Annotated in this window: 53 protein-coding genes (2 of these 53 running past the window's edge); 38 read left to right on the top strand and 15 right to left on the bottom strand. The window is 63.6% G+C overall.

Annotated elements, in window-relative coordinates:
* From guaB to tadA, 4 genes are all read left to right on the top strand, one after another.
* A protein-coding gene (gene guaB, locus JET17_RS21330) for an IMP dehydrogenase (protein WP_008094438.1) crosses the window boundary here: on the top strand, positions 1-592 show its final stretch. It extends 878 nt beyond the left edge of the window; the window shows 592 of its 1,470 coding nt (coding positions 879-1,470); the start codon falls outside the window, past its left edge; the stop codon is at positions 590-592.
* Between the two features lie 126 nt (positions 593-718).
* A complete protein-coding gene (gene guaA, locus JET17_RS21325; protein ID WP_012316007.1) occupies positions 719-2,296 on the top strand; it encodes a glutamine-hydrolyzing GMP synthase in 1,578 nt (525 codons plus the stop codon).
* A 169-nt stretch (positions 2,297-2,465) separates the two neighbouring features.
* Positions 2,466-3,851 carry a multicopper oxidase family protein gene (locus JET17_RS21320; RefSeq protein ID WP_012316006.1) on the top strand — a complete coding sequence of 462 codons (1,386 nt, stop codon included), beginning with the start codon at positions 2,466-2,468 and terminating at the stop codon, positions 3,849-3,851.
* Positions 3,851-4,330 (top strand): tRNA adenosine(34) deaminase TadA, encoded by a 480-nt coding sequence (tadA, locus tag JET17_RS21315; protein WP_012316005.1) that lies wholly within the window; start codon positions 3,851-3,853, stop codon positions 4,328-4,330. The genes JET17_RS21320 and tadA overlap by 1 nt, the downstream gene beginning before the upstream one ends.
* A gap of 104 nt (positions 4,331-4,434) precedes the next feature.
* Here the strand turns inward: tadA and mltF are convergent, their stop codons facing one another.
* Positions 4,435-5,892 carry a membrane-bound lytic murein transglycosylase MltF gene (mltF, locus tag JET17_RS21310; protein ID WP_012316004.1) on the bottom strand — a complete coding sequence of 486 codons (1,458 nt, stop codon included), beginning with the start codon at positions 5,890-5,892 and terminating at the stop codon, positions 4,435-4,437.
* A gap of 223 nt (positions 5,893-6,115) precedes the next feature.
* Between mltF and purL the strand changes: the two genes are divergently transcribed.
* Positions 6,116-10,015 (top strand): phosphoribosylformylglycinamidine synthase, encoded by a 3,900-nt coding sequence (gene purL / locus JET17_RS21305; RefSeq protein WP_012316003.1) that lies wholly within the window; start codon positions 6,116-6,118, stop codon positions 10,013-10,015.
* A gap of 3 nt (positions 10,016-10,018) precedes the next feature.
* Complete coding sequence (locus JET17_RS21300) at positions 10,019-10,330, top strand: NIF3 1 (protein ID WP_012316002.1); 312 nt, start codon at positions 10,019-10,021, stop codon at positions 10,328-10,330.
* A 43-nt stretch (positions 10,331-10,373) separates the two neighbouring features.
* Here JET17_RS21300 and tatC read toward each other — a convergent pair whose 3' ends face one another.
* Genes tatC through tatA form a run of 3 tightly spaced genes read right to left on the bottom strand, consistent with a single transcriptional unit; the run spans position 10,374 to position 11,652 of the window.
* Positions 10,374-11,132, bottom strand: a complete 759-nt coding sequence (gene tatC / locus JET17_RS21295) for a twin-arginine translocase subunit TatC (protein WP_012316001.1) — start codon at positions 11,130-11,132, stop codon at positions 10,374-10,376.
* A complete protein-coding gene (gene tatB / locus JET17_RS21290; protein WP_012316000.1) occupies positions 11,129-11,419 on the bottom strand; it encodes a Sec-independent protein translocase protein TatB in 291 nt (96 codons plus the stop codon). Before tatB ends, tatC begins: the two co-directional genes overlap by 4 nt.
* Positions 11,419-11,652, bottom strand: coding sequence for a twin-arginine translocase TatA/TatE family subunit (gene tatA, locus JET17_RS27880; RefSeq protein ID WP_012315999.1), 234 nt, complete (start codon positions 11,650-11,652; stop codon positions 11,419-11,421). Before tatA ends, tatB begins: the two co-directional genes overlap by 1 nt.
* Positions 11,653-11,797: 145 nt before the next feature.
* Here tatA and gspK point away from each other — a divergent pair, with 145 nt between their 5' ends.
* A complete protein-coding gene (gspK, locus tag JET17_RS21280) occupies positions 11,798-12,763 on the top strand; it encodes a type II secretion system minor pseudopilin GspK (RefSeq protein WP_012315998.1) in 966 nt (321 codons plus the stop codon).
* 110 nt (positions 12,764-12,873) lie between these two features.
* On the opposite strand, the gene JET17_RS21275 is transcribed toward gspK, so the two are convergent.
* Complete coding sequence (locus JET17_RS21275; protein WP_012315997.1) at positions 12,874-14,937, bottom strand: PhoX family protein; 2,064 nt, start codon at positions 14,935-14,937, stop codon at positions 12,874-12,876.
* A 224-nt stretch (positions 14,938-15,161) separates the two neighbouring features.
* Between JET17_RS21275 and JET17_RS21270 the strand changes: the two genes are divergently transcribed.
* From JET17_RS21270 to JET17_RS21215, 12 genes are read left to right on the top strand one after another with little or no spacing between them, the layout of a single operon-like run.
* Positions 15,162-16,802, top strand: a complete 1,641-nt coding sequence (locus tag JET17_RS21270) for a hypothetical protein (protein ID WP_012315996.1) — start codon at positions 15,162-15,164, stop codon at positions 16,800-16,802.
* Complete coding sequence (locus tag JET17_RS21265) at positions 16,799-17,224, top strand: pilus assembly protein PilZ (RefSeq protein WP_012315995.1); 426 nt, start codon at positions 16,799-16,801, stop codon at positions 17,222-17,224. The genes JET17_RS21270 and JET17_RS21265 overlap by 4 nt, the downstream gene beginning before the upstream one ends.
* A 21-nt stretch (positions 17,225-17,245) precedes the next feature.
* Positions 17,246-19,180, top strand: a complete 1,935-nt coding sequence (gene gspD / locus JET17_RS21260) for a type II secretion system secretin GspD (RefSeq protein ID WP_039601474.1) — start codon at positions 17,246-17,248, stop codon at positions 19,178-19,180.
* Positions 19,180-20,628: a GspE/PulE family protein gene (locus JET17_RS21255; RefSeq protein WP_012315993.1), complete on the top strand. Its 1,449-nt coding sequence runs from the start codon at positions 19,180-19,182 to the stop codon at positions 20,626-20,628. The genes gspD and JET17_RS21255 overlap by 1 nt, the downstream gene beginning before the upstream one ends.
* A 3-nt stretch (positions 20,629-20,631) precedes the next feature.
* Complete coding sequence (gene gspF, locus JET17_RS21250) at positions 20,632-21,834, top strand: type II secretion system inner membrane protein GspF (RefSeq protein WP_012315992.1); 1,203 nt, start codon at positions 20,632-20,634, stop codon at positions 21,832-21,834.
* An 18-nt stretch (positions 21,835-21,852) separates the two neighbouring features.
* The gene (gspG, locus tag JET17_RS21245) at positions 21,853-22,287 is read left to right on the top strand and encodes a type II secretion system major pseudopilin GspG (RefSeq protein ID WP_012315991.1); all 435 of its coding nucleotides are present in this window, start codon (positions 21,853-21,855) and stop codon (positions 22,285-22,287) included.
* Between the two features lie 3 nt (positions 22,288-22,290).
* A complete protein-coding gene (gspH, locus tag JET17_RS21240; RefSeq protein ID WP_012315990.1) occupies positions 22,291-22,728 on the top strand; it encodes a type II secretion system minor pseudopilin GspH in 438 nt (145 codons plus the stop codon).
* Positions 22,725-23,093, top strand: coding sequence for a type II secretion system protein GspI (locus JET17_RS21235; RefSeq protein ID WP_012315989.1), 369 nt, complete (start codon positions 22,725-22,727; stop codon positions 23,091-23,093). Before gspH ends, JET17_RS21235 begins: the two co-directional genes overlap by 4 nt.
* On the top strand, positions 23,090-23,680 hold the full coding sequence (locus JET17_RS21230; RefSeq protein ID WP_012315988.1) for a type II secretion system protein: 591 nt from the start codon (positions 23,090-23,092) through the stop codon (positions 23,678-23,680). The genes JET17_RS21235 and JET17_RS21230 overlap by 4 nt, the downstream gene beginning before the upstream one ends.
* The gene (locus JET17_RS21225; RefSeq protein ID WP_012315987.1) at positions 23,677-24,765 is read left to right on the top strand and encodes a GspL/Epsl periplasmic domain-containing protein; all 1,089 of its coding nucleotides are present in this window, start codon (positions 23,677-23,679) and stop codon (positions 24,763-24,765) included. The genes JET17_RS21230 and JET17_RS21225 overlap by 4 nt, the downstream gene beginning before the upstream one ends.
* A complete protein-coding gene (gspM, locus tag JET17_RS21220; protein WP_012315986.1) occupies positions 24,762-25,148 on the top strand; it encodes a type II secretion system protein GspM in 387 nt (128 codons plus the stop codon). The genes JET17_RS21225 and gspM overlap by 4 nt, the downstream gene beginning before the upstream one ends.
* Complete coding sequence (locus tag JET17_RS21215) at positions 25,145-25,804, top strand: type II secretion system protein N (protein WP_012315985.1); 660 nt, start codon at positions 25,145-25,147, stop codon at positions 25,802-25,804. Before gspM ends, JET17_RS21215 begins: the two co-directional genes overlap by 4 nt.
* 61 nt (positions 25,805-25,865) lie before the next feature.
* Here the strand turns inward: JET17_RS21215 and JET17_RS21210 are convergent, their stop codons facing one another.
* The 4 genes from JET17_RS21210 to JET17_RS21195 all read right to left on the bottom strand — a co-directional run bounded on the left by JET17_RS21210 (position 25,866) and on the right by JET17_RS21195 (position 33,384).
* Positions 25,866-30,392, bottom strand: coding sequence for a hemagglutinin repeat-containing protein (locus JET17_RS21210; RefSeq protein WP_012315984.1), 4,527 nt, complete (start codon positions 30,390-30,392; stop codon positions 25,866-25,868).
* A 27-nt stretch (positions 30,393-30,419) separates the two neighbouring features.
* Positions 30,420-32,099, bottom strand: coding sequence for a ShlB/FhaC/HecB family hemolysin secretion/activation protein (locus tag JET17_RS21205; protein ID WP_012315983.1), 1,680 nt, complete (start codon positions 32,097-32,099; stop codon positions 30,420-30,422).
* Between the two features lie 160 nt (positions 32,100-32,259).
* Positions 32,260-32,814, bottom strand: a complete 555-nt coding sequence (locus JET17_RS21200; RefSeq protein WP_012315982.1) for a L,D-transpeptidase family protein — start codon at positions 32,812-32,814, stop codon at positions 32,260-32,262.
* Positions 32,815-32,832: 18 nt separating this feature from the next.
* On the bottom strand, positions 32,833-33,384 hold the full coding sequence (locus tag JET17_RS21195; protein WP_012315981.1) for an NUDIX hydrolase: 552 nt from the start codon (positions 33,382-33,384) through the stop codon (positions 32,833-32,835).
* A 126-nt stretch (positions 33,385-33,510) separates the two neighbouring features.
* Between JET17_RS21195 and JET17_RS21190 the strand changes: the two genes are divergently transcribed.
* From JET17_RS21190 to purT, 5 genes are all read left to right on the top strand, one after another.
* Entirely contained in the window at positions 33,511-34,110 is a 600-nt protein-coding gene (locus tag JET17_RS21190) for a CoA pyrophosphatase (protein WP_012315980.1), read from the top strand.
* 41 nt (positions 34,111-34,151) lie between these two features.
* Positions 34,152-34,676, top strand: coding sequence for a gamma carbonic anhydrase family protein (locus JET17_RS21185; RefSeq protein ID WP_012315979.1), 525 nt, complete (start codon positions 34,152-34,154; stop codon positions 34,674-34,676).
* Positions 34,669-34,869 carry a DUF1289 domain-containing protein gene (locus tag JET17_RS21180; RefSeq protein WP_012315978.1) on the top strand — a complete coding sequence of 67 codons (201 nt, stop codon included), beginning with the start codon at positions 34,669-34,671 and terminating at the stop codon, positions 34,867-34,869. The genes JET17_RS21185 and JET17_RS21180 overlap by 8 nt, the downstream gene beginning before the upstream one ends.
* A gap of 59 nt (positions 34,870-34,928) precedes the next feature.
* On the top strand, positions 34,929-35,396 hold the full coding sequence (locus JET17_RS21175) for a VUT family protein (protein WP_012315977.1): 468 nt from the start codon (positions 34,929-34,931) through the stop codon (positions 35,394-35,396).
* Between the two features lie 76 nt (positions 35,397-35,472).
* Positions 35,473-36,654 carry a formate-dependent phosphoribosylglycinamide formyltransferase gene (gene purT / locus JET17_RS21170; protein WP_012315976.1) on the top strand — a complete coding sequence of 394 codons (1,182 nt, stop codon included), beginning with the start codon at positions 35,473-35,475 and terminating at the stop codon, positions 36,652-36,654.
* A 77-nt stretch (positions 36,655-36,731) separates the two neighbouring features.
* On the opposite strand, the gene JET17_RS21165 is transcribed toward purT, so the two are convergent.
* The 3 genes from JET17_RS21165 to JET17_RS21155 form a co-directional block, all read right to left on the bottom strand.
* Positions 36,732-38,033 carry an MFS transporter gene (locus tag JET17_RS21165; RefSeq protein ID WP_012315975.1) on the bottom strand — a complete coding sequence of 434 codons (1,302 nt, stop codon included), beginning with the start codon at positions 38,031-38,033 and terminating at the stop codon, positions 36,732-36,734.
* Between the two features lie 279 nt (positions 38,034-38,312).
* Positions 38,313-39,518 (bottom strand): transporter associated domain-containing protein, encoded by a 1,206-nt coding sequence (locus tag JET17_RS21160; protein WP_012315974.1) that lies wholly within the window; start codon positions 39,516-39,518, stop codon positions 38,313-38,315.
* A gap of 9 nt (positions 39,519-39,527) precedes the next feature.
* Positions 39,528-40,337, bottom strand: coding sequence for a cytochrome C assembly family protein (locus JET17_RS21155; protein ID WP_012315973.1), 810 nt, complete (start codon positions 40,335-40,337; stop codon positions 39,528-39,530).
* 295 nt (positions 40,338-40,632) lie between these two features.
* On the opposite strand from JET17_RS21155, the gene ffh reads away from it, so the two are divergent.
* From ffh to JET17_RS21125, 6 genes are all read left to right on the top strand, one after another.
* Entirely contained in the window at positions 40,633-42,009 is a 1,377-nt protein-coding gene (ffh, locus tag JET17_RS21150) for a signal recognition particle protein (RefSeq protein WP_012315972.1), read from the top strand.
* Positions 42,010-42,244: 235 nt separating this feature from the next.
* Positions 42,245-42,496 carry a 30S ribosomal protein S16 gene (gene rpsP / locus JET17_RS21145; RefSeq protein ID WP_012315971.1) on the top strand — a complete coding sequence of 84 codons (252 nt, stop codon included), beginning with the start codon at positions 42,245-42,247 and terminating at the stop codon, positions 42,494-42,496.
* A 5-nt stretch (positions 42,497-42,501) separates the two neighbouring features.
* Positions 42,502-43,038 (top strand): ribosome maturation factor RimM, encoded by a 537-nt coding sequence (rimM, locus tag JET17_RS21140; protein WP_012315970.1) that lies wholly within the window; start codon positions 42,502-42,504, stop codon positions 43,036-43,038.
* Positions 43,039-43,041: 3 nt separating this feature from the next.
* Positions 43,042-43,794: a tRNA (guanosine(37)-N1)-methyltransferase TrmD gene (gene trmD / locus JET17_RS21135; RefSeq protein ID WP_008094486.1), complete on the top strand. Its 753-nt coding sequence runs from the start codon at positions 43,042-43,044 to the stop codon at positions 43,792-43,794.
* A 42-nt stretch (positions 43,795-43,836) separates the two neighbouring features.
* Positions 43,837-44,187, top strand: coding sequence for a 50S ribosomal protein L19 (rplS, locus tag JET17_RS21130; RefSeq protein WP_008094487.1), 351 nt, complete (start codon positions 43,837-43,839; stop codon positions 44,185-44,187).
* A 94-nt stretch (positions 44,188-44,281) separates the two neighbouring features.
* Positions 44,282-44,689: an acyl-CoA thioesterase gene (locus tag JET17_RS21125; RefSeq protein WP_012315969.1), complete on the top strand. Its 408-nt coding sequence runs from the start codon at positions 44,282-44,284 to the stop codon at positions 44,687-44,689.
* 4 nt (positions 44,690-44,693) lie between these two features.
* Here the strand turns inward: JET17_RS21125 and JET17_RS21120 are convergent, their stop codons facing one another.
* Positions 44,694-46,520, bottom strand: coding sequence for a cation:proton antiporter (locus tag JET17_RS21120; protein ID WP_012315968.1), 1,827 nt, complete (start codon positions 46,518-46,520; stop codon positions 44,694-44,696).
* Between the two features lie 68 nt (positions 46,521-46,588).
* Between JET17_RS21120 and xerD the strand changes: the two genes are divergently transcribed.
* The 6 genes from xerD (at position 46,589) to JET17_RS21090 (ending at position 52,247) form a co-directional block, all read left to right on the top strand.
* A complete protein-coding gene (xerD, locus tag JET17_RS21115; protein WP_012315967.1) occupies positions 46,589-47,485 on the top strand; it encodes a site-specific tyrosine recombinase XerD in 897 nt (298 codons plus the stop codon).
* Positions 47,486-47,637: 152 nt separating this feature from the next.
* Positions 47,638-48,399, top strand: a complete 762-nt coding sequence (dsbC, locus tag JET17_RS21110; RefSeq protein WP_012315966.1) for a bifunctional protein-disulfide isomerase/oxidoreductase DsbC — start codon at positions 47,638-47,640, stop codon at positions 48,397-48,399.
* A gap of 82 nt (positions 48,400-48,481) precedes the next feature.
* Positions 48,482-49,786 (top strand): homoserine dehydrogenase, encoded by a 1,305-nt coding sequence (locus JET17_RS21105; RefSeq protein ID WP_012315965.1) that lies wholly within the window; start codon positions 48,482-48,484, stop codon positions 49,784-49,786.
* A 165-nt stretch (positions 49,787-49,951) separates the two neighbouring features.
* Entirely contained in the window at positions 49,952-51,361 is a 1,410-nt protein-coding gene (gene thrC, locus JET17_RS21100; RefSeq protein WP_012315964.1) for a threonine synthase, read from the top strand.
* 126 nt (positions 51,362-51,487) lie between these two features.
* Positions 51,488-51,886 (top strand): histidine kinase, encoded by a 399-nt coding sequence (locus JET17_RS21095; RefSeq protein WP_012315963.1) that lies wholly within the window; start codon positions 51,488-51,490, stop codon positions 51,884-51,886.
* A gap of 79 nt (positions 51,887-51,965) precedes the next feature.
* The gene (locus JET17_RS21090; protein WP_012315962.1) at positions 51,966-52,247 is read left to right on the top strand and encodes a DUF3509 domain-containing protein; all 282 of its coding nucleotides are present in this window, start codon (positions 51,966-51,968) and stop codon (positions 52,245-52,247) included.
* A gap of 128 nt (positions 52,248-52,375) precedes the next feature.
* Here JET17_RS21090 and JET17_RS21085 read toward each other — a convergent pair whose 3' ends face one another.
* Together JET17_RS21085 and JET17_RS21080 are read right to left on the bottom strand one after the other, a co-directional pair.
* Entirely contained in the window at positions 52,376-53,236 is an 861-nt protein-coding gene (locus JET17_RS21085) for a TIGR02285 family protein (RefSeq protein WP_012315961.1), read from the bottom strand.
* 14 nt (positions 53,237-53,250) lie between these two features.
* Positions 53,251-54,450 carry a CaiB/BaiF CoA transferase family protein gene (locus JET17_RS21080; protein ID WP_012315960.1) on the bottom strand — a complete coding sequence of 400 codons (1,200 nt, stop codon included), beginning with the start codon at positions 54,448-54,450 and terminating at the stop codon, positions 53,251-53,253.
* 132 nt (positions 54,451-54,582) lie between these two features.
* Between JET17_RS21080 and JET17_RS21075 the strand changes: the two genes are divergently transcribed.
* Positions 54,583-55,125, top strand: coding sequence for a YaeQ family protein (locus JET17_RS21075; protein WP_012315959.1), 543 nt, complete (start codon positions 54,583-54,585; stop codon positions 55,123-55,125).
* 12 nt (positions 55,126-55,137) lie between these two features.
* Positions 55,138-56,025 carry the 5' portion of a single-stranded-DNA-specific exonuclease RecJ gene (gene recJ, locus JET17_RS21070; RefSeq protein WP_012315958.1) on the top strand. The gene runs 822 nt beyond the window's last position, so the window shows 888 of its 1,710 coding nt (coding positions 1-888); its start codon is at positions 55,138-55,140; its stop codon lies off the right edge, out of view.

The following is a 56,025-nucleotide window of genomic DNA, read 5'->3' as shown; positions in this document are numbered from 1 at the left end:
CGTGAAGGTCGGTATCGGCCCAGGTTCGATCTGCACCACCCGTATCGTCGCCGGTGTCGGCGTACCGCAAATCAGTGCGATCGCCAACGTTGCCGCCGCACTGGAAGGCACTGGCGTGCCACTGATCGCCGACGGCGGCATCCGTTTCTCGGGTGACCTGTCCAAGGCCATCGTCGCCGGTGCTTCCTGCGTGATGATGGGTTCGATGTTCGCCGGTACCGAAGAAGCCCCGGGTGAAGTCGAGCTGTTCCAGGGCCGTTCCTACAAGGCCTACCGCGGCATGGGCTCGCTGGGTGCCATGGCACAGGCGCAAGGCTCCTCCGACCGTTATTTCCAGGACTCCTCGGCCGGCGCCGAGAAGCTGGTACCGGAAGGTATCGAAGGCCGCGTACCGTACAAGGGCGCCCTGGCCGCGATCATCCACCAGCTGATGGGCGGCCTGCGTTCGTCCATGGGTTACACCGGCAGCGCAACCATCGAAGAGATGCGCACCAAGCCGGAATTCGTGCGCATCACCGGTGCCGGCATGGCCGAGTCCCACGTGCATGACGTGCAGATCACCAAAGAAGCTCCCAACTACCGGGTCGGCTGAAGCCTCCAGCGGTAAGTAGCAAGCTTCAAGCTCCAAGCGGTAGTTGCGTTGCAGCAGCTACCGCGTTTTCCCCGATCAACTTGCAGCTCGCAGCTAGACGCTTGCAGCTGCACCAGAGATTGAGTCATGGCCCTCGACATTCACGCTCACCGCATCCTGATCCTCGATTTCGGTTCCCAGTACACCCAACTGATCGCCCGCCGCGTGCGTGAGATCGGTGTCTACTGCGAACTGCACCCGTTCGACATGGACGATGAAGCGATCCGCGAATTCAACCCGCGCGGCATCATCCTCGCCGGCGGCCCCGAGTCGGTCCACGAAGCCAACAGCCCGCGTGCACCGCAGGCCGTGTTCGACCTGAATGTACCTTTGCTGGGCATCTGCTACGGCATGCAGACCATGGCCGAGCAGTTGGGTGGCAAGGTCGAAGGTTCGGACCTGCGCGAGTTCGGTTATGCCCGCGTTGACGTGGTCGGCAAGAGCCGCCTGCTCGACGGCATCGAAGACCACGTTGATGGCGACGGCGTACTGGGCCTGGACGTGTGGATGAGCCACGGCGACAAGGTCACCCAGATGCCGGGCAACTTCAACATCCTGGCCAGCACCCCGAGCTGCCCGATCGCCGGCATGTTCGACGACGCGCGCGGCTACTACGGCGTGCAGTTCCACCCGGAAGTGACCCACACCAAGCAAGGCGGTCGCATCCTGTCCCGCTTCGTGCAGGATATCTGTGGCTGTGAAGCCCTGTGGACGCCTTCGAACATCGTCGAAGACGCCATCGCCCAGGTGCGTCAGCAAGTCGGCTCGGCCAACGTCCTGCTGGGCCTGTCTGGCGGTGTCGACTCCTCCGTGGTAGCCGCGCTGCTGCACCGCGCCATCGGCGACCAGCTGACTTGCGTCTTTGTCGACAACGGCCTGCTGCGCCTGCACGAAGGCGACCAGGTGATGGCCATGTTCAAGGAGAACATGGGCGTCAAAGTGATCCGCGCCGATGCCGAGAAGCAGTTCCTCGACAACCTGGAAGGCGAAGCCGACCCGGAGAAGAAGCGCAAGATCATCGGCCGTACCTTCATCGACGTGTTCGATGCCGAAGCCAGCAAACTGGACAACATCCAGTTCCTCGCCCAGGGCACCATCTACCCGGACGTGATCGAGTCGGCCGGCGCCAAGAGCGGCAAGGCCCACGTGATCAAGTCGCACCACAACGTGGGTGGTCTGCCGGAGGAAATGAACCTCAAGCTGGTCGAACCGCTGCGTGAGCTGTTCAAGGACGAAGTGCGCAAGATCGGCCTGGAACTCGGCCTGCCGTACGACATGGTCTACCGCCACCCGTTCCCGGGCCCGGGCCTGGGTGTGCGTATCCTCGGTGAAGTGAAGAAGGAGTACGCCGACATCCTGCGTCGCGCCGACCACATCTTCATCGAAGAGCTGCGCAAGGCCGACTGGTACCACAAGACCAGCCAGGCGTTCGTGGTGTTCCAGCCGGTGAAATCGGTTGGCGTCGTGGGCGACGGCCGTCGCTACGCCTGGGTCGTGGCCCTGCGTGCTGTCGAGACCGTGGACTTCATGACCGCGCGCTGGGCGCACCTGCCTTACGACCTGCTGGAAACCGTCAGCGGCCGTATCATCAACGAAATCGACGGTATCTCGCGCGTGACTTACGACGTGTCGAGCAAGCCGCCGGCCACTATCGAGTGGGAGTGAGTTGAGCCACGAGGGCGCCGCAAGGCGCCCTTGTTGTATCTGGGGATGGCGATGAGCTTCCTGCGACAAGACTTCACTTAATCTTTCGCATTTGCAGGTGTATCGTATTCGCCCTTCATCGCCAGCCGTGCTGGCAGCTTGATTGCGCTTAAACGAGGTACCCGCACCGATGTCCTTCACCCGTCGACAAATGCTCAAGGGCCTCACCGGCCTGGTTGTAGTAGGCCTGGGCGCCGGAGGCGCAGCGCGGTACTGGCTGGGCAAGGTAGAGGACGAGAATGCCGGGCACGACTACGAGCTGATCGCGGCGCCACTGGAGGTCGAGCTTGTGCCCGGCTTCAAGACCGAGGCCTGGGCGTTCGGCCCGTCTGCGCCAGGCACCGAGTTGCGGGTTCGCCAAGGCACCTGGTTGCGGGTACGCTTCATCAACCACCTGCCGGTGGAAACCACCATTCACTGGCATGGCATCCGTCTGCCGCTGGAAATGGACGGTGTGCCGTATGTGTCGCAGTTGCCGGTCAAGCCGGGCGAGTATTTCGACTACAAGTTCCGCGTGCCTGACGCCGGTAGCTACTGGTACCACCCGCACGTCAGCAGCTCTGAAGAACTCGGCCGCGGCCTGGTCGGCCCGCTGATCGTCGAGGAGCGTGAGCCCACCGGTTTTTTGCATGAGCGCACGCTGAGCCTGAAGAACTGGCACGTGGACGAGCAGGGTGCCTGGCTGCCGTTCAGCATCCCCCGCGAAGCGGCGCGCAATGGTACCGCCGGCCGGCTGATCACCATAAATGGCCAGGCTGACTCGGTAACCGAATTACCGGCCGGGCAGGTGGTGCGCCTGCGTCTGCTCAACCTGGACAACACCTGGACCTACCGCCTGAACCTCAAGGGCGGCAATCACGAGGCCAGAATCTACGCCCTCGATGGTAACCCGGTCACCCCGCGTGTGCTCGATGACGAGTACTGGCTGGGGCCAGGCATGCGTATCTGCCTGGCGATCCGCATCCCCGAGGCAGGTGAAGAGATTTCCCTGCGCGACGGCTTCGTGCGCTTGGGCACTTTGCGCTCGGTACCCAGCAACGATGCGCCCGGCGACTGGCCGCCTGCCTTGCCGCCAAACCCGGTGGCCGAGCCGGACCTGGAGAATGCCGAGAAGCTGAACTTCAATTTCGAATGGGTGGGCAAGGTTTCGGTCAACACCGAAAATGGCAGGCCGCCGAGCCTTTGGCAGATCAATGGTCAAGCCTGGGACATCACCGACAAGACCTGCGCCGACCGGCCGATCGCCACGCTGCAACAAGGCAAGAGCTACATCTTCGAGTTGAAGAACATGACCCAGTACCAGCACCCGATCCACCTGCATGGCATGAGCTTCAAGGTCATTGCCTCCAACAGGCACAAGATCGTCGAGCCGTGGTTCACCGATACCTACCTGCTGGGCAAGAACGAGCGGGCCCAGGTGGCGCTGGTGGCCGATAATCCAGGCACCTGGATGTTCCACTGCCATGTCATCGACCACATGGAAACCGGCCTGATGGCCGCGATTGCGGTGGTCTGATGCGCCCACAGATCATCGATCGCAGCCGTGATCAGGAATTCATGCGCATGGCCCTGGACCTGGCGGCACAAGGTGCCGCGCTGGGCGAGGTGCCGGTGGGTGCGGTGCTGGTGCAGCACGGCCAGGTGATCGGGCAGGGCTTCAACCGGCCGATCATCGACAGCGACCCCAGTGCCCATGCCGAGATGGTCGCCATCCGCGCGGCGGCAAAGTCTGCGAGCAATTACCGTCTACCGGGCAGCACCCTTTATGTGACCCTGGAGCCTTGCAGCATGTGTGCAGGGCTGATCGTGCATTCGCGGGTGGCCCGGGTGGTGTATGGCGCGCTGGAGCCCAAGGCCGGCATCGTGCAGAGCCAGGGGCAATTTTTCAGCCAGGGCTTCCTGAACCATCGGGTAATGTTCGAAGGAGGGGTGCTGGCCGAGGAATGTGGCGCAATATTGAGCGAATTCTTCAAGGCGCGGCGCGCCAAGTCGTAGGAGCGGCCTTGTGTCGCGAAAGGGCTGCAAGGCAGCCCCGCCTTTCATGCCTCAATATTGAACCCGGGACAGCTGTGCGCCCCTTTCGCAACACAAGGCAGCGCCTACATCGGCGGTGACTGTTCCGCCGGTTTGTCCTTGTTGACCCCCGGCACGTGCAGGTTGCCCTCGGCCACCTGGCCCTCGAGCTGCGGCTGGGTCACCCAGGTGAGGATGTCGTAGTAGCGACGGATGTTCGCCACGAAATGCACCGGCTCGCCACCACGGGCGTAACCGTACTTGGTCTGGCGGTACCACTGTTTCTGCGACAGGCGCGGTAGCATCTTCTTCACGTCCAGCCACTTGTTCGGGTTGAGCTTTTCTCGTTTGGCCAGCGTGCGCGCGTCTTCAAGGTGGCCGCTGCCGACGTTGTAGGCCGCCAGGGCGAACCAGGTACGGTCTGGCTCCTTGATGCTGTCGTCAAGCTGCTGCTTGACCAGCATGAAGTATTTGGCACCACCTTTGATGCTCTGTCTCGGGTCCAGGCGATTGGACACGCCCATTGCCTGGGCGGTGCGCTGGGTCAGCATCATCAGGCCGCGTACGCCGGTCTTGGAAGTGACTTCCGGTTGCCACAAGGATTCCTGATAACCGATCGCGGCCAACAGGCGCCAGTCCACCTGCTCGACCTTGGCGTAGCTCTTGAAGTATTTTTCGTATTTGGGCAGGCGCTGCTGCAAATGCTGCGCAAATGTGTAGGCGCCCACGTAACCGAGCACGTCGACGTGGCCGTAATAGCGGTCTTTCAAACGCTGGAGCGTGCCGTTTTTCTGCGATTTGTCGAGGAATTCGTTGACTTCGTTCAGCAGGCTGTTGTCTTCGCCCGGGGCGACCGCCCAGCGTTGGTTACGGGTTTCGCCAAGGTCGAAAGCCACCCGCACGTTGGGGAAGTACACCTGGTTCATCGCCAGTTCGTTGGAGTCGACCAGCGTCAGGTCGATCTGCCCTTCATCGACCATGCGCAACAGGTCGACCACCTCGACCGCGTCGGACTCTTCGTATTCCAGGCCCGGATACCGCCTTTTCAGTTCGGCCAGCTGGTCGGCGTGGCTGCTGCCTTTGAGCACCATGATTTTCTTGCCGACCAGGCCCTTGGGGTCTGTTGGGCGCGAGCGGCCGTTGCGATAAATGACCTGAGGGGTCACTTCCAGGTAAGGATGGGAGAACCTGGCCTGGGTCTTGCGCCGCTCGCTGTTGACCAGGCCGGCTGCTGCCAGCACCGGACCGGAGGGTTTACCCAGGTCGTCGAACAGTTCGTCGAGGTTGTCGGCGGTCTCGATCTCCAGCTTGACGCCAAGATCGTCGGCGAAACGCTTGACCAGCTCGTACTCGAAGCCGGTTTCACCATTGCGGTCCTGGAAATAGGTGGCCGGGCTGTTGCGGGTGATCACGCGCAGCACGCCGTCCTCCTTCACGCGCTCGAGGGTGCTGGGTTTTTCAACGCAGGCACCGAGCAACAGAAAGAGACCGGTTGCGAAAAGCCATTTGGCGCAACGCTGGCGCAAAGCAGTATGGGCGAACATAGCTTGCAGTATACGCAAAGGACGGGGGGCGCCATATCTCGACAACTGCCAGGTTGTCTGGTAGCGCGTTCTGTGATGCAGCTTGCGGCTTGTCGTTTTTTTTTGACCCCGAAGTCCGGTTCCGCCGCCCGGCAGCATTGCCCTCTGGCGGGTGCCGCAAGCCGCGGAATTAGGCTAGAATGCACGGCCTCTAAGCACACCCCTTCCTGAGGCTGTCCCGACGATGTTGATCCTGCGCGGCGCTCCTGCCCTTTCTGCCTTTCGCCACGGTAAATTACTCGAGCAACTGAGCCAGAAAGTCCCCGCTGTTACTGGTTTGTATGCCGAATTTGCCCACTTCGCCGATGTCGACGGCGAGCTGACCGCCGACCAGCAGCAGGTGCTGGGCCGTCTGCTCAAGTACGGCCCGAGCGTGCCGGTGCAGGAGCCGACTGGCCGCCTGTTCCTGGTCGTGCCGCGCCTGGGCACCATCTCGCCTTGGGCCAGCAAGGCCAGCGACATCGCCCACAACTGCGGCCTGCAGTCGATCCAGCGCCTGGAGCGCGGCATCGCCTACTACGTTGCCGGTGACCTGAGCGACGCCGACGCCGCCGTTGTCGCCGCCGAACTGCACGACCGCATGACCCAGCGTGTGCTCGCACAGCTGGAGCAGGCGAGCGACCTGTTCAGCCACGCCCAGCCCAAGCCGATGACGTCGGTCGATATCCTGGCCGGTGGCCGCGACGCGCTGGCCAAGGCCAACATCGAGCTGGGCCTGGCCCTGGCCGAAGACGAGATCGACTACCTGGTCAACGCCTTCCAGGGCCTCAAACGCAACCCGAACGACATCGAACTGATGATGTTCGCCCAGGCCAACTCCGAACACTGCCGCCACAAGATCTTCAACGCCAGTTGGGACATCGACGGCCAGGCTCAGGAAAAGAGCCTGTTCGGCATGATCAAGAACACCTACCAGATGCACAGCGAAGGCGTGCTGTCTGCGTACAAGGACAACGCCTCGGTGATCGTCGGCAACGTTGCCGGTCGTTTCTTCCCGAACCCTGAGACCCGCCAGTACGGCGCGGTGCAGGAGCCGGTGCACATCCTGATGAAGGTCGAGACGCACAACCACCCGACCGCCATCGCTCCGTTCTCCGGCGCCTCCACCGGCTCTGGTGGCGAAATCCGTGACGAAGGTGCAACCGGCCGTGGCGCCAAGCCAAAAGCCGGCCTGACCGGCTTCACCGTGTCCAACCTGCGCATCCCGGGCTTCGAACAGCCATGGGAGCAGGCGTACGGTAAACCTGAGCGTATCGTTGACGCCCTCGACATCATGATCGAAGGCCCGCTGGGTGGCGCAGCGTTCAACAACGAATTCGGTCGCCCGGCTCTGACCGGCTACTTCCGTACCTTCGAGCAGGCCATCAACACCCCGCACGGTGAAGAAGTGCGCGGCTACCACAAGCCGATCATGCTGGCCGGCGGTATGGGCAACATCCGTGAAGACCACGTACAGAAGGCCGAAATCACCGTCGGCGCCAAGCTGATCGTGCTCGGTGGCCCGGCCATGCTGATCGGCCTGGGCGGCGGCGCCGCTTCGTCGGTCGCCACCGGTGCCAGCTCGGCGGACCTGGACTTCGCCTCGGTGCAGCGCGAAAACCCGGAAATGGAGCGCCGTTGCCAGGAGGTCATCGACCGTTGCTGGCAGCTGGGCGACAAGAACCCGATCGCCTTCATCCATGACGTCGGCGCCGGCGGTATTTCCAACGCCTTCCCTGAACTGGTGAACGACGGTGGCCGCGGTGGCCGCTTCGAACTGCGCAACGTGCCCAATGACGAGCCGGGCATGGCCCCGCACGAAATCTGGAGCAACGAATCGCAGGAGCGTTATGTGCTGGCCGTCAGCGCTGTTGACTTCGAGCGCTTCCAGGCTATCTGTGAGCGCGAGCGCTGCCCGTTCGCCGTCGTTGGCGAGGCGACCGAAGAGCCGCACCTGACCGTGACCGACAGCCACTTCGGCAATACGCCGGTGGACATGCCGCTTGACGTGCTGCTGGGCAAGCCGCCGCGCATGCACCGTTCGGTGACCCGCGAAGCTGAACTGGGCGATGATTTCGACCCGAGCAAGGTAGACCTGGACAGCGCCGTGCAGCGTGTCCTGAACCACCCGGCGGTTGCGAGCAAAAGCTTCCTGATCACCATCGGCGACCGCACCATCACCGGCCTGGTGGCCCGCGACCAGATGGTCGGCCCGTGGCAGGTACCGGTGGCCGACTGCGCCGTCACGGCCACCAGCTTCGACGTGTACACCGGTGAAGCCATGGCCATGGGTGAGCGCACGCCGCTGGCAGTGCTCGACGCGCCAGCGTCCGGCCGTATGGCGATCGGTGAAACCCTGACCAACCTGGCTGCAGCGCAGATTGAAAAGCTGTCCGACATCAAACTGTCGGCCAACTGGATGTCCGCTGCCGGCCACCCAGGTGAAGACGCCCGTCTGTACGACACCGTCAAGGCTGTCGGTATGGAGTTGTGCCCGGAGCTGGGCCTGACCATTCCGGTAGGCAAGGACTCCATGTCGATGAAGACCAAGTGGAGTGAAGACGGCGTCGAGAAGAGCGTCACTTCGCCAATGTCGCTGATCATCACCGGCTTCGCCCCGGTCACCGACATCCGCAAGACCCTGACCCCGCAACTGCGCATGGACAAGGGTGAGACTGACCTGATCCTGATCGACCTGGGCCGCGGCAAGAACCGCATGGGCGCTTCGATCCTGGCCCAGACCTTTGGCAAGATCGCCGCCCAGGCTCCGGACGTCGACGACGCCGAAGACCTCAAGGCGTTCTTCGCCGTGATCCAGGGCCTGAACGCCGACGGCCACCTGCTGGCCTACCACGACCGTTCCGACGGCGGTCTGCTGACTACCGTGCTGGAAATGGCCTTCGCCGGCCACTGCGGTCTCGATCTGCAACTGGACCCGCTGACCGACAACAGCAATGACGTGCCGGCCATCCTCTTCAACGAAGAGCTGGGCGCAGTCATCCAGGTTCGCCAGGATGCAACCCCGGACGTGCTGGCGCAGTTCAGCGCCGCAGGCCTGGGTGAAGGTTGCGTGGCGGTGATTGGCAAACCGGTCAACAACGCCGAGGTGTCCATCAGCCTGAACGGCCAAGTGCTGTTCGACGACGACCGTCGCATGCTGCAGCGCCAGTGGGCTGAGACCAGCTACCAGGTCCAGCGCCTGCGTGACAACGCCGACTGCGCCGACCAGGAGTTCGACGCGCTTCTCGAAGAAGACAACCCTGGCCTGTCGGTCAAGGTTGGTTACGACGTCAACGAGGACATCGCTGCGCCGTACATCAAGAAGGGTGTGCGCCCGCAAGTGGCGATCCTGCGTGAGCAGGGCGTCAACGGCCAGGTCGAGATGGCTGCCGCCTTCGACCGCGCCGGCTTCGCCGCCATCGATGTGCACATGAGCGACATCCTCGCTGGCCGCGTCGACTTCGAAGCCTTCAAGGGCCTGGTTGCCTGCGGTGGCTTCTCCTACGGTGACGTGCTGGGTGCCGGTGAAGGCTGGGCCAAGTCGGCCTTGTTCAACGCCCGTGCCCGTGATGCATTCCAGGCCTTCTTCGAGCGTACCGACAGCTTCGCCCTTGGCGTGTGCAATGGTTGCCAGATGATGTCCAACCTTCACGAGCTGATTCCGGGCACCGAGTACTGGCCGCACTTCGTGCGCAACCGTTCGGAGCAGTTCGAAGCCCGTGTGGCCATGGTCGAGGTGCAGAAGTCCAACTCGATCTTCCTGCAGGGCATGGCCGGTTCGCGCATGCCGATCGCCATTGCTCACGGCGAAGGCCATGCCGAATTCGCCAGCGAAGAGGCACTGCTGGAAGCCGACCTGTCCGGTTGCGTGGCGCTGCGCTATGTCGACAACCACGGCAAGGTCACCGAAGCCTACCCGGCTAACCCGAACGGCTCGCCGCGTGGTATCACCGGCCTGACCAGCCGCGACGGCCGCGTGACCATCATGATGCCGCACCCGGAGCGCGTGTTCCGCGCCGTGCAGAACTCCTGGCGCCCGGATGAGTGGCAGGAAGACGCCGCTCTGATGCGTATGTTCCGCAACGCGCGCGTCTGGGTGAACTAAGGCGTGTACAAGCTCGCCTTCTTCGTCCCGGCCAGCCACGTCGACGTGGTCAAGGCCGCCGTGTTCGCCGCCGGTGGCGGCCGTATCGGCGGCTACGACCACTGCGCCTGGCAAACCCTGGGCCACGGCCAGTTTCGCCCATTGGACGGCAGCCAGCCGTTCCTTGGGCAAACCGGCCAGGTCGAGGTGGTGGAGGAATGGAAAGTGGAGCTGGTAGTGGCCGACGACCTGATTGCACAGGTCGTCGCTGCGCTCAGGCAGAGCCATCCTTACGAAACACCGGCCTACGAAGTCTGGCGCCTCGCCGACTTCTAGACCGAGCTGAGCTCATCGCCGGCTTGCCGGCGATGAACCCGCTTCATTCAGCGACGCTCTGCGGCGCTTGCCCCTCCCGCCGCAACCCCGCACACGCCAGCAACCCCACCTCGAACAGCACCCACATCGGCACCGCCAGCATGGTCTGTGAAAACACATCCGGCGGCGTCAGGATCATCCCCACCACAAAGCAGCCGACGATCACGTAGGGCCTGCTGCGCCGCAACGTGACCACATCGGCCAGCCCCACCCACACCACGATGAACGTTGCTACCGGGATCTCGAAGGCCAGGCCGAACGCCAGGAACAGCGCCATGATGAAGTCCAGGTACTGGCTGATGTCGGTCATCATCGCTACGCCGTCCGGCGTCACGCTGGCAAAAAAGCCGAACATCATCGGGAATACCAGGTAGAAGGCGAACGCCATGCCGGCGTAGAACAGCACGATGCTCGACACCAGCAAGGGCAGGGCGATGCGCCGCTCGCGGCGGTAAAGACCCGGCGCAAGAAAGCCCCAGGCCTGATGCAGCAGCAGCGGCATGGCCACGAACAGCGCGCACATCGCAGTCAGCTTGAACGGTGTGAGAAACGGCGAGGTGACACTGGTGGCGATCATGCTGGCGCCTTCCGGGAGGAAGCGGCGCAGCGGTTCGGAAATCAGTGTGTAGAGCTGCTGGGCGAAGGGGAACAGGCCGGCGAACACCAGCGCGACCAGTAGCAGGCAGCGCACCAGGCGCTTGCGCAGGTCGCGCAGGTGACCGGTGAGCGGCATGTGTGCCGCCGGGTCCAGGGCGATACTCATGAGGTGGTCTCCCGAATGACCGTGACCGTTGCAGCGTCAGTGGCCGGTTCCGCCTTGAGGCTGATGCCCTGGCGCAGCTCCTGCTCGAGGCGTTGCAATGGCGCGCTGTCGAGGTTGGGCATGTCGATTTCGCGTTCCATCTGCGCGCGCAAACCCTGCATTGCCCGACGCGCCTGGCCCAGGCCACGGCCCAGAGTGCGCGCAGCGACCGGCAAGCGTTCCGGGCCAAGCACCAGCAGCGCGACGATGCCCACCAGCAGCATCTCGCTGAAGCCTACCTCGAACATCAGGCCTGCCGATCCGCTTGCTGCTGTGGCACAGGCGAACGGGTCAGTGGCTCCTGTTGTACCTGCTGCGGTGCAGTTTGGGTGCTGGCATCGCTGTCGCCCCCCATGGACTTGCGAAAGCCCTGGATCGCTTCGCCAACATCACTGCCCAGACCCTTGAGGCGTTTAGTGCCAAACAGCAGAAACACGATTATCAGTACGATCACCAGCTGCCAGATTCCGATGCCACCCATTACGACCACTCCTGTAAGGCCATGAAAAGAAAGGCCAATCCTGCCTCGCGTAGATGACGCGAACATGACTGCAAGGTATTTGCAATCTGCCTGCAACAACTCCCCTGTTGACTGGCGCCTTGTTCGATAAGAGGAGTGCTGCGCCATGGGTGGCAAGCGACAGCAGGGCGCCGCACTGCTGATGGTGTTGGTGGTACTGGCGATGCTCGCGGCGGGGATGGCCTGGCTGGTGGAGGATGGGCGGCGCCAGGTCGATGACGTGCAGTTGCTGCGCCAGCGGGTACAGGTGCGGGCCATGGAACAGGCTGGCCTGGCCTATGCCGAGCAGGCCTTGCGTGACCCCGCCTGGCGGCTTAGCCCGCTGTTCTGGCAGGCGCTGCGGGGGCAACCTTTGAACTACGACTTTGGCGCCGGCCAGGCACAACTGCGGGTGTACGACCAGCACACCTGTTTCAACGTCAACGCGCTGCTGGGGGATGACGGTGAACGTGCCGAGCGCCAGCTACGGCGTTTGCTGGGTGACAACATGGCCGCGCAACGTCTGGTCGACGCCTTGGCAGACTGGCTCGACAGCGACAGCGATGCGCGCCTGCAGGGCGCCGAAAGTGCTCAGTATCTGCGCCAGCAGCCGCCTCGTCTGGCGGCCAATCAGCCGATGCTGGATACCAGTGAGTTGAACCTGCTGCTCGAACCGGATGCCTCCCGCCAGCGCCGTTATCCAATGTTGTGTGCTTTGCCGCAGACCACCGGCTGGCGCCTGAATGCCAATGCTGTAGGCCTGGAGCATCTGCCATTGCTGGAGGCGCTTTATGAAGGGCGGTATCCCCGTTCGTTGCTCAGCCGCATCGTCAGTGGTCGGCCGGCGTCGGGCTATGTAGATGCTGCGGCGTTGCGTCAGGCGCTGGGGGCGGTGGATGACGAAACCTTTGAGCGGTTGAGCGAAGGGTTGCTGCTCAACAGTGGGCATTTTCAGTTGCAGCTTTCGTTCGAAGAACAGGGCAGGACGATACGCAGCGCGTTTGAGCTGGAGGCGTTGGGGGTGGTGCAGTGGCATGCGCGGGTGCCGGCGCAGCAGGTGCGGGTGAAGAGTCGGGCGCCAATGGTCTGGTGATCATGTTCAAGGCTGCCGTGCAGCCCAATCGCCGGCAAGCCGGCTCCCACACCTGTAGGAGCCGGCTTGCCGGCGATTGGGCCGCGCAGCGGCCCTGATGCAAAAACGGATCAGACGGTCCCGATCTCCCCGCCATCATCGCGCTGGATCACCACGGTCGAAGCCCTCGGCCGTACCGTGGTCCCCGCTGGGGTTACATCGGTGGCCTTGTCGGTGTACGGCCAGTTCTCCGGGTGCTGGATATTGACGAACATCGACTTGTTGTCCGGGCTGAAGGCAATCCCGGTCACCTCGCAGCCGTTCGGCCCGACGAAGAAGCGACGCAAGTCCACCTGGTTCTGTGCATTGACCGGTACCTGCTTGCCAGTGGCATCCACCAGGTCGGTAGGGATCACTGCCAGCAACTGATCGTTGGTGTAATCGGTGACCGTGCTCTCACCGTTGTCAGTCTCGAACCACAACACGCCACGGCTATCGAAGCTCATGCCGTCGGGGCTGGCGAACTGGTTGAGTTCGGTCAGGCCCGAGCGGTTGATCTCCGCGGTGCCGGCGGCGTTGGCACCGAACACGAAGATATCCCAGGTAAAGCTCACCTGATCGTCGCTGTCGTGCCAGCGGATGATGTGGCCGTGGCGGTTCGGGCCACGCGGGTTGGCCGCATCGACTTTTTCCGGGGTGCGCGCGCTGTTGTTGGTCAGGGTCAGGTAGACGTCGCCATTGAGCGGGTTGACCGCTGTCCATTCCGGGCGGTCCATCGGCGTTGCACCCACTGCATCGCCTGCACCACGGGTGTTGAGGATGATGCCTGCCAGGTCACCGTACAGCGCCCCGAGGGTGCTGCCTGCCGTGGTGGCGGTGGTCACGTCGAGCAGAATCCACTCGCCCGTGCCGTCTGCATTGAAACGGGCCACGTAGAGCTTGCCCTGGTCCATGTACTTGGCGCCGGTGGCCAGGCGGTCGGCCGGGCTTGCGTCGGCGGCATCCCACACGGCGGTGGAGACGAACTTGTACAGGTACTCGTTATTGGAGTCGTCGCCCATGTACCAGACCAGCGGTTTACCGGCCACCGGCAGGCCCGGGCAGCAACCTTCGTGGCGGAAGCGGCCGAGTGCGGTGCGCTTGGTGGCCAGGGTGCTGCTGTTGTACGGGTCGATTTCGACGATGTAGCCATAGGTGCTGGCTTCGTTGCGGTAGTCGTCGGTGGCGCTGGCACCTTTGATGGTCACGTCGAAGCGGGCGAACTCATCGTTTTCTTCGGTGTTGTCACCAGCAGCGGTCTCCCACTTGTACTGGCCGCTGGAGGTGCCTACGCCGATGCGTCGCTGGTCCTCCGGACGGGTGTCCTTGTTGACGAAAATGCCAGGCCAGTTCTCTTCGCAGGTCAGGTAAGTGCCCCACGGGGTGTAGCCGTTGCCGCAGTTGTTGTTGGTGCCGCGGCAGTGCGTGCCGTCAGCCGAATACTTGGTCTTGACGTGGTCGGTGCCACGCAGCGGGCCAGTGATTTCCATGCGTGAGGCGGTGGTGAAACGGCGGTTGAGCGGGTCGTTGTCGACCACCTGCCAGCGCCCGTTGAGCTTCTGCAGGCGCACCACGCCGGCACCGTGGGCGTTGATTTCCTTGCGCACTTCTTCGGCCGGGCGATTGCCGCTGGCGTCGGTGGTCGGGCCGTTGGGGTGCAGGGCGGCGGCATCGATGTATTCGAAGTTGATCGCCAGCAGGCCGTCTTCGGAACTGCCATTGATGGGGAAGAAGTGCATGCCGTCATGGTGCATGCCCATGGCGTTGGCCTGGTCGCTGGAGGTATTGCTGCCGTCCGGTTTCCAGGGGTTGCCGTTGCTGTTGATCGGCGTGCCCCACGGTGCCAGCACGTAGGCACTGTAGCCGGCGGCGACGACACAGGCGTCGGTGCGCGAACCCGCGATGGACTGGAAGCCCAGCGCCAGTTTCGGTACTTCAGGTTCGGTAACCGGCGGCTCGGTTGCCGGGTCATCGTTGTCGGAACCGCCACCACTGTCGAAGCAGCCGGTCAGGCCGGTACCGGCAATCATGGCGATAGCGGCACCCAGGCTGCCGCGCATCACGCTGCGACGGCTTAGGTAGGCGTCCATGACGCTGGCCATCGGCAGGTTGCCACTGTGGTTGCGGTCCAGGTTGTCGCCGGTTTCTCGACTCATCAGGGTGTCCTTGTATTGGCTGAGTTGGAAGAAACCGCGACTTTAGTGCGCAAAGATGATGATTCTTTGGCAGAAATATTAACGTCGCTTTAAAACATTAAGTTCTTATCGCTGTGCCAGACAGAACAATCTGGAATGGTTGTCGGATTTCTGCCATCAAACTGTAATGCCAACGCCGCAACATCCGGGGCCCAAAGAGAACTCGGATAAGGATGGCGGGCCCGATGGCAAGCAGTGTGTACAGGCGCGAAATGATCAGATGGATGGGTGTCGGTGCCCTGGCACCGTTGCTCGGTGCCTGTTCTGCATTCCCGGGCCAGCGCGGCGGCAATGCCAGCCTGGACCTGTTGTACGTCGCCGACACCCTCGATGCGCGCCAGCCCGGCCAGCCCGTGGTGCCGTCAACCCGCCTGGGCCCGGTCAGCCACTTGGGCCGGGCTCCCTGGATGACCGGCGCCAGCGCCAGCGTGGCGCACCCTCAACTCGCGCCCTTGCTCGATGCCAGCCAGGCGGCCGGCGTGCAGCTGGGTGGTTATGCCGTGCTCGCGGCCCTGTTGGAACAACTGCGCGCCGAGGTGGGGCCGGGCAATAGCCTGACTCTCGAAAACGGCCAGGGCTGGAACGGCAGTGGCCTGGCCTATTTGACCCAGGGCGAGAGCGGTGTGCAGGGCAGCCAACTGTTGGGCAGCGAAGCCCGTGTGAGCAGTGATGAACGCGTGCTTTGGCCACAGCGCAGTGCTGCCCTTTACCACCAGTCTTCAGCGATGACGCTTGCTGCGGGTATTGCCGACGAACAACGCAAAACCTTGGGCCTGGAGCCTCTGCACGTGTTCGAGCGCGGCGGTGCACGCATCGCCGTGGTGGGCGTCACCGACCCTTACGCCCAGGACCAGAAAGCCTCTCTCAAACAGTGGTACCAATCGCTGCTGCCGACCTTCGAGCAGGCCCGCCGCGAAGCGGACCTGGTGGTGGCGCTGGCGGATGTCGGCACCGGCCCGGGCCTGTGGCTGGCCGAGCGCGTGGCGCAGATCGACGTGCTGCTCTGCGCGCGTGGCCAGGACCTGTGGCCCACACCTGTGCAGGCAACCCAGGCCAGCGGCCGCCGCATACCGGTGTTGTTTGCCGGTTGCCGGGGCAGTGGTGCGTTTCGCCTGCGTTGCCAACAGGTCGCCGGGCAATGGCAGTTCGATGGGCGCTTCTTTCCGGCATTGGCCCAGCAACTCTCACCCGCAGCGCAGTTGCGCGCCAACCAGTTGCAGGCCGAGTTGCGCCAGCAGCGCGCAGGCCATGCAGCGTGGCTCGACCAGCCGCTGGCGGTTGCGCCACAGGCGCTGTGGCGTCGCGACACGCGTGGCGGTAGTTGGGACCGTTTGCTGCACCAGGCCCTGGCCGATGACAGCAGCATGCCGGTGCTGTTGCCGGGCCTGCGCTATGACTACCCATTGGCCGCTGGCGAGGCCATCACGCGCGAGCACCTGATCAGCCTCACCGGCGGCTACCCGGCACCGGTGGTCGAGGCGCCGGCCCGGCAGGTCGAGCAGGTGCTGGAAAACGCGGCCGAGCAACTGTTCGGTGACCCCTTGCTGCTGGACAACAGCCAGGACCTGCCACGCTGGCAGGGCCAGGCCTGGCGGGTGAGCTACAGCCCGCAAGGCAAGCGCATCACTGGCCTGGATCCGGTTCAGGGCCTGTGCCGCACCTTTGGTCTGCAATTCGAGCCCCAAGCCGGTGAGCCGTTGTGGCAGCGGGTCGAGGCCTGGCTCGGGCGACAGCGGCCGGGTTGGCAACTGGCGGCCTTGCAAGTACCGGAGGTGCGCTATGTGCAAGGCCACCCAGGCTGGCACCCACGGCAGTTGATGTCATGACACTCGCCGCTCGCCTGATGACCGGTGGCCTGCTGACGCTGGCCGGGTGGCTTGCCGCCCAATGCGTTTTGCAACTGGCGCGCCAGCCGCAACCGGCCAGCGCCCCGGTTGCCGTCGACGCCCCGCTGCCGGGGTTGCTGGTCGGCCATTGGCAGGCCCCGGGCGACGATGGCTCGATTGCGCTCACCCGTTTGCCATTGCAGTACCTCGGCGGCCTCAAGGCTCAGCCGTTGTCTGCCAGCGTCGTGGTGCTGCGCTACGGCCAGCAGGTGCGTACCTTGGGCCGTGGCCAGCGCCTGGCACCGGGGATCGTATTGCAGGACATCGACGCCGATGGCCTGATTTTCGACAACCAGGGGCGGCGCGAACGCTTGCCCTGGCCGCCACGCCCCGCCGTGACCGGCTTCAAGCGGCAAGGATGAACGATGCTGGTGAAATATTGCGTGGCGGCTGCCTTGACCCTGGCCCTTGCTGCGGCCTGGGCAGAGGAGCCGGAAACCTTCGATGACAACGGCACCCCCCTTTACGAGGTGAACTTCGTCGACACCGAGCTGGGCGAATTCATCGACAGCGTGTCGCGCATCACCGGCACCACCTTCATCGTCGACCCGCGGGTCAAAGGCAAGGTCACGGTGCGTACCGTCGACCGCCACGATGCCGATGCCATCTACGACATCTTTCTAGCCCAGCTGCGTGCCCAAGGCTATGCCGCGGTCGATCTGCCCAATGGCAGTGTGAAGATCGTCCCCGACCAGGCCGCGCGCCTTGAACCGGTGCCGGTGGAAGCCGCCGGCAAGCACGGCGAAGGCAGTGATGGTGTGGCCACCCGCGTATTCAATGTGCGTAACGCCGCCAGCGAGCAGATGCTCGGTATTCTCAAGCCGCTGATCGACCCCCGTGTCGGTGTGATCACCCCTTATCCTGCGGCCAACCTGCTGGTGGTCACCGATTGGCGCAGCAACCTCGAACGCATCGACAGCCTGTTGCGCCAGCTTGACCAGGTCAGTGACGAACCCTTGAAGGTCATGCCCCTGCGCCATGCCAGCGCCGCCGATACCGCGCAGCTGCTGACCCGCCTGTTGGCCCGAGAGCAGGGCGCCGACAGCACCCAGGTGGTGGCTGACCCGCGTAGCAATGCCTTGCTGGTACGTGGCAGCACCGACCGTGTGCGAGCCCTGTTGGGCCAGCTCGATCAGCCCAGTGAGAACCGGCACAGCAGCAACACGCAGGTGATCTACCTGCGCCATGCCAATGCTGGCGAAGTGGTGAAGGTGCTGCGCGGGCTGAGCCAGGAAGGCGGTGTGCCCAGCGAGGGCGCAGGCGAAGGCGAGGCCAAGGACAAGCCGGTGATGGCCGCCGCCAGCGATTCGGGCATACGCCTGGAGTACGAGGAGGGCACCAACGCCGTGGTCATGGTCGGCCCCGACAGCGAGCTGGCCGCCTACCGCTCCATCGTCGAGCAGCTGGACATCCGCCGCGCCCAGGTAGTGGTCGAGGCCATCATCGCCGAAGTGTCCGACAGCCGCGCCCAGGAGCTTGGCGTGCAGTGGCTGTTCGCCGACGAAAAGTTCGGCGCCGGCATCGTCAACTTCGGCAGCAACGGGGTGAACATCGCCAACATCGCGGGCGCCGCGGCCAGCGGCGACAACGAAGCGCTGGGCGACCTGCTGTCGGCCACGACAGGCGTGACTGCCGGCATCGGCCACTTCGGCGGTGGCTTCAACTTCGCCATGCTGATCAACGCACTGAAGGGCAAAAGCGGCTTCAACCTGCTGTCCACGCCGACCCTGCTGACCCTGGACAACGCCGAGGCATCGATCCTGGTCGGCCAGGAAGTGCCCTTCGTCACCGGCTCCGTGACGCAGAACAACGCCAACCCCTACCAGACCATCGAGCGCAAGGAAGTCGGGGTGAAGCTGCGCATCAAGCCGCAGATCAACATCGACAACAGCGTACGCCTGGATATCGTTCAGGAAGTCTCGTCGATCGCCGACTCCAGCGCCGCCAGCGATGTGATCACCAACAAGCGCGAGATCAAGACCAAGGTCATGGTCGAAGACAATGGCCTGGTGATTCTTGGCGGCCTGATCAGCGATGAGCTGAGCACCAGCGATCAACGCGTACCGTTTCTCGGGGATATTCCGGGGCTGGGCCGGCTGTTCCGTTCCGAGGCCAGCAAGAACACCAAGCAGAACCTGATGGTCTTCATCCGCCCGCGCATCCTGCGTGACGGGCCGAGCCTGGCGGGTTTGAGCGAAGACAAGTACCGCACCTTGCAGCAGACCACGCCGCTCAAGCTGCCAGGCCTTGCGCAGGACGGCCAGCTGCTGCGGGTATTCCCGGCCAGCCGCGCGCGCCTGGACGGGGGTGACTGGTGATGCTGCCCTATCGCCTTGCGCGTCAGGCCGGGCTGGCCATGGCCCCGGCGGATACCGGCTGGCAGTTGTGGCTGCGCCGCGATGCCGACAGTAACCAACTGCAGGAACTGCTGCGTGTGCATGGCCAGCCCGTGGCACTGCACTACCTGGAAGCTGCGGCGTTCGACGAACGCCTCGGCCAGTTGTATCAGGCCGGGGATGCTGCCACCGAAGCACTGATCGAAGGCATTGGCGAACAGGTTGATCTGGACAGCCTGATGAGCGAAATGCCGCGCATCGAGGACCTGCTCGAAAGCGATGATGAAGCCCCGGTGATCCGCCTGATCAACGGCCTGTTCGGCCAGGCCCTGCGCCTGCGCGCTTCGGACATTCATATCGAGACCTTTGAGCAGAGCCTGGTGGTGCGCCTGCGTGTCGACGGCCACCTGCGTGAGGTGTTGCGCCCGCCGCGCGCGTTGTCGGCCATGCTGGTGTCGCGGATCAAGGTCATGGCGCGCCTGGACATCGCCGAGAAGCGCCAGCCCCAGGACGGTCGCATCACCTTGCGCGCCGCCGGGCGTGAGGTGGACGTGCGCGTCTCGACCTTGCCCGGTATCCATGGCGAGCGCGTGGTGATGCGCGTGCTCGACAAGCAGGCCAGCTTGCTGGCACTGGGCAACCTGGGCATGCCCCCGGCAGTGCTGCACGGCCTGCGCAGCTGCCTGACAAGGCCCAACGGCATCGTGCTGTCCACCGGGCCGACCGGCTCGGGCAAGACCACCACCCTGTACGCCAGCCTCAACAGCCTCAATGATGGCAGCCGCAACATTCTCACCGTGGAGGACCCGGTGGAATACGCCATCGCCGGCATTGGCCAGACGGCCATCAATCCGCGCGCCGGGCTGACCTTTGCCACTGGCTTGCGCGCCATCCTGCGCCAGGACCCGGACGTGATCATGCTCGGCGAAATCCGCGACCAGGAAACTGCGCAGATCGCCGTGCAGGCCAGCCTCACCGGCCACTTGGTACTGTCGACGTTGCACACCAACAGCGCAGTGGGCGCGGTCACCCGCTTGCGCGACATGGGCATCGAGCCGTTCCTGATCGCCTCATGCCTGCGTGGCGTGCTGGCCCAGCGCCTGGTGCGACGGCTGTGCCATTGCGCGGTGGCGCAGCCACTGCAGCCGGCCGAACGGGCGCTGTGGCCTGAGCTGGCGGCGCTGGGCAGCAGCTACCACGCGGTGGGCTGCGAGCAGTGCCAGGGCACTGGCTATATCGGTCGTTTGGGCCTGTACGAATTCGTCGAACTCGACGCCGGCCTGATCGGCCTGCTGTATGACGGCGCCAGTGAACTGGCCATGCAGGAGTACCTGGCCGAGCGCCGCCAGAGCCTGGTGGCGATGGCCAGTGATTGCCTGGCCCGCGGCGAGACCAGCCTGGCTGAAGTATTGCGTGTGGTGCAGGGCTGACCCATGCCGACCTTTCGCTACCAGGCCGTTGATCTGGCCGGCAAGACCCACAAAGCCAGCCTGCAAGCCGATACCGAACGCCACGCACGTCAGTTGCTGCGCGAGCAGGGGCTGTTCCCTCGCCAGTTGCAGCGCTTCGAAAGCGGTGCCCGGCAGCCTCGCCGACAACGCTTGAGCCGTGCCCAGCTGTGTGAGCTGACACGCCAGCTGGCGACTTTGACCGGCGCGGGCATCCCGCTGGTCGATGCCTTGGCGACGCTTGAGCGCCAGTTGCGCCAGCCAGCCCTGCACGGGGTGCTGGTGGCTCTGCGTGGCTCGCTCGCCGAGGGCCTGGGCCTGGCCCGCAGCCTGGCCCGCCAGGGCGCGCCTTTCACCGGCCTGTACTGCGCGCTGGTCGAAGCCGGTGAGCGCTCCGGGCGGTTGGCCCAGGTGCTTACCCGGCTGGCAGACCACCTGGAACAGGTGCAGCGCCAGCAGCACAAGGCGCGCACGGCACTGATCTACCCCTGCGTGCTGATGGGCGTGTCACTGGCGGTGGTGATCGGCCTGATGACCTTCGTCGTACCCAAGCTCACCGAACAGTTTGCCCATGCCGGGCAGAGCCTGCCGCTGATCACCTCATTACTTATCGGCCTGAGCCAAGGCTTGGTGCACGCCGGTCCCTGGTTGCTGGGGCTGGCGATCCTGACGTCGCTGCTGGCCAGCTGGTTGCTGCGCAAGCCGCACTGGTGCCTGCGCCGCGACGACCTGCTGTTGCGCCTGCCGCGCGTGGGGGGCCTGTTGCAGGTGCTGGAGAGTGCCCGCCTGGCGCGCAGCCTGGCGATCCTCACCAGCAGCGGTGTTGCCTTGCTCGAAGCCTTGCAGGTGGCCACTGAAACCGTCGGCAACCGGCGCATTCGCCTGGCCATGGAGCAGGTGCGCCAGCAGGTGCAGGGCGGCACCAGCCTGCACAGGGCGCTGGATGGTTGCCAGCAGTTCCCGCCGTTGCTGGTGAACATGGTCGGCAGTGGCGAGGCCAGCGGCACCCTGGCCGACATGCTCGAGCGCGTGGCCGACGACCAGGAGCGTGGCTTTGCGCGCCAGGTGGATACGGCCATGGCGCTTTTCGAACCCCTGATGATCCTGGTGATGGGCGCCGTAGTGCTGTTCATCGTGCTGGCGGTGCTGCTGCCGATCATGCAACTCAACCAGGGCCTGCAACTGTAGATGACAAGGAGCAACCCCATGCAGCATCGACGCAAGCGCCAACACGGCTTCACCCTGATGGAAATCATGGTGGTGATTTTCATCATCGGCCTGCTGATTGCCGTGGTCGCGCCCAGCGTGCTCGGCAACCAGGACAAGGCCATGCGGCAGAAGGTCATGGCCGACCTGAGCACGCTCGAGCAGGCACTGGACATGTACCGGCTGGACAACCTGCGCTTTCCCAGTAATGAGCAAGGCCTGGCTGCGCTGGTGAAAAAACCGGCCCAGGAGCCGCTGCCGCGTGCCTGGCGCAGCGATGGTTATGTACGCCGCCTGCCGGAGGACCCGTGGGGCACCCCTTACCAGTACCGCATGCCTGGCGAGCATGGCCGGGTCGATGTGTATTCGTTGGGTGCCGATGGTGTGCCGGGCGGCGAAGGCCAGGACGCCGACCTGGGTAACTGGGCGCTGTGAGCGATGCGCCTGCAGCGCGGTTTCAGCCTGCTCGAATTGCTGGTGGTGCTGGCCATCGCCGGCCTTATGACCGGGCTTGCTGTGGCTTGGCTGGACAGCGGCAAGGCCAGCGTCGATCAGGCGTTGCAGCGGCTGGCGGCGCACGTCCACACCCAGGCGGCACTGGCCCGGCATGCCGGGCAATTGCGCGGGCTGCGCTGGACCGGCCAGCGCCCGGAGTTCGTGCGGCGTGAGCGCGAGGGCTGGGTTGCCGAACCGGTCAGCTTTGGGGATTGGCCCAAAGGGCTGCGCCCCGACTGGCCCGCCAGCCTGCAGCCGCATCTGCAGTTCACGCCGCAAGGGTGGGCGCAACCGGGTTCGGTGCGCTGGCACTGGGCAGGTGGCAGCCAGCGCTGGGCGTGGGGGCGTGACGGCCAGCTTCGTGTGGGGGTGTCACCATGAAGCGCAAGCAACAGGGCTTCACCCTGCTGGAGGTGACCGTGGCCCTGGCGATTGCTGCTGTGCTGGCAGTGATCACCAGCCAGGTGCTGCGCCAGCGCCTGGCAGTGCAGGACAGCGTGCAACAGCATCGGCTTGGCGTGCTGTGCGCTCGCGAGTTGCAGGCACGCTTCGCCGTGGAACGGTACTGGCCGGCAAGCAACCAGCCCAGTGGGGTGCTGAACCAGGGCGGGCAGGCGTGCCACTGGCAGATGCAGCTGCGCCGTACCGGAGTGCGCGACCTGCGTCGCGGCGAGATGCAACTGTATGCCGACCGCGATCAGCGCCTGCCGTTGGGCCAGTACACGGTTTTTCTGGAGCGTCCATGAAGCGGCGCCAGGCTGGCTTGACCCTGATCGAACTGATGGTGGCCATGGCCTTGACCGCGCTGCTTGGGGTCATGCTCGCGGCGCTGGTCAATGGCTGGCTCAAGGTCCGCGAGCGGCTGCAGGTGACCCGCCAGGAGAACAGTGTGCTGGAGTTCTGCCTGGCCTTGGAGCGGCGTTTCGACAGCCCGGTATTGCGCCGGGTGTATGAGCAACGCCTGCCACTGGCGAGCCGCTGGCTCGACTGGCAGCCCGATCGCCAGCAGTTGCTGTGGGTGGCAGCCACGGCTGTGCCAGAGGCCGAGGGTGGCTCACGGCTGCAGCGCCAGCGCCTGCGTTTCGACGCGCGCGAACAACGCCTGACGTTGGAAACCTCGGCAGACCTGTACGCCGCCAGCGAACCCCGTTGGGTCATGCGCGAGCAGCTGGAGCAGGTCAGTGCGCTGAATGTTCTTTATCACCAGGGAGGCCGATGGCTGCCCTGGCCTTCCGACCAACCTGCGCACCCCGGCCGTGGTGTGCGCGTGCAACTGCAGCGTAATGGAGCCCCCTATGTCTGCACCTTCACGCTCCCTTGGGGGCGTTCATGAAGCTTGAATGGTGGCGACGTGCGCCGGCGCGACCTTGGTTGCTGCTGCGCCCGGGCGTGGTCTGGGACTGGCTGCTGATCGCAGATGGTGTGGCCCAACGGGAAGGCCAGGGCGAGCCTCCGGCGAACCTGAATGCACAGGTAGCGCTGATCATTCCGGGCGAGCGGTGCAGCCAGTTTGAGCTGGCTGCTCCGCCAGGTCTCAAGCGTGACGAGTGGCCCCTCCTGCTGGAAGACCACTTGCTGCAGAACGCTGAACAGGTGCAGTGCGCTTGCCTCGTTCGCCAGGCAGGGCAGTTGCGCCTGTTGGCGGTAGCGCGCCAGGCGCTGGACGAATGGCGTGGGCAGTGCAGCGCATGGGGGCTGCAGATCGAGCGCTGCTGGGCCGAGTTCCAATTGTTGCCCACGCCTGAGCCCGGGACGGGCTGGCAGTGGCAACGTGCGCCTGGCTTGTGCCTGTACCTAGGGCGCAGCGAAGAGGGGCATACCCATTGGCTGGCCTGGCCTGAAGCGCTGGGTGAGGTACCGCAACAGCCCTGGGGTAGCCTGCGCAAAACCACCCAGGTCGGGCGCTGGCCGGGTACGCTGGCGCCGCTCGACACGCTGCCAAGCCTGTTCGAGCGAACCCGTCAGGCCCGCTCTGCGCCCCATGTGCCGGCCCTGCCGCGCCGGCTGGTTGTCGTCTGTTTGGTGCTGGCCGTGGTGTGGTGCGGGCTATGGGCGGGCCAGCAATGGCGGCAGGTGCAAACCTGGCGCACGCAGGTGCTGGCCGTGACCGGCACCCAGGCCAGCCCTCGGCAAGCGGCGCAGGCTCTCAAGCGCCTGCGCGAAAGCGAACTGCAACAGCAACTGCGGCAACGCCAGCTTCAAGACCTGCAGGCACGCCTGCAGGTCTGGCTGCATGAGCACCCAGGCTGGCGCCTGCAAGCAGTGCGCTTCGACGGCCAGCGCTGGCACCTGCGCCTGCAGGGCGAGGGGGGCGAGCCACCCTGGCACGAAATGGCAAACGCCGCCGGAGCGGCGGTGCAGGTACTGAGTGCTGCGCCATCGGCACACGTGGTTTTCGATCTGGGAGCGCCAACATGACCCGAGAGTGGTTTCAGCGTCATCGATTGTTGCTCGCATGGTGCCTGGTCGGCTTTCTGCTGGCGTTTCTGGCACTGCGCCAAGGCGTGTCGCAATGGCGTGAGCTCAGCCAGTGGCATGGGCTGGCAGTGCAGGCCGCCGCCTTCCACAGTGGGCCAGGCGTGAACCTGGAGCGGCTGCGTCAGTCTGCCCAGGCGCGGCGGATCGAAGTTGCCGAGGTCGAGGCGCAAGGCAAGGTGTGGCAACTGCGCGGCCAGGTGGCCGATGAGCAGGTTTTGCAGCGTTGGCTGCAGGCCTTGCGCGCAGAGGGTGCACAACCGCTGCAGTGGGCCCTGGAGCAGGATGCCAAGGGCCTGCGTTTCGACCTGGTGGTGCAGCCATGAGCCGCCGTGGGCTGCTGTGGGCCGGGCTGGTGTTCAGCCTGACTTTGCTGGTGCAGTTGCCGGCGTCCTGGGTTGCACTGGGCTTGGGCCTGCCGATGCATGCGGTCAGCGGCAGCCTGTGGCAGGGGCAGGCGCAGCAGTTCGGGCCTGTCGGGCCCGTGCGCTGGGCCTTGCAGCCTTGGCGCTTGCAGGCCAACGCACAGCTGGGGTTTCAGGGCCAGGGCTGGCAGTTGCACGCTGAAGGCTGGCCTTGGCGCTGGCAGTTGGACGTTACCGCACAGGATCACCAGGCGAGTGTGCAAACGGCCTATCGGCTGGCCGGGCAGTGGCAGGGCACGCTGCGCCTGCAAGGAGCGGGGCGTCAGTGCCGTACCAGCGAAGGGCGCATCACGGTCACCGACCTCGCCTTGAGCGAACCTTGGTCGCTGGGGTTGGGGCAGGGCTGGGTAGAAATGGATTGCCGCACAGGCTTGCGCCTGCATGGGCAGCTGATACAACAGCGTGAGCATCGTTTGGCGCTGAATGCAGACCTTCTGGGGCGCCACGCAGTGGTGGCGGCCGAAATGCAGCCGGACGCTGCGCTTACACCGCTGCTGCGCGCTGCTCGGCTGGTGGGGCCGCAGGCGCTGACGGGGCAGCGGGAGTGGCGTTGGTAAGCAGCGGTTAACGTGCGGTTCATGGCCCTATCGCCGGTTTGCCGACGACAGGGCCTCTGGATCAGTTGACTTTCCCTTCAACCCCCGATGCCCACTGCTCACTTCGGCTATGCCCACTGGTGCGTAGTAAGCCAAGGTCCAGTGCATTCTCGCCGTCTGCGGCACCTTTGCCTTTGCTGATCTGGGCGATGGCGGTACCCAGGTCTACCGGCGAATTCGACGCATCGATCGACACATCCCGGCGGTAATCATTACCGCTCAGCGTTTCCTTGGTCACCGCGTTGGCGGTGAGTTTTACCTCACCCTTGGCCGATTGCAGGCGGGCGCCCGTCAGGTGAGCGTCACCGCCAACCGTCAGGTCTACCCCATCGCTGCCCTTGAGCGTCGTCTGCCGGGCTACGCCATCACGCTGAACATGCGACACATCGAGGCTGAAGGTTGGCGAAACGCCCGGGTCGGCCTTGGCCAGGGCGGAACCTGCTTTTTCGCTGACCTTGCTTCCCAGCGGCCCCGCGACGGCCGTGGCAGCGTTCACATAGCCTTGCGGGTTTTTCTCTTTGCTCAGCCGTGCATCACCTTTTACGGTCAGGGTATCGACGGTGTCCTTGCGGCTGGTGATGTGCAGATCGCCGTCGATTGCGCCGTTGATGTGCCCGGCCTCCAGGCTCACGCCTTCGATGCGGGTGTCGCCGCGGCTTTTCAGGTCGATACCTTCGGCGCGCAGGTTGCCGGCGTTCCAGATGAGGTTGTCGCGCTTGTCGAGATTGACCTGGGCACGGCCGTGCAGCCCCAGGGTGTCGGTGCCGCCCTTGGATGTGTTGAAGCCGGCGCCGGCGGTAATGCCCAAGTTGTCGCGCCGCTCGACATTGGATGACGCTTCGATCAGCACGCCGCCCTTGGCGGCATTGATGCCGATGTGTTCGGCCGATGCCTGCAGGCCCTGCAGATGCACGGCGATATCCTCGCGGGTGCCGCTGTCGAGGGTCAATTTGCCCGCGCTTTGGAACTGCGCATCGATGGCCTGGCGGGCATCCTCGTTCTTCTTGCCATGGTTGAAATGGCCCCCGATGGCGCCACCTTGGGTGGTGCCGGTCTTCACGGCCAGCTCCAGGCCGCCACCCTGGTTCCCGCCAGTGTCCTGCCGGGTATTGCTCGCAGCTTTGACCTGCAGGCGGCCATCGCTTTGCAGGAGCGTATCGCCAACCTTGGCCTCGCGGCTGCCAATACGCGTGCCTTCGAGCAGCATGTCGCCCCCGCTGGTCAGGCGCACTTCACCTTTGGCGTCGATCTGCGCCACCTGGGCATTGGTTTGCGTAGCCTGTTGCTGGGCATGGTCGAGATAGCCTCGGGCGTCGACGCCAGTGCTGCCCGGGCGGTTGCCGACCTTGGCCCAGGCGTTGCCATCGAGCTGGCGTGCGCGCTGTTGGTTGTGGTCGGTGGCCTGGGTCAGTGACAGCGTACCGGCACTGTGGATCAGCACATCGCCTTCACCGCCATCGATGTGCGTGCCTTCGTAGTGGCCATCGCTGCCCAACTGGACCTGGATACCCTGTTGCCCGTACAGGCTGCCTGGCACTGCAATGCTGGCGGCCTCCTGTTTGTCTTGCGAGCCGCCCTTGCCGGAAGCGCGGACGTTCAGGTCGCTCCCCGAACTGGTATCCACGCGCAGGTCACCACCGTAGGCCAGGCGCTGCAGGCTATCTTCCCGTGTGTTTTCGGCGGCGCGCAGGTGGTGCTGCTGCGCGTTGACCTGCAGGGCGCCGGCGTTGGCACGCCAGGCGGTGCCTTGGTCATCGAGGGTATCGGCCTTGACCTTCACGAGCCCCCCTGCCAGTTCGCTCACCTGGGCAAAGCCGCGGCGCTGGTTTTCCAAGCGCTTGAGGTGGTCGAGGGTCATGTCGCCGCCAACGCTCGGTGCCACCAGTGCGTCTTCGGGCGAGGCTTGCTGGAAGCGGGCCGCTTCTTCGCCCTGTACCAAGCGTTCGATCGGCCGGGTCACGTCACGGTACTCCAGGCTGGCGCCGATGCTGCCGGACCAGTCATTGCGCTGCACTTCACGTTCATGGGTGTCCTGCACGGCACGGTTCTCGATGCGCTTGGCAGTGACCTGAAGGGTGTTGCCTGCGTTGACGCGTGCAGCTTCGGTGATCAACTCGTCGGCGCTGATCTTCAGGTCGCCGCTGGCCTGCAACCCGGTGCGTTGCGTTTTGCTGTCGCGTTCGGTGATGACTTCGTTGTTGTGATGGCCTTCGAACAGGCTGCCCAGCCGATCCATACCGCCGGTCACCGTCAGGCCACCGCCGCTGTGGGTAGAGCTGCTGGATGACACGCGCTCGTTGCGTGTGTCGCCAAGGCTCACCTGTTTGCCCTGCACGTCCAGGTCGCCTGCACTGGCCTGTACGCTGGAGCCGTTGACTTGAAGCTGCGCGCCGCTGTTCAGGCCAACCGTAGCGCCCTTCAATTCGCTGGCCACCTGCGACGTTTCGCGTTGTTGGCCTGTGCTGGTGACCACCTCGTAAGCAACGCCGGCGGCGTACTGGCGCGACTCGGGCTTGCCGTCTTCGGCTTCTTGGGTCTGTTTGGCGCTGGCCGTGAAACCGCGCTGCTGGCTGCGTGTTTCGCTTTCATCGCTTGACTGCGTGCTACCGATCAACAAGTCACCCTTGGCCTCGACCTGCAGATGCCCGCCGGCCGTCACCTTCGAACCCTGGATACGCAATTCTTCAGCACTGGCCAGCCGCAGGTTGCTGGCAGAGCTGACGTCACTGCTCAGCACTTGCTGCTTGCGTTGCGTGCCCTCGCGATCGTTGCCGAAGAGGCCGAACAGCTTGCTGCTGCTGTCGCGCTCGGTGGCAATAGTGTTGCCGTGGTCAGCCTCGATCGCCAGGGCGCCTTTTTCGCTGTACAACACCGCGTCTTGGGCGCCGTGGACGGTGCTGCCCTTGATGCTCAACTGTTCGGCCGCAACGTTCAGCTTGCCATCGGCTGTGACGGCGCTGCCGGCTACGCGTTGTCCTTGGGTTTCGTTGCCTTTGCGGTCACCAAAGAAGGTGCCCGATACCAGGTCGCCACGGTAGTTGCGGCGTGTGCCCTGTTCCTGCAGCGCCGTTGTGCCGATTTCGACGTTCCTGGCGTTGATGTCCAGGCCGGCGCGGCTGTGCAGCTTGCTGCCTTGCACGGTGAGCCTGTCATTGGCCTTGACCGTCATGCGCGCGGCATTGAGCGTGCTGCCTTGTGCCGATTCCTTGTACTGGTTGGTATCACTGTCGCCTCGCCACAGGTCTTTGCGGTGGCGTACCTGCTCCTCGATACGTTGGCTGTTGGTGCCTGCACTGATATCCAGGTTGGCAGCGCTGTTGAGTGTCAGGTCGCCGCCCGCATCCACATTGGCTGCTAACAGGTGCATGTCGGCGCCGGACTGCAACAGCACGCTGTCACTGGCTTGCAGCTGCGTACCGCGCAAGTTGAGGTCGGTGGCGGTACGTTCGCGCTGGTAGGTCTCGCGGGTGACGAACAGGAACTTTTTGTTCCAGCTCTCCTGCTCGCGGGCGATGTTCTGGCGGCTTTCAGCGTCCAGGGTGAGCTTCTTGCCGGCCTTTATTTCGATACGTTCGGCTTTGCCATCGACGGCGCCAAGGCGCAGGTCATCGGCAGCAGTGAGTTGCAATGCGCCGTGGTCGGTGATCAGTTCACCAGGCAGGTCTGCATGGCCGCTGACCTGCAGTGCGCCGGCAGATTGAAGGGTGATGCCTTGGTCGGCCTTGATCTGCACCGGCCCCACCCGCACCCCCGCACCCTCGGCAGTGCTGACCACACGAATGCGCCCTGCGCGCATGGCGCCGAACAGGTTGGCGTCGATGCTGGACGGTGTGCCCGGCAGATGCTCGATGACCTGCCCGTCGTCGTGACGCATGCGGTTGCGGCCAACGGCCACAGTGAGATCGCCACTGGCCGACAGCACGCCCTTGCTGTCGAGCTTCGGCGCGATCAGGTCCAGCGCGCCCTCGGCATTGTGCTGGCCGCCTGTGAGCACTTGCAGGGTGCCACTGGCATTGAGGGTGTTGAGGTGTTTGAGCTGTTCGTCCTGCAGCTCCGGTGTACCGACCAGGAAACCGGCACGGGTGGTGTTGATGAAGCTCCCGCCATTGAGGGTGATGCCGTTCGGGTTGGCCAGGATGTAGTCGGCCGGGCGGCCGAAGATCTCCTGTGGGCCTTCGATCAGCGAGGCGTTGCGGCTGATCACCTCGTTGAGGATGGTCGAGGCCGCGTGGCCCTGGAACTGGGGGTTGGCCGCCAGTGCGCCGGCCAGTTGCGACTGCCCGGCCTGGAGAGCGTTGTTCAGTACCACGCCGGGGCGGGCGACGTTGTAGTCGAGGAACTGGTTGTGCGATAGGCCGCTGGCGTTGGGCGCGACGATGTCGATAACAGGTACGCCATGCTTGTTGTTGATGAGCGGCGTACCCCCAGGGCCGGTGGCCGCCTCCAGGCCGTGTTCGGCCAGCGCGCTGGTGGAGGCGAGCAGGGCGAGGAAAATGGCCCAGCGCAAGGTATCGGGGCGGATAGCGGGTATCTGCGAGAGTGTCTGCATGTTCTCGTTCTCTTTGTTGTGGGTGAATCAGATGTTCAGGGCCCACTCAAGTACCCAGAATCCGGGTTCGAGCATCGGGCGCTGCAGGTCGCTGGCATAGAGGGCGCGCTGATAGTCCAGGCGCAGGCGGCTGTGCGGCAGGTTCACTTCGATACCCGCCGTGGCTCCTGCCAGCCGGCGCGGCGAGGCGCCTTGCGCCAGCCGTTCCCAGCCCAGGTCCAGGCCCAGGTAGGGGCGCACCGTAACCGGTGTAGTCCAGGGCAGTGGCAGCGGTTGGCTGAAGGTATTGCGCCAGGCGGCGGCGCTGGCGCCACTGTAGGTACGCAGGCGAAAGCCACGCACCGCCGAATCGTCGCTCAACAACATTTGCTCGACGGCCGGCAAGACATTGGTGCTGTACTGCAGGCCGAGTTCGCTTTGCCAGCGCCACGGCCAGTTCGCTGGCCCCTGGCGTAGGTGCAGCAGGCTGGCGCGGTATTTTCGAAAGTCGGGCTGCGGCGCAGCTGCGTGCTGAGCGGGTTGCTCGGCGCCCAGCCAGTGAGTGCCTTGGGCGACGCCGATGTAGGCGTTCCACAGGCCGTGGTCAAGCCAGAGCAGGTTGAGCCCGGCCTCCACGGTAGTCAGGGTGGGGCTCTGCAGGCCAATGACTGCAGAGCCGGCGCGGTTGATCAGTTGTTTGCGGTCCAGCCGGGCGCTGGCGCTGAGCATGCCGTGCTGGTTGCGCCAGAGCATGCGCTCGGCGCTGACGCTCTGGTAGCTGCTGTTGCCGTTGCTGTCGTGCCGCCCCTGCGGAATCGGCGCGTTGTAGCGCAGCAGGCCGACATTGAGCGCGAAAGTCCATGGGCCGTAGGGGATGCTGTAGTAGAGGGTGACGCCCTGGCTGCGCCCCGGAGCATCGATGACCGTTGTCGAAAGTGACAGGCGCAGGTCGTCGTTCAGGCCCGAGGGGCTGTCCACACCGATGCCGAGGTTCAGGCGGTTACGCCCGGTCAGCGGGCTGCCCCGGTTATCGAAGCGGCTGTCCAGGTGCCAACGGGAATCCACTTGGCGAGGCTGCAGCAGTACCCGGGTGCCGCCCTGCAGTTCGCCTGGCAACAGGTCGACACTGAGCTCGTAGGCCCGCAGGCGGTTGAGCTGGTCCAGCCCCTGTTCAAGGTCTGGCAGGTACAGGGGTTTGCCCAGCAGGTGGGGGAATGCGCTGTTCAGGGAGAGCGGCAGCTCGGCAGCAAGCTCGATCGACTCGACGAAGCCTTCGATGATGACGATGTCCAGCGGCGCGTCATGCTCTGGCGCTTGCCGCAGATAGGGGCGGCTGGCCGGATAACCGGCGTGCACGTAGCGCTGGGTGATGGCCTTGAGCACGCGGTTGATGTCGGCGATGCCCATGCAGGGCTTTATCAGCGTCTGGATGGCTGGTTCAAGCGCCTGTGCCGAAAGCTGTCGGTTGCCGGCCAGGCGAACGCCGGTGATCTCCCAGCAGCGGCTGTCGCTGGGTGGGTTCGGCGAGGGGGCGTCGCTGTTTTGCGCCGCTGGATGGCGCTGCCAGCGCTGCAGCCGCTGTTGCAGCTCGAGCTGGCGCAATGTTCGCTGTTGATCACGCAGTTGCAGGCTGGCAGGGTCGTCCGCCAATGCCTGCGGCATAGCCAGCAAACTCGTCATACAGCAGGCCAGCAGCCTGCTGGCGATGTGGCGGTATCGGGCTGGCATGGGATAACCCCGCAAATGGCGTACGGCCTGCGTACTCGTTTGCGTGGATGCTAAAAACTCTGCCAGTCGATTGGATGCAGTCTGCTGCCTACATGGCAGTAGGGCAAATGCTTAATTGAAGTGAGAAGGTTCCTACAGCCTCAATTGGAATGCCGGACTATCAGGGCCGAATCTCGATCAATGTTCCGTCTGGCACCAGGTCCCAGACCTCGCGCATGTCCGAGTTGCGCATGGCGATACAGCCGTCGGTCCAGTCAAGCGTATGGAAATACCATTCGGGATACTCGTCGTTGATCGGGGTGCCGTGGATCATGATCATACTGCCGGCACTCCAGCCCTCGCGTGTGGCTCGGGCGGCATCGCTGATATTCGGGTAGGTGATGTGCATGGACAGGTTGAAACGGTCGCTTTGCTTGCGCCAGTCCAGCCAGTACAGGCCCTCGGGAGTTTTTTTGTCGCCTTCGCGCTGCTTGGCGCCCTTGGGTTGCTTGCCCAGCGAGATACGGTAGGTTTTCAGCGGTTCGCCACGGCTGATCAACTGCAGGCGGCGCTCAGACTTGATCACCAGCACCTTGTCGATCAGTGGCTGCATGGCTGCCTGCGATTGCGACTGTGCCGGCAAAGGCGGCTGTGGCTTGCGAATGATGGTCTCGGTAAAGGCCGCCTGGGACACCGAGGTAACGCAAAGGCAGAAAAGGGCGAACAACCAGCGCATGAAGCGGTACCTGCAAGCTTAAGTGGTGGGCGAAACGTTCATCGGTGGCAGGTACTCATGGCCTATGGGGTAATGCTGCCCGATGCGGTCGCGATAATAGCATTCTAGTGTGCGTGTGACGGTCCGGAAAGCCAGCTCGCCCCACGGAATCTCGTGTTCGTCGAACAGCCGCACTTCCAGGCTTTCGACGCCGATGTCGAAGTCCAGGTCGGCCAGTTCGGCGCGGAAGAACACATGTACCTGGTTGATGTGCGGCAGGTCGAACAACTGGTACAGGGCCATCGGGCCGACCCGGGCGCAGGCTTCTTCGACAGTTTCACGGCGAGCGGCCTGGTCCAGTGTTTCGCCGTTCTCCATGAAGCCGGCGGGTAAGGTCCAGAAGCCGCGGCGGGGCTCGATGGCTCGCCGGCACAGCAGCACCTGGCTGCCCCAGACCGGCAGCACCCCGGCAACTATGTTCGGGTTCTGGTAGTGAATGGTCTGGCAATGATTGCAGACAAACCGCAGGCGGCTGTCGCCTTCGGGGATCCGCTGAATGACCGGCTGGCCGCACGCGCTGCAGAATTTCATGCTGTTCTTCCCTTGAGCCCAGGCTATCTTGGCGCGCCAGGCATGCCTGCCGCAAGCGTACAGGGCTTGGGTGCTTCGCGGCTTTGGTGCATCATGCAGGGCAGGCCTTGGAAACGAGAGTGCGCAATGCTGGACGAGCTACTTCGCCGAATGAGCAACCACCAACCAGCTTCACTGGAAACCGACCGACGGTTCCCCGAGGCGGCGGTCCTTTTGCCCATTACCCGCAGCGAAGCGCCCGAGCTGGTCTTGACCCTGCGTGCCAAGGGCCTTTCCACCCACGGCGGCGAAGTCGCCTTCCCCGGTGGCCGGCGCGACCCGGAAGACCCCGACCTGGTATTCACCGCGCTGCGCGAGGCAGAAGAAGAGATCGGCCTGCCGCCCGGCCTGGTGGAAGTACTTGGTCCCCTGAGCCCGCTGATTTCCCTGCACGGGCTGAAAGTGACGCCATTCGTCGGGGTGATCCCTGATTTCGTCGAATACCGCGCCAATGATGCGGAGATCGCGGCAGTATTCAGCGTGCCGCTCGAATTTTTCCGCCAGGACCCGCGCGATCACACCCACCGTATCGATTACCAGGGCCGCAGTTGGTATGTGCCCAGCTATCGTTATGGCGAATACAAGATCTGGGGGCTGTCGGCGATCATGATCGTCGAGCTGGTCAATTTGCTGTACGACGCAGGCATCAGCCTGCATCAGCCCCCCGAGCGTTATATAGAGATCTGAACGGGGCCCATCCCGTCGCCGCTGATACCTGAGGAGCGAGAATGAAATACCGCCTGGGCGACCTGCGGGTCGAGAGCCATGCCACCAGTTGGGCCGCACCCAATGCCATGCTGATTGGCAAAGTGCGCCTGCAGGCGCGCGCCAGTGTGTGGTTCGGCGCGGTGCTGCGCGGCGACAACGAGCTGATCGATATCGGCGAGGACAGCAACGTCCAGGACGGTACCGTGATGCATACCGACATGGGTTCGCCACTGACCTTGGGCAAGGGCGTGACCATTGGCCACAACGCCATGCTGCACGGTTGCACGGTTGGCGATTACAGCCTGGTCGGCATCAATGCGGTGATCCTCAACGGTGCGCGTATCGGCAAACACTGCATCATCGGCGCCAATGCACTGATCCCCGAAGGCAAGGAAATCCCCGATGGTTCGCTGGTAATGGGTTCGCCCGGCAAAGTGGTGCGAGAGCTGACCGAGCAGCAGAAGCGCATGCTCGAGGCCAGCGCCGCGCACTATGTTCACAACGCCCAGCGTTATGCGCGGGACCTGGTGGTGGACGATGAGTGAGTTGATCGCGACCGAGCGCCCGGTCGCTTCGCCCTGCGTGAGCATCTGCGCGCTGGACGAGCAGGATGTCTGCACCGGGTGCCAGCGCACTGTAGCGGAGATCGGTCGTTGGGGGCGGATGGATAATACCGAACGCCGGGCGGTGCTTAAGCTGTGCCATGAGCGGGCAGTGGCGGCCGGATTGATCTTGTAAGCGCTGCGGTTGACTTGAAAATCAGGTAATCTGTGCCGCTTGCCGGACGGTCACTGCCCATGTTCTTTCTAATCGCATACATCAGCAGCGTTGTACTGATCAACTTTGCCTTTTCCAGCGCCCCGCATCTGGACGTGATCTGGTCTGCCTGGGGCGGGCTGGTGTTCATCCTGCGTGACATGGTGCAGACCCGCTACGGCCATGGCGCGCTGATCGCCATGCTGATGGCCCTGGTGCTGTCGTATGTCACTTCCGAGCCGGCCATTGCCCTGGCCAGTGCCACTGCGTTCTTCGTTTCCGAGCTGATCGACTGGCTGGTGTTCAGCATCACCCGGCGCCCCTTGCGTGACCGCTTGTGGTTGAGCTCGGCATTGAGCATTCCGGTGGACACCTTCATTTTCTTCGGCATGATCGGTGCCCTGACACCGGCCGTGATCGGCACCGCGATGGCCTCCAAGTTCGCTGGCGTGACTGCGGTGTGGCTGGCCATGGCATTTCGTGCGCGGCGGGCTGCCGTCGCCGGCTGATGGTGTAGAATACGGGTCCTTTTTCAGCGGGCGGCGCTAAGACTGGCGCGGCCCCGGACGCCTTCGAGGACCTGAAATGACCCGTATCGGAACCCCATTGTCGCCTACCGCGACCCGTGTACTGCTCTGCGGCTGTGGCGAGCTGGGCAAGGAAGTGGTGATCGAGCTGCAGCGCCTGGGCGTCGAAGTGATCGCCGTGGACCGCTACGCCAATGCGCCGGCCATGCAGGTCGCGCACCGCAGCCACGTGGTCAACATGCTCGATGGTGTCGCCCTGCGCGCGGTGATCGAGGCTGAAAAACCGCATTACATCGTCCCCGAAATCGAAGCCATCGCCACCGCTACGCTGGTCGAGCTGGAGAACGAAGGCTTCAATGTCGTGCCGACCGCCCGCGCCACGCAGCTGACCATGAACCGCGAGGGCATTCGCCGCCTGGCGGCCGAAGAGCTGGACCTGCCGACCTCGCCTTACCACTTCGCCGATACCTTTGAAGACTATGCCAAGGCCGTGGCCGATGTCGGTTACCCGTGCGTGGTCAAACCGGTGATGAGCTCGTCCGGCAAGGGCCAGAGCCTGCTGCGCAGCGATGCCGACCTGCAGAAGTCGTGGGACTACGCCCAGGAGGGTGGCCGCGCCGGTAAGGGCCGGGTGATCATCGAAGGCTTCATCGATTTCGACTACGAGATCACCTTGCTGACCGTGCGCCATGTTGGTGGTACCACGTATCTGGAGCCGGTCGGTCACCGCCAGGAGAAGGGCGACTACCAAGAGTCGTGGCAGCCTCAGGCGATGAGCCCGAAAGCCTTGGCCGAGTCGCAGCGTGTGGCGAAGGCGGTCACCGATGCACTGGGCGGCCGTGGTTTGTTCGGCGTCGAGTTGTTCGTCAAGGGCGATCAGGTGTGGTTCAGCGAAGTCTCGCCGCGCCCGCACGATACCGGCTTGGTCACGCTGATTTCCCAGGACCTCTCGCAGTTCGCGCTGCATGCCCGTGCCATTCTGGGCCTGCCGATCCCGGTTGTGCGCCAGTTCGGCCCGTCCGCTTCGGCGGTGATCCTGCCTGAAGGCCAGTCGCAGCAGACCAGCTTCGCCAACCTCGGCGCAGCGTTGAGCGAGCCGGATACCGCGATCCGCTTGTTCGGCAAGCCGGAAATCAACGGCCAGCGCCGCATGGGCGTGTGCCTGGCACGTGATGAGTCGATCGAAGCGGCGCGGGCCAAGGCGACCCGTGCAGCGCAGGCGGTCAAGGTCGAGTTCTAAGCTGCAAGCTGCAAGCTGCAAGCTACAAGCTGCTAGGGGATGCCTTTTCTTGCAGCTTGAAGCTTGCAGCTCAAAGATCACAGCTCTGTATTGCGGGTCTCTTTCAGGCACAGCACAGCAATCAGGCTGATCACCGCCGCCACCGACACATACCCACCCACCCAGCTCAAGCCGCCCATGCTCACCAGTTTCTGGGCAAAGAACGGCGCCGCCGAAGCCCCCACGATGCCGCCCAGGTTATACGCCGCAGACGCGCCGGTATAACGCACGTGAGTAGGGAACAGCTCTGGCAGCAACGCGCCCATCGGTGCGAAGGTCACGCCCATCAAAAACAGCTCGATGGCCAGGAACAACGCTACGCCAGTAGTCGAGCCGGAGGTCAGCAAAGGCTCCATGGTGAAGCCCGAGGCCACCGCCAGCAGGCCGCCGACGATCAGCACCGGCTTGCGCCCGTAACGGTCGCTGAGCCAGGCCGACAGCGGCGTGGCCAGGGCCATGAAGACCACGGCGAAGCACAGCAGGCCAAGGAAGATTTCGCGGCTATAGCCCAACGTTGTGACGCCGTAGCTCAGCGAGAACACTGTCGAGATGTAGAACAGCGCATAGCACACCACCATGGCGGCGGCGCCCAGCAGGGTCGGCAGCCAGTACTTGCTGAACAGGTCGACCACCGGCATTTTCACCCGCTCGTGGCGGGCCACGGCCTTCGCGAACACCGGACTTTCCTCAAGCTTCAGGCGTACGTAGAGGCCTACCAGTACCAGCGCGGCACTGAGCAGGAACGGAATGCGCCAGCCCCACTCACGGAACTGCTCGTCGCTGAGCAGCAGGGCCAGGGTCAGGAACAGGCCGTTGGCCGCCAGGAAGCCGATCGAAGGGCCTAGCTGCGGGAACATCCCGAACCAGGCGCGCTTGCCCGCCGGCGCGTTCTCGGTGGCCAGCAACGCTGCGCCACCCCATTCACCGCCCAGGCCAAGGCCTTGGCCGAAGCGCAGCAGGCAAAGAATGATCGGTGCCCACACGCCGATGCTGTCGTAGCCTGGCAGTACACCGATTAGCGTGGTCGACACCCCCATCAGCAGCAGCGAGGCAACCAGCGTCGACTTGCGCCCGATGCGGTCACCGAAGTGACCGAACAGCGCTGAGCCCAGCGGGCGGGCAAGGAAGGCGATGCCGAAGGTAAGGAAGGCCGCCAGCATCTGCGCGGTGCCCGACCCGGACGGGAAGAACACCGGGCCGATCACCAGCGCGGCGGCAGTGGCATAAACGTAGAAATCGTAGAACTCGATGGCCGTGCCGATGAAGCTGGCGGTGGCCACCCGCGCGGGCGAGTTGACCGGCGCGGCAGGCGCTTGGGCATAAGTGCTGCTGGTTGTCATTAAGTAGGTCCCTAACAGTCTGGTCGTGCTCCATGGGCTTGGCCCGCAAAGGTATGCACTGGCCAGCAAAGGGCAAGTACGGTTCGCGGACGCCGGAGCGTATTGTTCTTTTGTTCGCCCGACTGACGATAGCCCAAGAGGGATAGGGGCGGGAGCGGGCACTGTTCGGGGTGATGAAGCAGGACCGCAGGGCGCGTCAGTGGAGCGCACTGGCCGTGTGGCGCCGGGTGCGGGTAGCGGGCGGGACGGCAGGGCTGGGTAAGCGTGACCCGAGTATAGCTAGCGGGTCACGGTCCACACCAGCACCTTGCTGGCGCAATTGTCTTCTGTTTCGAGGATTTCCAGGCGATAGCGGCCGATTTTCAGGCAAACAGCGCTTTCCGGGATGCTTTCCAGAGCCTCGGTGACCAGCCCGTTCAGGGTCTTCGGCCCTCCGTCGCTGGGCAGGTGCCAGCCGAGGGTGCGGTTTATTTCCCGCAGGGAAGCGGCGCCCTCGATGACGAAGGTACCGTCGGGCTGTGGGTGTACATGGGGGTTGTCGAGGCTGTGCTCTTCCTCGAACTCGCCGACGATCTCTTCGAGTATGTCCTCCAGCGTGACGATACCCAGTACCTCACCGTATTCGTCTACCACCACGCCCAGCCGACGCTGCTGCTTGTGGAAGTTCAGCAGCTGCAATTGCAGGGGGGTGCTTTCGGGGACGAAGTAGGGCTCGTAGCAGGCGCTGTGGAGCTTCTCCAGCGTCAGCTCGGCCTTGGGCAGCAGGTGGCTGATCAGCTTGGTGTTGAGGATGGCTTCTACCTGGTTGATGTCGTTGTGGTAGACCGGCAGGCGCGTGTGGCGGCTGAGGATCAGCTGCTCGATGATGCGCTCGATGGGCTCATCCAGGTTGATGCCATCGACCTCGTTGCGCGGCACCAGAATGTCGTTGACGGTGACCTTGTCCAGCGAGTGCAGGCCATCGAGCAGGCCGTGGCGCGGCATGTCTTGGTCTTCATCCTCGGTAAAGTCATCATCTGCCTGCGGGTGCAGGGCCACTGCGGTGGGCGGTACGCGAAACGGCCGCAACATCAGCTTGGCGCAGCCGTCCAGCAGGCAAGCCAAGGGTTGCACCAGCGCCAGTGGGAGCTTCAGCAGGCTGGCGCCCAGGCTGATGAAGGCCAGCGGGTTGCGCCGAGCCAGGCGCCGCGGCAGGTATTCGGCGAACACCAGCAAGCCAGAGGTTGCGGCCAGGCCGGCCAGCCAGAAACCGTGCTCGCCGTTGAGGCGTTGGCCGATCAGGCAGGCCAGGCCCAATACCAGAAGCTTGCCCAGGCTGGCGCACAGCACCAGGGCCTGGGCTGGCAGTACCGCTTGCCCGTCATCGCCGGGGCGCAACGAGCCGTTGAGTTGCAGGCGGGCGGCATCCACCGCGGTGAAAAGCGCTGACCAGAGCAGCGCCAGTGCCAAAGTGCCGAGTAGCGGAGCGTACGGCAGGGTGTCCATGGGCGACCGTCAGATATGCAGGATGAATTCGCGGACCAGCTTGCTGCCGAAATAGGCCAGCATCAGCAGGCAGAAACCGGCCAGTGTCCAGCGGATCGCCTTGTGGCCACGCCAGCCCAGCCGGGTGCGGCCCCACAGCAGTACGCTGAAGACGATCCAGGCCACGCAGGCCAGCAGGGTTTTGTGTACCAGGTGCTGGGCAAACAGGTTGTCCAGGAACAGCCAGCCAGAGATCAGCGACAGCGACAACAGGCACCAGCCCGCCCAAAGGAAGCCGAACAGCAGGCTTTCCATGGTCTGCAACGGTGGGAAGTTGCGGATCAGGCCGGAAGGGTGCTTGTTTTTCAGTTGGTGGTCCTGCAATAGCAGGAGCAGTGACTGGAACACCGCAATGGTGAACAGCCCATAGGCCAGGATCGATAGCAGGATATGAGCGAGGATCCCCGGCTCTTCATCGATCAGCGGAACGGTGCCGGGTGGGGCGAACTGGGCCAGCAGGGCCGTGATGGCGCCGAGCGGGAACAGCAGGACCAGCAGGTTTTCCACCGGTATGCGCAGGCAGGCCAGCAGGGTCAGGGTGATCACCGCCACGGCGATCAGGCTGGCGGCGCTGAAGAAGTCCAGGCTCAGGCCCAGCGGAGTGATCAGCTGAAAGAAAAGCGCGCCGCTCTGGGCGATCACGGCGAGGGCGCCGAGCAGGCCGAGCAGCCGTTTGTCGGCTTTGCTCGACTGGGCCAGGCGCGAACCCTGATAAACGGTCGCTGCTATATATAGGCCGGCGGCGATCAGGTTGGGGATGAGGCTGGGTGAGGAGACCATAAGTCCTGGTGGGCAAGCCTTAAAGAGACGGAGTTTGGCATAGATCGCGCTGGGGGGGCTAGTGAGCTGCAAGCTTCCGGCTGCAAGCTGCAAGCGAAGGCAGATTCGTGCGGGGGCGGGATTTTCTGATGGTTTGCGGCTTGAGGCTTGCGGCTTGAAAGTTGCCGCCGGGAAGCCGAGGTGTGCGCCGCCGCCGCTCTTCGCTATAATCGCCGCCTTGCTGTGCCCAGCGCGTGTGCATATTCACCTGGGCGCCTGACAAACCTCGGCTTTTACTTGGCCTGAAAGGATCACCATGTTCGAAAACCTGACCGACCGCCTGTCACAGACGCTGCGCCATGTCACCGGCAAGGCCAAGCTGACTGAAGACAACATCAAGGATACGTTGCGCGAAGTGCGCATGGCCCTGCTCGAGGCCGACGTTGCCCTGCCGGTGGTCAAGGATTTCGTCAACAGCGTCAAGGAGCGTGCGGTCGGCACCGAGGTGTCGCGCAGCCTGACCCCGGGCCAGGCGTTCGTGAAGATCGTCCAGGCCGAGCTGGAAAGCCTGATGGGCGCGGCCAACGAAGACCTCGCGCTCAATGCCGCCCCGCCTGCCGTGGTGCTGATGGCCGGTTTGCAGGGCGCGGGCAAGACCACCACCGCCGGCAAGCTCGCGCGCTTCCTCAAGGAGCGCAAGAAGAAGAGCGTGATGGTGGTTTCGGCCGACGTTTACCGCCCGGCAGCGATCAAACAGCTGGAAACGCTGGCCAACGACATCGGTGTGACCTTCTTCCCGTCCGATATCAGCCAGAAGCCTGTGGCCATTGCCGAAGCGGCGATCCGCGAAGCCAAGCTCAAGTTCATCGACGTGGTCATTGTCGATACCGCCGGCCGTCTGCACATCGACGCCGACATGATGGACGAGATCAAAGCGCTGCATGCTGCGGTCAAGCCGGTCGAAACCCTGTTCGTGGTCGATGCCATGACCGGCCAGGATGCCGCCAATACCGCCAAGGCCTTCGGTGAAGCCCTGCCGCTTACCGGCGTGGTGCTGACCAAGGTCGACGGTGATGCCCGTGGCGGTGCCGCGCTTTCGGTACGTGCCATCACCGGCAAGCCGATCAAGTTCATCGGTATGGGTGAGAAAACCGAGGCCCTTGAGCCTTTCCACCCGGACCGTGTGGCGTCGCGCATCCTCGGCATGGGCGACGTGCTCAGCCTGATCGAGCAGGCCGAGCAGACCATCGACAAGGCCAAGGCCGACAAGCTGGCCAAGAAGCTCAAGAAGGGCAAGGGCTTCGATCTCGAAGACTTCCGCGATCAGCTGCAGCAGATGAAGAACATGGGTGGCCTGGGCGGCCTGATGGACAAACTGCCCAGCATCGGCGGGGTAAATCTGTCGCAGATGGGCAATGCTCAGGGCGCGGCAGAGAAGCAGTTCAAGCAGATGGAGGCGATCATCAACTCCATGACCCCGGCCGAGCGTCGCGATCCTGACCTGATCAGCGGTTCGCGCAAGCGCCGGATCGCCCTGGGTTCCGGTACCCAGGTGCAGGACATCGGGCGGCTGATCAAGCAGCACAAGCAGATGCAGAAGATGATGAAGAAATTCTCCTCCAAGGGCGGCATGGCCAAGATGATGCGCGGCCTGGGCGGGATGCTGCCTGGTGGCGGCATGCCGAAGCTGTAACCCTTATTCCGGGCGCTTGTCTCTTGAAGGATGAGCGCTCAGAACCCCCGCTGCGGCGGGGCAACGGCCACGCAATACGTGGCTCAACCGGCAAATCTGGACGGCAGGGCGAGGCCTTGTCGAAAAAGTCATTTGCAAATGTCCGTGTATTCCCCGAGAATATGCGGCCTTTTGGGCACCCGTGTGCCTATTTGGCATTCAGATTTGCAGCACCGACTATAGGAACGATGTTCACATGGTAACCATCCGTCTTGCCCGTGGCGGCTCGAAAAAGCGCCCTTTCTACCACCTGACCGTGACCAACTCGCGTAACGCCCGTGACGGCCGTTTCGTTGAGCGCGTAGGTTTCTTCAACCCGATCGCTGCTGGCGCTGAAGTCAAGCTGTCGGTCAACCAGGAGCGCGTCAGCTACTGGCTGAGCCAAGGCGCACAGCCGTCTGAGCGTGTTGCTCAGCTGCTGAAGGACGCTGCCAAGGCCGCTGCCTGAGCAATATGAACGCGACGCCAGAAAAGGCTGACGACCTCATCGTCGTTGGCAAGATTTTTTCGGTTCACGGCGTTCGCGGCGAGGTGAAGGTGTATTCCTTTACCGATCCGATTGAAAACCTGTTGGATTATCCACGCTGGACGCTTCGGCACGAAGGCAAGGTAAAGCAGGTCGAGCTGGTCAGCGGTCGTGGCTCCCAAAAGGGTCTGGTCGTTAAACTGAAAGGCCTCGATGATCGTGATGAAGCGCGTCTTCTGAGCGGCTTCGAAATCTGCATCCCGCGGAGCCTTTTGCCCAACCTGGCCGCAGACGAGTACTACTGGTACCAGCTGCAGGGCCTGAAGGTCATCAACCAGGACGAACAGCTGTTCGGCAAGGTCGATCACCTGTTGGAGACCGGTGCGAACGATGTAATGGTGGTCAAACCCTGCGCAGGCAGCCTGGATGATCGCGAGCGTCTGTTGCCCTATACGGCGCAATGTGTGCTGGCAATCGACCTGGAAGCAGGCGTGATGCGGGTTGAATGGGACGCGGACTTCTAAACGATGGGTAACCTTCGCGTAGACGTCATCACGTTGTTCCCCGAGATGTTCTCGGCCATCACTGAGTACGGCATTACCAGCCGCGCGGTAAAACAGGGGTTGCTTCAGGTGACCTGCTGGAACCCGCGGGACTACACCACAGATCGCCACCATACAGTGGATGATCGGCCGTTTGGCGGTGGCCCGGGCATGGTGATGAAAATCAAGCCTCTGGAAGACGCCTTGGTTAGCGCCAGGCAAGCGACCGGAGCATCGGCAAAGGTGATTTACCTTTCGCCGCAAGGCCGCAAGCTGACTCAGCAAGCGGTCAAAGGCCTGGCCGAACAGGAATCGCTGATCCTGATCGCCGGTCGTTATGAAGGCATCGACGAGCGTTTTATCGAGGCTCATGTCGATGAGGAGTGGTCGATTGGCGACTATGTGCTTTCCGGTGGCGAGCTGCCGGCCATGGTACTGATCGATGCGGTTACACGGCTGCTGCCCGGAGCTTTAGGGCATGTGGACTCGGCGGAGGAAGACTCCTTCACCGACGGTCTGCTCGATTGCCCGCACTACACCCGACCTGAGGTGTATGCGGATCAGCGTGTTCCCGACGTGTTGCTAAGTGGCAACCATGCACACATCCGGCGTTGGAGAATGAAGCAGTCCCTTGGTAGGACCTTCGAACGACGCGCCGATCTTCTGGAAAGTCGCTCGCTTTCTGGAGAAGAGAAGAAGCTGCTCGAGGAATATCTCCGCGAGCGGGACGATAGTTAAACGTATCGATGGTGGATCACGTATCCATCTTAGGAGCACAGCATGACCAACAAGATCATCCAGCAGCTCGAAGCCGAGCAGATGAGCAAGGAAATCCCGACCTTCGCACCAGGCGACACCATCGTCGTTCAGGTTAAAGTGAAGGAAGGTGAGCGTTCCCGTCTGCAGGCGTTCGAAGGCGTCGTTATCGCCAAGCGTAACCGCGGCCTGAACAGCGCCTTCACCGTGCGCAAAATCTCCAGCGGCGTTGGCGTTGAGCGTACCTTCCAGACCTACAGCCCGCAGATCGACAGCCTGGCCGTGAAACGTCGTGGTGACGTGCGTAAAGCCAAGCTGTACTACCTGCGCGACCTGTCCGGCAAAGCCGCTCGCATCAAGGAAAAACTGTCCTGAGTACAGTTTGCCCGGTGGCCTTGGCCGCCTAGCGAGAAAAAAGCAGCCTTCGGGCTGCTTTTTTGCGTTTTGAAACCCGAAAGAAGTGACGGACATGACTAGCCGAGATCAGGAAATTCAGCGCCGCACCGAGTTGTCGGTGACCCGCGTGACCAAAGCGGTGTTCCCCAACACCACCAACCACCACAACACCTTGTTCGGCGGGACTGCGCTGGCCTGGATGGACGAAGTGTCGTTCATCGCCGCTACGCGCTTCTGCCGGCTGCCACTGGTGACCGTGTCCACAGATCGTATCGATTTCAAGCACCCGATCCCGGCAGGCTCGATCGTCGAGCTGGTGGGGACGGTGATCAAGGTCGGCAACACCAGCTTGCAGGTTCAAGTGGACGTATTCGTCGAGAACATGTACCTGGATGGGCGCGAGCGGGCAATCCATGGTGTGTTCAGCTTTGTCGCCATCGACGAGGACAAACGCCCGGTGCCGGTGTTGCCACAAGCCTGAGGGCTCAACCCGGTGCGGCAGTCGTCTCGGTGACGGGGGCCGGTTCCACCAGCGCCACCAGGGTCCAGCCAGGTTGCGGCGCAAGCGGGTTCTCGGGGCTTGATACATGCACCCAGCCCTGGGCATCCCGGGCAAACAAAAGATGTGCGCGCTCGCCATGCAATGCCTGGTAATTGTCCCAGTCGAAGCCCTCGGTAAGGTTGGTGCTGTACAGTTCCGCGCCATGATGCAGCCGATTGGCCATTTGCTGGTAGGTCATCGGGCTTGAGCCCAGCAGTTGGCCACGGTGCTCTTCGCTGGCCCGGTGTTTGTCGCTGCGCTGCTTCTCCAGGCCGCTGGCAAGCACATACAAGCGGCCGTGGCCGAAGTCATGACGAAAGCGCGCACAGGCCAAGGCGTTGATCTCCCCGGCAGGCGACAGCCCCAGCAAGTGGCCGAGGCCTACGAGGTCCAGGTGCGCGTCGGCATGCTGCGAGGCCGGGTTGCCAAAGTAGGTCGGCAGCCCCTCCATGCGCGCCGCACGAATGTTTTCCCAGCTCGAATCGGTCAGCAACACACGGCAACCCAGTTGCTGCAGTGCTTTGCCGATGGTGCGTGCGGGTTGGTTGGCGCCGACGATGAGAAAACCGCTGGGCGCCGGCTCCGCCACCTTGAGCAGGCGCGCCAGGGGGCGCGCCGTAGCGCTCTGCAGCACGACAGTGCCGATGATCACGGCAAAGGTGAGCGGCACCAGCAGCAGCGCGTCCTGATGCCCGGCCTCATGCAGGCGGATGGCGAATATCGCCGACACTGCGGCGGCGACGATACCGCGTGGTGCGATCCAGGCCAGCAGGGCCCGTTCCCGCCAGTTCAGGGACGACCCCAGCGTCGACAGCAAAACATTCAGCGGCCGCGCCACCAACTGGATCACCAGCAGCAGTGCCAGTACGGCCGGGCCCAGCCCCAGCAGGGCATGCAAATCGAGCCGCGCGGCGAGCAGGATGAACAGGCCGGAGATCAGCAGTACGCTGAGGTTCTCCTTGAAATGCAGGATCTGCCGTACATCGACGCCACGCATGTTGGCCAGCCACATGCCCATTACCGTCACCGCCAGTAGCCCGGACTCGTGAACGATCTGGTTGGCGGCGATGAAAATACCCAGTACGGCGGCCAGCGACGCCAGGTTGTGCAGGTATTCCGGCAGCCACTGCTCGCGCATGATCTGCCCCAGTAACCAGCCACCGGCGGCGCCCAGGGCGCTGCCGCAGAAGATGACCCCGGCAAAGGTGCCCAAGCTCTGGCTCAGGCCATTGCCATCGGTGCTGGCGATGATAAAGCTGTACACCACGACGGCGAGCAGGGCACCGATCGGGTCGATGACGATGCCTTCCCAGCGCAGGATGTTGGCAATGGTCGCTTTCGGCCGTACCACGCGCAGCATGGGCACGATGACCGTAGGGCCTGTCACCAGGGTCAAGGTGCCGAACAGGATCGCCAGCGGCCAGTCGAAACCCAGCAGCCAGTGTGTCGCCAGGGCGATCACCAGCCAGGTCGACAGGGCGCCGACAGTGACCAGGCGGTGCACCACGCTGCCGATGTCTCGCCATTGCGAGAGGTGCAGGGTCAGGCTGCCTTCGAACAGGATCAGTGCCACCGCCAGTGACACCAGCGGCATCAACAGTGGGCCAAACAGCGCTTGCGGGTCGAGCCAGCCGAGCAATGGGCCGACCGTTATGCCGGCCAGCAGCAGGAAGAGAATTGCTGGCAGCTTCAGGCGCCAGGCCAGCCACTGGCAGGCAAGGGCGGCGGCACCGATACCGCCCACACTGAGTAGGATCTGCTGTTCGTTCATGCGGGCTCCCTATGCCGGCGTTGTTATGAAAGACTAAGCGTCATTTCGTCGTTTGCCACCGAGTTTTCATGCCAGCCCTTGACCACCCCTTGATCGACCAGTTCCTTGATGCCCTGTGGCTGGAAAAAGGCCTTTCAGACAACACTCGCGTCTCTTATCGCAGTGACCTGGCGCTGTTCAACGGCTGGCTGCAGGATCACGGCCTGGCCTTGCCTGCCGCCGGTCGGGAGCTGATCCTCGATCACCTGGCCTGGCGTCTGGATCAGGGTTACAAGCCGCGTTCCACTGCGCGTTTTCTCTCAGGTCTGCGTGGCTTCTTTCGCTACTTGCTGCGGGAAAAGCTCATTGCCGTCGATCCAACCCTGCAAATAGAGATGCCGCAGTTGGGCAAGCCCTTGCCCAAGTCTTTGTCGGAAGCCGACGTCGATGCCCTGCTGCAGGCTCCGGACCTTGGCGAAGCCATTGGCCAGCGCGACCGTGCCATGCTTGAGGTCCTGTACGCCTGTGGTCTGCGCGTTACCGAACTGGTCAGCCTTGCTCTGGACCAGGTGAACCTGCGCCAGGGCGTGCTGCGGGTGATGGGCAAGGGCAGCAAGGAGCGCCTGGTACCGATGGGCGAAGAGGCGGTGCTGTGGCTGGAGCGCTACCTGCGTGACGGGCGCGTCGAGCTGCTCAACGGGCGCCCGAGCGATGTGCTGTTCCCCAGCCTGCGGGGTGAACAGATGACCCGTCAGACCTTCTGGCACCGCATCAAGCATCACGCCCGGATTGCCGGCATCGACAAGCCGCTGTCGCCGCACACCTTGCGCCACGCTTTCGCCACCCATCTGCTCAACCACGGTGCGGACCTGCGCGTAGTGCAGATGCTGCTGGGGCACAGCGACCTGTCGACCACGCAGATCTATACCCATGTGGCCAAGGCCCGCCTGCAGCAACTGCACGCTCAGCACCATCCGCGTGGATGAATGTTTTTCATGTTCCGCCGGCCGGTACTCGCAGCCCCCTTCACGGGTAGCGTGTTGTGGTAGGCTTGGGCGGTTTGCACCAAGGGCCGCACGGTTGCCGCGTTTTTGCGCAGGTGACACCCTCCGGCCCCTGTCCGCCCTCAGGAGTTCCCATGCGCGTGACCCAGATTTTCGCCGCCGCCGCGTTGGCGCTGGCCAGTACCTTTGCCGTTGCTGCGGCGACCGACAGCAATGCCGCTGCCGAGCAGGCGATTCGCAAGTCGTTGCAGAACCTTGAGCTGGAAGTGCCGGTCGAGAGCGTGGCCAGCAGCCCGCTCAACGGCCTGTATGAAGTCAAGCTGCAGGGCGGCCGTGTGCTGTACGCCAGCGCCGATGGCCAGTTCGTGATGCAGGGCTACCTGTACCAGATCCAGGACGGCAAGCCGGTAAACCTGACCGAGAAGACCGAGCGCCAAGGCGTAGCCAAGCTCATCAATGGCATTCCAGCCGCCGAGATGGTGGTTTATCCTGCCAAGGGCCAGACCAAGTCGCACATCACCGTGTTCACCGACACCACCTGCCCGTATTGCCACAAGCTGCACGCCGAAGTGCCAGAGCTCAACCGTCGCGGTATCGAAGTGCGCTATGTCGCCTTCCCGCGCCAGGGCCTCGGCTCGCCGGGTGACGAGCAGTTGCAGGCCGTGTGGTGCTCCAGTGACCGCCGCGCAGCGCTGGACAAGATGATCGACGGCAAGGAAATCAAGGCTGCCAAATGCGCCAACCCGGTCGGTAAGCAGTTCCAGCTGGGCCAGTCGATCGGCGTTAACGGCACGCCGGCGATCGTGCTCGAAAACGGCCAGGTGATTCCAGGTTACCAACCGGCACCGCAAGTGGCCAAACTGGCCCTGGCCGGCCAGCAGCAGGCCGCCAAGTAAATCATTCAGTACGCCGTCGTCATGGGGTGACGGCATGTTTCACGGTCGGCGCAGGTGCCGGCCGTTCAATGGGGAGTTCACAGTGAAACCGGTCAAAGTAGGCATCTGTGGGTTGGGGACCGTCGGTGGCGGTACCTTCAATGTACTTCAGCGCAACGCCGAGGAGATTGCCCGCCGTGCCGGGCGCGGTATTGAAGTGGCACAGATCGCCATGCGCTCGCCTAACCCGAACTGCCAGATTACCGGTACCCCCATTACCGCTGATGTGTTCGACGTTGCGAGCAACCCGGAGATCGACATTGTCATCGAGCTGATCGGTGGATACACCATCGCTCGCGACCTGGTGCTCAAGGCCATCGAAAACGGCAAGCACGTGGTGACTGCCAACAAGGCGCTGATCGCCGTACACGGCAACGAAATCTTCGCCAAGGCCCGTGAGAAGGGCGTGATCGTTGCGTTCGAAGCCGCAGTGGCAGGTGGCATCCCGGTGATCAAGGCGATCCGCGAAGGCCTGTCGGCCAACCGTATCAACTGGCTGGCCGGGATCATCAACGGCACAGGCAACTTCATTCTCACCGAAATGCGTGAAAAAGGCCGGGCCTTCCCCGATGTGCTGGCCGAAGCCCAGGCGCTGGGTTATGCCGAAGCCGACCCGACTTTCGACGTCGAAGGTATCGATGCTGCGCACAAGCTGACCATCCTGGCGTCCATCGCCTTTGGTATCCCGCTGCAGTTCGACAAGGCCTACACCGAAGGCATCACCCAGCTGACCACTGCCGACGTGAACTACGCCGAAGCCCTGGGCTACCGCATCAAGCACCTGGGTGTGGCCCGTCGCACTGCAGAAGGCATCGAGCTGCGCGTGCACCCGACGCTGATCCCGAGCGATCGCCTGATCGCCAACGTCAATGGCGTGATGAACGCCGTGATGGTCAATGGCGATGCGGCAGGCTCCACCCTTTACTACGGCGCAGGCGCCGGCATGGAGCCCACCGCTTCCTCGGTGGTCGCCGACCTGGTCGACGTGGTCCGCGCCATGACCTCCGACCCTGAAAACCGCGTGCCGCACCTGGCCTTCCAGCCGGATTCGCTGTCGGCGCACCCGATCCTGCCGATCGAAGCCTGCCAGAGCGCCTACTACCTGCGTATCCATGCCAAGGATCACCCAGGCGTGCTGGCTCAGGTGGCGAGCATCCTGTCGGAGCGCGGCATCAACATCGAGTCGATCATGCAGAAAGAAGTCGAGGAACAGGACGGCCTGGTGCCGATGATCCTGCTGACCCACCGTGTGGTCGAGCAGAGCATCAACGACGCCATCGTTGCTCTTGAAGCCTTGCAGGACGTGGTCGGCAAGGTCGTGCGCATCCGCGTCGAACAGCTCAACTAAGCGGCAAGCTTCAAGCTGCAAGCTGCAAGAAAAAGCAGTTCGGTGTTGAGGCTTCTAACAGTTTAAATTTGCGGCAAGGGCAGTGCAGAGCGTAAGAAAAATGCCGAACAGCTTTTTCTTGGCGCTTTCAGCTTGCAACTTGCCGCTCAAACCGAAGGTTTGCATATGCGCTATATCAGCACCCGCGGCCAGGCACCGGCCCTGAATTTCGAAGACGTCCTGCTGGCTGGCCTGGCCAGCGATGGCGGCCTGTACGTGCCAGAGAACCTCCCACGCTTCACCCAGGAAGAAATCGCTTCCTGGGCAGGCCTGCCGTATCACGAACTGGCCTTCCGTGTGATGCGCCCGTTCGTCGAGGGCAGCATTGCCGATGCCGATTTCAAGAAGATCCTGGAAGAGACCTACGGCGAGTTCGCCCACGCCGCGGTCGCTCCGCTGCGCCAACTGAACAGCAACGAGTGGGTTCTTGAGTTGTTCCACGGCCCGACGCTGGCCTTCAAGGACTTCGCCCTGCAGCTGCTTGGTCGTCTGCTTGATCACGTACTGGCCAAGCGCAACGAGCGCGTGGTGATCATTGGCGCCACCAGTGGCGACACCGGCTCTGCCGCCATCGAAGGCTGCCGTCGCTGCGACAACGTCGACATCTTCATCCTTCATCCGCACCAGCGTGTGTCGGAAGTTCAGCGCCGCCAGATGACCACCATCTTCGGCGACAACATTCACAACATCGCCATCGAGGGCAACTTCGATGACTGCCAGGAGATGGTCAAGGCTAGCTTCGCCGACCAGTCGTTCCTCAAAGGCACCCGCCTGGTCGCAGTCAACTCGATCAACTGGGCGCGAATCATGGCCCAGATCGTCTACTACTTCCACGCTGCCCTGCAGCTCGGTGGCCCGGCGCGTTCGGTGGCGTTCTCGGTGCCGACCGGCAACTTTGGCGACATCTTCGCGGGCTACCTGGCACGGAACATGGGCCTGCCGGTCAGCCAGCTGGTGGTTGCCACCAACCGCAACGACATCTTGCACCGCTTCATGAGCGGCAACCAGTACGTCAAGGAAACCCTGCACGCGACCTTGTCGCCGTCGATGGACATCATGGTCTCGTCCAACTTCGAGCGTTTGTTGTTCGACCTCCATGGTCGCAACGGTGTGGCTATCGGCGAACTGATGGCCAACTTCAAGCAGGGCGGCGGTTTCAGCGTCGACCAAGACCGCTGGACCGAGGCGCGCAAGCTGTTCGACTCGCTGGCAGTGAGCGACGAGCAGACCTGCGAGACCATCGCCGAGGTCTTCGCCAGCACAGGTGAGGTGCTCGACCCGCATACCGCGATCGGCGTAAAGGCCGCGCGCGAATGCCGTCGCAGCCTGGATACCCCTATGGTGGTGCTGGGCACTGCGCACCCGGTCAAGTTCCCTGAGGCCGTAGAGAAGGCGGGCGTCGGCAAGGCGCTGGAACTACCTGCGCACCTGAGCGACCTGTTCGGCCGTGAGGAGCGCTGCACGGTTCTGGCCAACGACCTCAAGGCAGTCCAGGCCTTCGTCAGCCAGCACGGTAATCGCGGCAAGCCGCTTTAATCGTGATGAAAGGGGCCGCTGCGCGGCCCCTTTTTTAGACTTTTCCCTGGTTTCATTCAGATTTTTCCTATGTAAAACGCGTTAAGCGCTGCATACAGTGGCCCGTCCTTCCCTCAGGAGCGGCTCATGCATCAGCCCTACGTGTTGATTCACCAGGCTCGGCCTTCCCACCAGATTCTCCTGCATCAGGCGTGCAATGCCCTGGGCGTTTTCGATGTGCGCATCACCCATGATCTGGTTGACCTCAATGCCTGCCTGGCACGCAAGCGCGGTGCCGATCTGCTGATCCTCGACCATGCGATGAAAGGCGGCCAGGCCCTGCTCGAACGCCTGGAGCGCAACCGCTGTTCACGCGCCTTGCTTTTCGTCGGCTGTGCCAGCAAGCACCGGCCCAACCTTGCCGAGCAAGCTCGCGAGCGTGGCCTCTGGGTGCTGGCCGACCTGCCGTGGCCGCTGCCGGTGCGGCGCTGGCAACAGGCCTTGCAGCGTATTCAAACGGTCACATCACCCACGCATGCTCATTGAAACAGCTGAGGCGTAACGAACTTTCCGCTGCGCTTGCTGGTCAGTTCCTTCATATACCACCACGCAGCGAGTGATCCGGATGGAAAGAATCTGCAGACTGCTTAATGACGCCCTGAGCCCCTATCAGACCCAGCTTGGCACCGCCGATGCCAGTGGTAACCGGCAACTCACCGTTTTCGACAGCCTCGGTGGCATTACCTTGCGCCGAACGGTCAGCCAGCGCCAGTTGCAGGAGCAAAGCCTGCTGATCGACCTCGTCGATGGCCTCCACCGTGACTTGCAGATAGCCGAAGGGCGCCTGCAGCCCTGTGTCATCGCGGCGTTGCAGCAACGCCAGCATCCTCCGGGAACCTTTGCCTGAGTGGTGCATCAGAGACAGTAGGGCAGCCAGCCAGCACACAGCTCCGGTGATGGCGGGTTGTCACGGGAAGTCCATGAGGACTTTCGATTGGCCCCGGGCGTCCTCCCCAGCGTCCCGGGGTTTCTTTTTTATCGCCCTTCAAAAAAATGCTTGCTCTGTTCCAGGTATTCTTCTTGCAGCTCCGGATCCAGCCATTTGGCGTAAAGCGCTGGCAGGGTGTCCCGGCGTAGCGGGGGCAGCAGTTGGTCTATATGCGCGACCGCCGCTTGCCCCAAGGGGGAATCGGAGCAGCCCACATGCAGGAACTGGTAGCGGTTCACCCCTTGTATCGGGTGAAACTGGTACTCATCGAGCGAGCCGCCTTGCTGCTGGATCAGGTAGCGCACTTCCGGCCAGTAGCCGAGCACCAGTTGCAGGCGCCCGAGGCGCTGCATCTGCAGCAGATTGGCAGTGGCATCGTTACCATAGTGACGGCTGAGGACTGCGTCGGGGAGCTGGTGCAGGATCTCGTCGATCTGTGTGTTGTAGCTGCGTCCGGCGACGATCCCAAGCTTCAGTTGGGTGTCGCTCAACAAGCGTTTGAGGTCAACCTGCGCACCATCCAGAAACGGTGCCAGCAGAGATCCGGCTTGCTTGCGTACGACCAGGCCACCGCTCATCGCCCCCAGCACCGGTTCGGAGAAATGCACGAACTTCGCGCGCTCGGGTGTCCACAGCATGGTCGGATCGCAGGTGAAGCTGGTAGGGTCCTGCAGCATCTGTATGCCGCGCGCCCGAGTGACCCGCACGATGTCGTGGTCGTACTCGGGCATCTGTTCGATCAGCAGCGCCAGCATCCGGTCGATCGCACCTTGGCCCTTGGCCGCACCCTCCAGGATGGTGAAGGGCGGCAGGTCGCGGACCAGCCATACCAGGCGTTCCTTGGCCTGCACTGGCGCGATGGCCATGGCGAGCAGCAGCCCGCACAGCAGGGACAGGAACGCGCGCACGGGCGGGGGCGACCTCAGACCGTGCCTGCCTGGCGCAAGCTGGCGATGGCGGCGGCGTCATAACCCAGGGCGCCAAGCAGTGCATCGGTGTGCTCGCCCAGCGCCGGGCCTACCCACTCGGCCGAGCCGGGTGTTTCGGACAGCTTGGGTACAATGCCTGGCATCTTGAACGCTTTACCGTCTGGCAGGCGGGCCTGCAGGAACATCTCGCGGGCCAGGTACTGTGGATCGTTGAACATGTCTTCTGCCGAGTAGATACGGCTTGCCGGCACTTCGGCGGCTGTCAGTATCTGCATGACCTGCTCCAGGGTCAGGCTGTTGGCCCAGCGGTCGATCACCCCATACAGTTCGTCACGCCGCGCATCGCGGCCATCATTGCTGGCCAGTGTTGGGTCGGCGGCCAGGTCGTTACGGCCGATGGCCTGCATGAAGCGTTTGAATATCGCATCGCCATTGGCACCGATCTGCACGTGCTTGCCGTCGGCGCTGGTGTGGATGGAGGAGGGCGTGATGCCCGGCATGATGTTGCCGGTGCGTTCGCGAATGAAGCCAAACACATCGAACTCGGGGACCATGCTTTCCATCATGGCGAAGATTGCCTCGTACAGCGCCACGTCCACCACCTGGCCCTGGCCACCATTGACCTCGCGGTGACGCAGCGCCATCAGTGCACCGATCACGCCCCACAATGCAGCGATCGAGTCGCCGATGGAGATGCCGGTGCGTACCGGTGGGCGGTCATCGAAGCCGGTGATATAGCGCAGGCCACCCATCGACTCGCCCACGGCGCCGAAGCCTGGCTGGTCCTTCATCGGCCCGGTCTGGCCGAAGCCTGACAGGCGCACCATCACCAGTTTCGGGTTGAGCTCGTGCAGCACATCCCAGCCCAGGCCGAGCTTTTCCAGCACGCCCGGGCGGAAGTTCTCGATGAGAATGTCGGCCTCGGCCAGCAGCCGCTTGAGGATCTCGCGACCATCGGGATGCTTGAGGTTCAGCGTCAGTGACTGCTTGTTGCGCGCCTGCACGAACCACCACAGCGAAGTACCCTCGTACAGCTTGCGCCATTTGCGCAGCGGGTCACCGCCGTCGGGCGACTCGACCTTGATCACCTCGGCACCGAACTCGGCGCAGATGCGCGAAGCGAACGGGCCAGCGATCAGGGTGCCAAGCTCGATGACTTTCAGGCCGGCGAGGGGTTTGCTGGGCGTAGACATGGGGCATCCGTGGCAATTGGGCAGAGCCGTGGTTTTATCATAGGTCGGTAGCGGCAGATACTGCTGCGGCGCAACGAAGATCAGGATCGGGTAGACTGTGTGACTTTTCTTTGCGCAAGTAGCCCTTCGACCATGGCCCAGCCGTCCACCACCTACAAATTCGAATTGAATCTGACCGATCTCGATCGCGGCGTGTACGAAAGCGTCAAGCAGACCATCGCCCGTCATCCTTCGGAAACCGAGGAGCGCATGGCCGTGCGGCTGTTGGCCTACGCACTCTGGTACAACGAGAATCTGTCGTTCGGCCGCGGCCTGTCGGATGTCGACGAGCCTGCCCTGTGGGAAAAGAGCCTGGACGACCGCGTACTGCACTGGATCGAAGTGGGCCAGCCGGACGCTGATCGCCTGACTTGGTGTTCGCGCCGTACCGAGCGCACCAGCCTGCTGGCCTATGGCAGCCTGCGTGTATGGGAGACCAAGGTGGTTGGCGCGGTCAAGAACCTGAAGAACCTGAACATCGCCGCTGTGCCGCAAGAGGTGCTCGAGGTGCTTGCCACGGACATGCCGCGCAGCATCAAGTGGGACGTGATGATCAGTGAAGGCACAGTGTTCGTCACTGATGACCGTGGCCAGCACGAAGTGCAGCTGCAGTGGCTGCTCGGTGAGCGTGGCTGAGCCAACCGACCCATGCGTATCGAACCCCGCCCGCTGCCGCCGACCCTGCCGTTTCTCGGTAACCTGCCACCCTTGCTGACCCGCTTGTATGCCGCCCGCGGCGTGCAGTCCGAGGCCGAGCTGGACAAGAGCCTGGCGCGGCTGTTGCCGTACCAGCAGCTCAAGGGCATCGATGCCGCTGTAGACTTGCTGGTCGAAGCGCTCGACCAGCGCCAGCGCATCATCATCGTCGGCGACTTCGATGCCGACGGCGCCACCGCCAGTACTGTCGGCGTGCTCGGCCTGCGCCTGCTGGGTGCGGCCCATGTCGACTACCTGGTGCCCAACCGTTTCGAATATGGCTATGGCCTGACCCCGGAGATCGTCGAGGTGGCGCTGCAGCGCCAGCCGCAATTGCTGATCACGGTCGACAACGGCATTTCCAGTGTCGAGGGTGTGGCGGCAGCCAAAGCGGCCGGGCTCAAAGTGCTGGTCACCGACCACCACCTGCCGGGCCAGCAATTGCCGGTTGCCGACGCCATCGTCAACCCGAACCAACCAGGTTGCGACTTCCCGAGCAAGTCGTTGGCCGGTGTCGGGGTGATCTTCTACGTGCTGATGGCCTTGCGCGCACGCCTGCGTAGCCTGGGGCGATATGAAACCCAGGCACAACCGAACATCGGCGAACTGCTCGACCTGGTCGCGCTGGGCAGCGTAGCCGACGTGGTACCGCTGGATGCCAATAACCGCATCCTCGTGCATCAGGGCCTGGAGCGCATCCGTGCCGGCAGGGCGCGGCCGGGGCTGAAGGCGATTCTGGAGGTGGCACGTCGCGATCACCGGCGCATCACCTCCACTGACCTGGGTTTCATTCTAGGCCCGCGGCTCAATGCCGCCGGGCGCCTGGACGACATGAGCCTG

This window comes from Pseudomonas putida (assembly GCF_016406145.1).
GTDB classification, from domain to species: Bacteria; Pseudomonadota; Gammaproteobacteria; order Pseudomonadales; family Pseudomonadaceae; genus Aquipseudomonas; species Aquipseudomonas putida_E.
This window is presented reverse-complemented; position numbering and strand designations above follow the sequence as displayed.

What these genes read in the sequence shown, in the direction of transcription:
- guaA (WP_012316007.1), top strand. Translation starts at nt 719, where the DNA reads ATGGCCCTCGACATTCACGCTCACCGCATCCTGATCCTCGATTTCGGT.
- JET17_RS21320 (WP_012316006.1), top strand. Translation starts at nt 2,466, where the DNA reads ATGTCCTTCACCCGTCGACAAATGCTCAAGGGCCTCACCGGCCTGGTT.
- tadA (WP_012316005.1), top strand. Translation starts at nt 3,851, where the DNA reads ATGCGCCCACAGATCATCGATCGCAGCCGTGATCAGGAATTCATGCGC.
- mltF (WP_012316004.1), bottom strand. Translation starts at nt 5,892, where the DNA reads ATGTTCGCCCATACTGCTTTGCGCCAGCGTTGCGCCAAATGGCTTTTC.
- purL (WP_012316003.1), top strand. Translation starts at nt 6,116, where the DNA reads ATGTTGATCCTGCGCGGCGCTCCTGCCCTTTCTGCCTTTCGCCACGGT.
- tatC (WP_012316001.1), bottom strand. Translation starts at nt 11,132, where the DNA reads ATGAGTATCGCCCTGGACCCGGCGGCACACATGCCGCTCACCGGTCAC.
- tatB (WP_012316000.1), bottom strand. Translation starts at nt 11,419, where the DNA reads ATGTTCGAGGTAGGCTTCAGCGAGATGCTGCTGGTGGGCATCGTCGCG.
- tatA (WP_012315999.1), bottom strand. Translation starts at nt 11,652, where the DNA reads ATGGGTGGCATCGGAATCTGGCAGCTGGTGATCGTACTGATAATCGTG.
- gspK (WP_012315998.1), top strand. Translation starts at nt 11,798, where the DNA reads ATGGGTGGCAAGCGACAGCAGGGCGCCGCACTGCTGATGGTGTTGGTG.
- JET17_RS21275 (WP_012315997.1), bottom strand. Translation starts at nt 14,937, where the DNA reads ATGAGTCGAGAAACCGGCGACAACCTGGACCGCAACCACAGTGGCAAC.
- JET17_RS21270 (WP_012315996.1), top strand. Translation starts at nt 15,162, where the DNA reads ATGGCAAGCAGTGTGTACAGGCGCGAAATGATCAGATGGATGGGTGTC.
- JET17_RS21265 (WP_012315995.1), top strand. Translation starts at nt 16,799, where the DNA reads ATGACACTCGCCGCTCGCCTGATGACCGGTGGCCTGCTGACGCTGGCC.
- JET17_RS21255 (WP_012315993.1), top strand. Translation starts at nt 19,180, where the DNA reads ATGCTGCCCTATCGCCTTGCGCGTCAGGCCGGGCTGGCCATGGCCCCG.
- gspF (WP_012315992.1), top strand. Translation starts at nt 20,632, where the DNA reads ATGCCGACCTTTCGCTACCAGGCCGTTGATCTGGCCGGCAAGACCCAC.
- gspG (WP_012315991.1), top strand. Translation starts at nt 21,853, where the DNA reads ATGCAGCATCGACGCAAGCGCCAACACGGCTTCACCCTGATGGAAATC.
- gspH (WP_012315990.1), top strand. Translation starts at nt 22,291, where the DNA reads ATGCGCCTGCAGCGCGGTTTCAGCCTGCTCGAATTGCTGGTGGTGCTG.
- JET17_RS21235 (WP_012315989.1), top strand. Translation starts at nt 22,725, where the DNA reads ATGAAGCGCAAGCAACAGGGCTTCACCCTGCTGGAGGTGACCGTGGCC.
- JET17_RS21230 (WP_012315988.1), top strand. Translation starts at nt 23,090, where the DNA reads ATGAAGCGGCGCCAGGCTGGCTTGACCCTGATCGAACTGATGGTGGCC.
- JET17_RS21225 (WP_012315987.1), top strand. Translation starts at nt 23,677, where the DNA reads ATGAAGCTTGAATGGTGGCGACGTGCGCCGGCGCGACCTTGGTTGCTG.
- gspM (WP_012315986.1), top strand. Translation starts at nt 24,762, where the DNA reads ATGACCCGAGAGTGGTTTCAGCGTCATCGATTGTTGCTCGCATGGTGC.
- JET17_RS21215 (WP_012315985.1), top strand. Translation starts at nt 25,145, where the DNA reads ATGAGCCGCCGTGGGCTGCTGTGGGCCGGGCTGGTGTTCAGCCTGACT.
- JET17_RS21210 (WP_012315984.1), bottom strand. Translation starts at nt 30,392, where the DNA reads ATGCAGACACTCTCGCAGATACCCGCTATCCGCCCCGATACCTTGCGC.
- JET17_RS21205 (WP_012315983.1), bottom strand. Translation starts at nt 32,099, where the DNA reads ATGCCAGCCCGATACCGCCACATCGCCAGCAGGCTGCTGGCCTGCTGT.
- JET17_RS21200 (WP_012315982.1), bottom strand. Translation starts at nt 32,814, where the DNA reads ATGCGCTGGTTGTTCGCCCTTTTCTGCCTTTGCGTTACCTCGGTGTCC.
- JET17_RS21195 (WP_012315981.1), bottom strand. Translation starts at nt 33,384, where the DNA reads ATGAAATTCTGCAGCGCGTGCGGCCAGCCGGTCATTCAGCGGATCCCC.
- JET17_RS21190 (WP_012315980.1), top strand. Translation starts at nt 33,511, where the DNA reads ATGCTGGACGAGCTACTTCGCCGAATGAGCAACCACCAACCAGCTTCA.
- JET17_RS21185 (WP_012315979.1), top strand. Translation starts at nt 34,152, where the DNA reads ATGAAATACCGCCTGGGCGACCTGCGGGTCGAGAGCCATGCCACCAGT.
- JET17_RS21180 (WP_012315978.1), top strand. Translation starts at nt 34,669, where the DNA reads ATGAGTGAGTTGATCGCGACCGAGCGCCCGGTCGCTTCGCCCTGCGTG.
- JET17_RS21175 (WP_012315977.1), top strand. Translation starts at nt 34,929, where the DNA reads ATGTTCTTTCTAATCGCATACATCAGCAGCGTTGTACTGATCAACTTT.
- purT (WP_012315976.1), top strand. Translation starts at nt 35,473, where the DNA reads ATGACCCGTATCGGAACCCCATTGTCGCCTACCGCGACCCGTGTACTG.
- JET17_RS21165 (WP_012315975.1), bottom strand. Translation starts at nt 38,033, where the DNA reads ATGACAACCAGCAGCACTTATGCCCAAGCGCCTGCCGCGCCGGTCAAC.
- JET17_RS21160 (WP_012315974.1), bottom strand. Translation starts at nt 39,518, where the DNA reads ATGGACACCCTGCCGTACGCTCCGCTACTCGGCACTTTGGCACTGGCG.
- JET17_RS21155 (WP_012315973.1), bottom strand. Translation starts at nt 40,337, where the DNA reads ATGGTCTCCTCACCCAGCCTCATCCCCAACCTGATCGCCGCCGGCCTA.
- ffh (WP_012315972.1), top strand. Translation starts at nt 40,633, where the DNA reads ATGTTCGAAAACCTGACCGACCGCCTGTCACAGACGCTGCGCCATGTC.
- rpsP (WP_012315971.1), top strand. Translation starts at nt 42,245, where the DNA reads ATGGTAACCATCCGTCTTGCCCGTGGCGGCTCGAAAAAGCGCCCTTTC.
- rimM (WP_012315970.1), top strand. Translation starts at nt 42,502, where the DNA reads ATGAACGCGACGCCAGAAAAGGCTGACGACCTCATCGTCGTTGGCAAG.
- trmD (WP_008094486.1), top strand. Translation starts at nt 43,042, where the DNA reads ATGGGTAACCTTCGCGTAGACGTCATCACGTTGTTCCCCGAGATGTTC.
- rplS (WP_008094487.1), top strand. Translation starts at nt 43,837, where the DNA reads ATGACCAACAAGATCATCCAGCAGCTCGAAGCCGAGCAGATGAGCAAG.
- JET17_RS21125 (WP_012315969.1), top strand. Translation starts at nt 44,282, where the DNA reads ATGACTAGCCGAGATCAGGAAATTCAGCGCCGCACCGAGTTGTCGGTG.
- JET17_RS21120 (WP_012315968.1), bottom strand. Translation starts at nt 46,520, where the DNA reads ATGAACGAACAGCAGATCCTACTCAGTGTGGGCGGTATCGGTGCCGCC.
- xerD (WP_012315967.1), top strand. Translation starts at nt 46,589, where the DNA reads ATGCCAGCCCTTGACCACCCCTTGATCGACCAGTTCCTTGATGCCCTG.
- dsbC (WP_012315966.1), top strand. Translation starts at nt 47,638, where the DNA reads ATGCGCGTGACCCAGATTTTCGCCGCCGCCGCGTTGGCGCTGGCCAGT.
- thrC (WP_012315964.1), top strand. Translation starts at nt 49,952, where the DNA reads ATGCGCTATATCAGCACCCGCGGCCAGGCACCGGCCCTGAATTTCGAA.
- JET17_RS21095 (WP_012315963.1), top strand. Translation starts at nt 51,488, where the DNA reads ATGCATCAGCCCTACGTGTTGATTCACCAGGCTCGGCCTTCCCACCAG.
- JET17_RS21090 (WP_012315962.1), top strand. Translation starts at nt 51,966, where the DNA reads ATGGAAAGAATCTGCAGACTGCTTAATGACGCCCTGAGCCCCTATCAG.
- JET17_RS21080 (WP_012315960.1), bottom strand. Translation starts at nt 54,450, where the DNA reads ATGTCTACGCCCAGCAAACCCCTCGCCGGCCTGAAAGTCATCGAGCTT.
- JET17_RS21075 (WP_012315959.1), top strand. Translation starts at nt 54,583, where the DNA reads ATGGCCCAGCCGTCCACCACCTACAAATTCGAATTGAATCTGACCGAT.